58 protein-coding genes, 1 other RNA gene and 4 pseudogenes (1 of these 63 cut by a window edge) are annotated in these 55,675 nt (G+C 70.2%); 32 read left to right on the top strand and 31 right to left on the bottom strand.

The annotated features are described in order from the left end of the window. From ADY59_RS54065 to trmD, 9 genes and pseudogenes are all read left to right on the top strand, one after another. Positions 1-553 (top strand): annotated as a pseudogene (locus ADY59_RS54065) (sensor histidine kinase); its annotated part reaches 1,642 nt to the left of the window's first position; the annotation flags it as partial. 695 nt (positions 554-1,248) lie between these two features. Continuing rightward, positions 1,249-1,671: a roadblock/LC7 domain-containing protein gene (locus ADY59_RS21910; RefSeq protein WP_049564967.1), complete on the top strand. Its 423-nt coding sequence runs from the start codon at positions 1,249-1,251 to the stop codon at positions 1,669-1,671. A 5-nt stretch (positions 1,672-1,676) separates the two neighbouring features. After that, positions 1,677-2,078, top strand: coding sequence for a DUF742 domain-containing protein (locus ADY59_RS21905; RefSeq protein ID WP_049564965.1), 402 nt, complete (start codon positions 1,677-1,679; stop codon positions 2,076-2,078). Next, positions 2,032-2,646 (top strand): ATP/GTP-binding protein, encoded by a 615-nt coding sequence (locus ADY59_RS21900; RefSeq protein ID WP_049564961.1) that lies wholly within the window; start codon positions 2,032-2,034, stop codon positions 2,644-2,646. Before ADY59_RS21905 ends, ADY59_RS21900 begins: the two co-directional genes overlap by 47 nt. Positions 2,647-2,702: 56 nt before the next feature. Beyond that, the gene (gene ffh, locus ADY59_RS21895; RefSeq protein WP_049564959.1) at positions 2,703-4,250 is read left to right on the top strand and encodes a signal recognition particle protein; all 1,548 of its coding nucleotides are present in this window, start codon (positions 2,703-2,705) and stop codon (positions 4,248-4,250) included. Between the two features lie 197 nt (positions 4,251-4,447). After that, the gene (gene rpsP / locus ADY59_RS21890; RefSeq protein ID WP_049564957.1) at positions 4,448-4,888 is read left to right on the top strand and encodes a 30S ribosomal protein S16; all 441 of its coding nucleotides are present in this window, start codon (positions 4,448-4,450) and stop codon (positions 4,886-4,888) included. Between the two features lies 1 nt (position 4,889). After that, positions 4,890-5,135, top strand: a complete 246-nt coding sequence (locus ADY59_RS21885) for an RNA-binding protein (protein WP_049564954.1) — start codon at positions 4,890-4,892, stop codon at positions 5,133-5,135. A 68-nt stretch (positions 5,136-5,203) separates the two neighbouring features. Then, positions 5,204-5,707, top strand: a complete 504-nt coding sequence (gene rimM / locus ADY59_RS21880; RefSeq protein ID WP_049564952.1) for a ribosome maturation factor RimM — start codon at positions 5,204-5,206, stop codon at positions 5,705-5,707. After that, positions 5,704-6,408, top strand: a pseudogene (gene trmD / locus ADY59_RS48890) (tRNA (guanosine(37)-N1)-methyltransferase TrmD); the annotation flags it as partial. The gene rimM and the pseudogene trmD, both read left to right, overlap by 4 nt. Before the next feature lie 2,267 nt (positions 6,409-8,675). Here trmD and ADY59_RS52655 read toward each other — a convergent pair. Both ADY59_RS52655 and ADY59_RS21870 read right to left on the bottom strand, forming a co-directional pair. Continuing rightward, positions 8,676-9,314, bottom strand: a pseudogene (locus tag ADY59_RS52655) (AfsR/SARP family transcriptional regulator); the annotation flags it as partial. A 77-nt stretch (positions 9,315-9,391) separates the two neighbouring features. Then, entirely contained in the window at positions 9,392-10,039 is a 648-nt protein-coding gene (locus ADY59_RS21870) for a TetR/AcrR family transcriptional regulator (protein ID WP_082310299.1), read from the bottom strand. A 100-nt stretch (positions 10,040-10,139) separates the two neighbouring features. On the opposite strand from ADY59_RS21870, the gene ADY59_RS21865 reads away from it, so the two are divergent. Further along, complete coding sequence (locus ADY59_RS21865; protein ID WP_049564950.1) at positions 10,140-10,541, top strand: nuclear transport factor 2 family protein; 402 nt, start codon at positions 10,140-10,142, stop codon at positions 10,539-10,541. Then, on the top strand, positions 10,538-10,753 hold the full coding sequence (locus tag ADY59_RS50185) for a hypothetical protein (protein ID WP_156325648.1): 216 nt from the start codon (positions 10,538-10,540) through the stop codon (positions 10,751-10,753). Before ADY59_RS21865 ends, ADY59_RS50185 begins: the two co-directional genes overlap by 4 nt. Positions 10,754-11,004: 251 nt before the next feature. On the opposite strand, the gene ADY59_RS21860 is transcribed toward ADY59_RS50185, so the two are convergent. The 3 genes from ADY59_RS21860 to ADY59_RS21850 are packed head-to-tail and all read right to left on the bottom strand — an operon-like array spanning position 11,005 to position 14,973. Further along, positions 11,005-11,850 (bottom strand): ABC transporter permease, encoded by an 846-nt coding sequence (locus tag ADY59_RS21860; RefSeq protein ID WP_049564948.1) that lies wholly within the window; start codon positions 11,848-11,850, stop codon positions 11,005-11,007. Further along, positions 11,847-14,519: an alpha/beta fold hydrolase gene (locus ADY59_RS21855; RefSeq protein ID WP_049564947.1), complete on the bottom strand. Its 2,673-nt coding sequence runs from the start codon at positions 14,517-14,519 to the stop codon at positions 11,847-11,849. The genes ADY59_RS21860 and ADY59_RS21855 overlap by 4 nt, the downstream gene beginning before the upstream one ends. 46 nt (positions 14,520-14,565) lie before the next feature. Then, positions 14,566-14,973 carry a PaaI family thioesterase gene (locus ADY59_RS21850; protein WP_197093775.1) on the bottom strand — a complete coding sequence of 136 codons (408 nt, stop codon included), beginning with the start codon at positions 14,971-14,973 and terminating at the stop codon, positions 14,566-14,568. A 25-nt stretch (positions 14,974-14,998) separates the two neighbouring features. On the opposite strand from ADY59_RS21850, the gene ADY59_RS21845 reads away from it, so the two are divergent. Together ADY59_RS21845 and ADY59_RS21840 are read left to right on the top strand one after the other, a co-directional pair. After that, positions 14,999-16,351, top strand: a complete 1,353-nt coding sequence (locus ADY59_RS21845) for a cytochrome P450 (protein ID WP_082310298.1) — start codon at positions 14,999-15,001, stop codon at positions 16,349-16,351. A 34-nt stretch (positions 16,352-16,385) separates the two neighbouring features. Next, a complete protein-coding gene (locus ADY59_RS21840) occupies positions 16,386-17,549 on the top strand; it encodes a hypothetical protein (protein WP_231618826.1) in 1,164 nt (387 codons plus the stop codon). Here the strand turns inward: ADY59_RS21840 and ADY59_RS21835 are convergent. Together ADY59_RS21835 and ADY59_RS21830 are read right to left on the bottom strand one after the other, a co-directional pair. Then, positions 17,507-18,535 (bottom strand): copper resistance D family protein, encoded by a 1,029-nt coding sequence (locus ADY59_RS21835; RefSeq protein ID WP_049564941.1) that lies wholly within the window; start codon positions 18,533-18,535, stop codon positions 17,507-17,509. The genes ADY59_RS21840 and ADY59_RS21835 overlap by 43 nt on opposite strands. Then, positions 18,532-19,143, bottom strand: coding sequence for a copper resistance CopC family protein (locus ADY59_RS21830; protein WP_063780733.1), 612 nt, complete (start codon positions 19,141-19,143; stop codon positions 18,532-18,534). Before ADY59_RS21830 ends, ADY59_RS21835 begins: the two co-directional genes overlap by 4 nt. Positions 19,144-19,191: 48 nt before the next feature. Between ADY59_RS21830 and ADY59_RS21825 the strand changes: the two genes are divergently transcribed. After that, on the top strand, positions 19,192-19,950 hold the full coding sequence (locus tag ADY59_RS21825; protein WP_049564939.1) for a class I SAM-dependent methyltransferase: 759 nt from the start codon (positions 19,192-19,194) through the stop codon (positions 19,948-19,950). 2 nt (positions 19,951-19,952) lie between these two features. Here the strand turns inward: ADY59_RS21825 and ADY59_RS21820 are convergent, their stop codons facing one another. Together ADY59_RS21820 and ADY59_RS21815 are read right to left on the bottom strand one after the other, a co-directional pair. Continuing rightward, positions 19,953-20,516 carry a TetR/AcrR family transcriptional regulator gene (locus tag ADY59_RS21820; RefSeq protein WP_231618825.1) on the bottom strand — a complete coding sequence of 188 codons (564 nt, stop codon included), beginning with the start codon at positions 20,514-20,516 and terminating at the stop codon, positions 19,953-19,955. A gap of 92 nt (positions 20,517-20,608) precedes the next feature. Beyond that, the gene (locus ADY59_RS21815) at positions 20,609-21,946 is read right to left on the bottom strand and encodes a sensor histidine kinase (protein ID WP_231618824.1); all 1,338 of its coding nucleotides are present in this window, start codon (positions 21,944-21,946) and stop codon (positions 20,609-20,611) included. 159 nt (positions 21,947-22,105) lie between these two features. Here ADY59_RS21815 and ADY59_RS21810 point away from each other — a divergent pair, with 159 nt between their 5' ends. The 3 genes from ADY59_RS21810 to ADY59_RS21800 are packed head-to-tail and all read left to right on the top strand — an operon-like array spanning position 22,106 to position 25,757. Continuing rightward, positions 22,106-23,272 carry an acyl-CoA dehydrogenase family protein gene (locus ADY59_RS21810; protein WP_049564934.1) on the top strand — a complete coding sequence of 389 codons (1,167 nt, stop codon included), beginning with the start codon at positions 22,106-22,108 and terminating at the stop codon, positions 23,270-23,272. Next, positions 23,269-24,294: an acyl-CoA dehydrogenase family protein gene (locus ADY59_RS21805; protein ID WP_049564932.1), complete on the top strand. Its 1,026-nt coding sequence runs from the start codon at positions 23,269-23,271 to the stop codon at positions 24,292-24,294. Before ADY59_RS21810 ends, ADY59_RS21805 begins: the two co-directional genes overlap by 4 nt. Continuing rightward, positions 24,294-25,757, top strand: a complete 1,464-nt coding sequence (locus tag ADY59_RS21800; RefSeq protein WP_049564930.1) for an AMP-binding protein — start codon at positions 24,294-24,296, stop codon at positions 25,755-25,757. Before ADY59_RS21805 ends, ADY59_RS21800 begins: the two co-directional genes overlap by 1 nt. Here the strand turns inward: ADY59_RS21800 and ADY59_RS21795 are convergent. The 6 genes from ADY59_RS21795 to ADY59_RS21770 all read right to left on the bottom strand — a co-directional run bounded on the left by ADY59_RS21795 (position 25,729) and on the right by ADY59_RS21770 (position 32,725). Next, positions 25,729-26,856: a C45 family autoproteolytic acyltransferase/hydolase gene (locus ADY59_RS21795; RefSeq protein ID WP_063780731.1), complete on the bottom strand. Its 1,128-nt coding sequence runs from the start codon at positions 26,854-26,856 to the stop codon at positions 25,729-25,731. The genes ADY59_RS21800 and ADY59_RS21795 overlap by 29 nt on opposite strands. A 34-nt stretch (positions 26,857-26,890) precedes the next feature. Beyond that, positions 26,891-27,853, bottom strand: coding sequence for a helix-turn-helix transcriptional regulator (locus ADY59_RS21790; RefSeq protein ID WP_049564929.1), 963 nt, complete (start codon positions 27,851-27,853; stop codon positions 26,891-26,893). A gap of 42 nt (positions 27,854-27,895) precedes the next feature. Then, positions 27,896-29,329, bottom strand: coding sequence for an Nramp family divalent metal transporter (locus ADY59_RS21785; RefSeq protein ID WP_049564927.1), 1,434 nt, complete (start codon positions 29,327-29,329; stop codon positions 27,896-27,898). 58 nt (positions 29,330-29,387) lie between these two features. After that, entirely contained in the window at positions 29,388-30,191 is an 804-nt protein-coding gene (locus tag ADY59_RS21780; RefSeq protein ID WP_231618823.1) for a GNAT family N-acetyltransferase, read from the bottom strand. Continuing rightward, positions 30,188-31,216 carry a dipeptidase gene (locus ADY59_RS21775; RefSeq protein WP_049564926.1) on the bottom strand — a complete coding sequence of 343 codons (1,029 nt, stop codon included), beginning with the start codon at positions 31,214-31,216 and terminating at the stop codon, positions 30,188-30,190. The genes ADY59_RS21780 and ADY59_RS21775 overlap by 4 nt, the downstream gene beginning before the upstream one ends. 75 nt (positions 31,217-31,291) lie before the next feature. Next, a complete protein-coding gene (locus ADY59_RS21770; protein ID WP_049564925.1) occupies positions 31,292-32,725 on the bottom strand; it encodes a flavin-containing monooxygenase in 1,434 nt (477 codons plus the stop codon). A 113-nt stretch (positions 32,726-32,838) separates the two neighbouring features. Here ADY59_RS21770 and ADY59_RS21765 point away from each other — a divergent pair, with 113 nt between their 5' ends. From ADY59_RS21765 to rnpB, 4 genes are all read left to right on the top strand, one after another. Then, positions 32,839-33,639: a Nif3-like dinuclear metal center hexameric protein gene (locus tag ADY59_RS21765; RefSeq protein ID WP_049564923.1), complete on the top strand. Its 801-nt coding sequence runs from the start codon at positions 32,839-32,841 to the stop codon at positions 33,637-33,639. 2 nt (positions 33,640-33,641) lie between these two features. Further along, positions 33,642-34,382, top strand: coding sequence for a zinc ribbon domain-containing protein (locus ADY59_RS21760; protein WP_049564921.1), 741 nt, complete (start codon positions 33,642-33,644; stop codon positions 34,380-34,382). Then, positions 34,379-35,596: a bifunctional RNase H/acid phosphatase gene (locus ADY59_RS21755; protein ID WP_049564919.1), complete on the top strand. Its 1,218-nt coding sequence runs from the start codon at positions 34,379-34,381 to the stop codon at positions 35,594-35,596. The genes ADY59_RS21760 and ADY59_RS21755 overlap by 4 nt, the downstream gene beginning before the upstream one ends. 147 nt (positions 35,597-35,743) lie before the next feature. Beyond that, an RNA gene (gene rnpB, locus ADY59_RS47620) (RNase P RNA component class A) lies at positions 35,744-36,136 on the top strand. 33 nt (positions 36,137-36,169) lie between these two features. Here the strand turns inward: rnpB and ADY59_RS21750 are convergent. From ADY59_RS21750 to ADY59_RS21695, 14 genes are all read right to left on the bottom strand, one after another. Continuing rightward, the gene (locus ADY59_RS21750) at positions 36,170-37,342 is read right to left on the bottom strand and encodes a tyrosine-type recombinase/integrase (protein ID WP_049564917.1); all 1,173 of its coding nucleotides are present in this window, start codon (positions 37,340-37,342) and stop codon (positions 36,170-36,172) included. After that, the gene (locus ADY59_RS48885; RefSeq protein ID WP_082310296.1) at positions 37,342-37,530 is read right to left on the bottom strand and encodes a helix-turn-helix transcriptional regulator; all 189 of its coding nucleotides are present in this window, start codon (positions 37,528-37,530) and stop codon (positions 37,342-37,344) included. The genes ADY59_RS21750 and ADY59_RS48885 overlap by 1 nt, the downstream gene beginning before the upstream one ends. Positions 37,531-37,563: 33 nt before the next feature. Then, positions 37,564-39,192, bottom strand: a complete 1,629-nt coding sequence (locus ADY59_RS21745) for a replication initiator (protein WP_049564915.1) — start codon at positions 39,190-39,192, stop codon at positions 37,564-37,566. 3 nt (positions 39,193-39,195) lie between these two features. Next, on the bottom strand, positions 39,196-39,798 hold the full coding sequence (locus ADY59_RS47610; RefSeq protein ID WP_053175018.1) for a hypothetical protein: 603 nt from the start codon (positions 39,796-39,798) through the stop codon (positions 39,196-39,198). Continuing rightward, a complete protein-coding gene (locus ADY59_RS51565; protein WP_063780730.1) occupies positions 39,782-40,261 on the bottom strand; it encodes a hypothetical protein in 480 nt (159 codons plus the stop codon). Before ADY59_RS51565 ends, ADY59_RS47610 begins: the two co-directional genes overlap by 17 nt. Next, complete coding sequence (locus tag ADY59_RS21730; protein ID WP_049564914.1) at positions 40,258-40,515, bottom strand: hypothetical protein; 258 nt, start codon at positions 40,513-40,515, stop codon at positions 40,258-40,260. Before ADY59_RS21730 ends, ADY59_RS51565 begins: the two co-directional genes overlap by 4 nt. Continuing rightward, positions 40,512-40,862 (bottom strand): RRQRL motif-containing zinc-binding protein, encoded by a 351-nt coding sequence (locus ADY59_RS21725; RefSeq protein ID WP_053175015.1) that lies wholly within the window; start codon positions 40,860-40,862, stop codon positions 40,512-40,514. The genes ADY59_RS21730 and ADY59_RS21725 overlap by 4 nt, the downstream gene beginning before the upstream one ends. A gap of 91 nt (positions 40,863-40,953) precedes the next feature. Continuing rightward, a complete protein-coding gene (locus ADY59_RS21720; RefSeq protein WP_156325647.1) occupies positions 40,954-41,322 on the bottom strand; it encodes a hypothetical protein in 369 nt (122 codons plus the stop codon). After that, complete coding sequence (locus tag ADY59_RS21715) at positions 41,319-41,540, bottom strand: hypothetical protein (protein ID WP_049564910.1); 222 nt, start codon at positions 41,538-41,540, stop codon at positions 41,319-41,321. Before ADY59_RS21715 ends, ADY59_RS21720 begins: the two co-directional genes overlap by 4 nt. Then, positions 41,530-41,733 (bottom strand): hypothetical protein, encoded by a 204-nt coding sequence (locus ADY59_RS21710; RefSeq protein WP_049564908.1) that lies wholly within the window; start codon positions 41,731-41,733, stop codon positions 41,530-41,532. Before ADY59_RS21710 ends, ADY59_RS21715 begins: the two co-directional genes overlap by 11 nt. Before the next feature lie 12 nt (positions 41,734-41,745). Continuing rightward, on the bottom strand, positions 41,746-42,606 hold the full coding sequence (locus ADY59_RS21705; protein WP_049564907.1) for an FtsK/SpoIIIE domain-containing protein: 861 nt from the start codon (positions 42,604-42,606) through the stop codon (positions 41,746-41,748). Between the two features lie 90 nt (positions 42,607-42,696). Further along, positions 42,697-43,641 carry a hypothetical protein gene (locus ADY59_RS21700; protein ID WP_156325646.1) on the bottom strand — a complete coding sequence of 315 codons (945 nt, stop codon included), beginning with the start codon at positions 43,639-43,641 and terminating at the stop codon, positions 42,697-42,699. A 219-nt stretch (positions 43,642-43,860) separates the two neighbouring features. Then, positions 43,861-44,004 carry a hypothetical protein gene (locus tag ADY59_RS50180; RefSeq protein WP_156325645.1) on the bottom strand — a complete coding sequence of 48 codons (144 nt, stop codon included), beginning with the start codon at positions 44,002-44,004 and terminating at the stop codon, positions 43,861-43,863. Positions 44,005-44,139: 135 nt separating this feature from the next. After that, complete coding sequence (locus tag ADY59_RS21695; RefSeq protein ID WP_049565027.1) at positions 44,140-44,457, bottom strand: hypothetical protein; 318 nt, start codon at positions 44,455-44,457, stop codon at positions 44,140-44,142. A gap of 167 nt (positions 44,458-44,624) precedes the next feature. Between ADY59_RS21695 and ADY59_RS48875 the strand changes: the two genes are divergently transcribed. From ADY59_RS48875 to ADY59_RS21660, 11 genes are all read left to right on the top strand, one after another. Continuing rightward, positions 44,625-45,794, top strand: a complete 1,170-nt coding sequence (locus tag ADY59_RS48875; protein ID WP_082310295.1) for a helix-turn-helix domain-containing protein — start codon at positions 44,625-44,627, stop codon at positions 45,792-45,794. 648 nt (positions 45,795-46,442) lie between these two features. Next, positions 46,443-47,069 (top strand): hypothetical protein, encoded by a 627-nt coding sequence (locus ADY59_RS50175; protein WP_156325644.1) that lies wholly within the window; start codon positions 46,443-46,445, stop codon positions 47,067-47,069. Between the two features lie 76 nt (positions 47,070-47,145). Further along, a complete protein-coding gene (locus tag ADY59_RS50170) occupies positions 47,146-47,673 on the top strand; it encodes a hypothetical protein (RefSeq protein ID WP_156325643.1) in 528 nt (175 codons plus the stop codon). A 689-nt stretch (positions 47,674-48,362) separates the two neighbouring features. After that, on the top strand, positions 48,363-48,677 hold the full coding sequence (locus ADY59_RS21690) for a hypothetical protein (RefSeq protein WP_156325642.1): 315 nt from the start codon (positions 48,363-48,365) through the stop codon (positions 48,675-48,677). 2 nt (positions 48,678-48,679) lie between these two features. After that, positions 48,680-49,000, top strand: a complete 321-nt coding sequence (locus tag ADY59_RS50165; RefSeq protein ID WP_156325641.1) for a hypothetical protein — start codon at positions 48,680-48,682, stop codon at positions 48,998-49,000. Positions 49,001-49,536: 536 nt separating this feature from the next. Next, a complete protein-coding gene (locus ADY59_RS21685) occupies positions 49,537-49,833 on the top strand; it encodes a hypothetical protein (RefSeq protein ID WP_197093774.1) in 297 nt (98 codons plus the stop codon). A gap of 228 nt (positions 49,834-50,061) precedes the next feature. Continuing rightward, positions 50,062-50,508, top strand: a complete 447-nt coding sequence (locus tag ADY59_RS21680; RefSeq protein WP_049564901.1) for a MarR family winged helix-turn-helix transcriptional regulator — start codon at positions 50,062-50,064, stop codon at positions 50,506-50,508. A 116-nt stretch (positions 50,509-50,624) separates the two neighbouring features. After that, positions 50,625-51,107, top strand: coding sequence for a hypothetical protein (locus ADY59_RS21675; RefSeq protein WP_049564900.1), 483 nt, complete (start codon positions 50,625-50,627; stop codon positions 51,105-51,107). Beyond that, on the top strand, positions 51,104-51,373 hold the full coding sequence (locus ADY59_RS21670) for a DUF3817 domain-containing protein (RefSeq protein WP_197093773.1): 270 nt from the start codon (positions 51,104-51,106) through the stop codon (positions 51,371-51,373). The genes ADY59_RS21675 and ADY59_RS21670 overlap by 4 nt, the downstream gene beginning before the upstream one ends. Positions 51,374-51,377: 4 nt before the next feature. Further along, a complete protein-coding gene (locus ADY59_RS21665) occupies positions 51,378-52,037 on the top strand; it encodes an HD domain-containing protein (protein ID WP_049565023.1) in 660 nt (219 codons plus the stop codon). A gap of 111 nt (positions 52,038-52,148) precedes the next feature. Continuing rightward, complete coding sequence (locus ADY59_RS21660; RefSeq protein ID WP_049564896.1) at positions 52,149-52,829, top strand: hypothetical protein; 681 nt, start codon at positions 52,149-52,151, stop codon at positions 52,827-52,829. A 156-nt stretch (positions 52,830-52,985) separates the two neighbouring features. Here ADY59_RS21660 and ADY59_RS21655 read toward each other — a convergent pair whose 3' ends face one another. After that, positions 52,986-55,199 (bottom strand): SulP family inorganic anion transporter, encoded by a 2,214-nt coding sequence (locus ADY59_RS21655; protein WP_049564894.1) that lies wholly within the window; start codon positions 55,197-55,199, stop codon positions 52,986-52,988. A gap of 186 nt (positions 55,200-55,385) precedes the next feature. Beyond that, positions 55,386-55,675 (bottom strand): annotated as a pseudogene (locus tag ADY59_RS51560) (hypothetical protein); the annotation flags it as partial.

Genomic DNA, 55,675 nt, shown 5'->3' with positions numbered 1-55,675 from the left:
ACTACGAGCGCGTGCTTCTCCAGGTCCCCGACGGCGTCTCCGTCGCCGGTCAGGCCGTCAACGACGTCATCCACCTGATCGCCGAGCTGGTGGAGAACGCCCTGTCGTTCTCCCCGCGCGAGACCCGCGTGACCGTCTCGGGCAGCCGGATCGACGGCGGCGGCGTCATGCTCTCCATCACCGACTCCGGCATCGGCATGACCCAGGAGGAGCTGGCCCAGGCCAACGACCGCCTGACGGACGCGCCCACCGTCGACGTGTCCGTCTCGCGGCGCATGGGCCTGTTCGTGGTCGCCAGGCTGGCGCACCGGCACGGCATCCGCGTCCAGCTCAGGCCCCAGGGCGGCGGCGGGCTCACCGCCATGGTGCTCGTCCCCGAATCGCTGCTCGGCGCCCAGACGCCCGCCTTCGACAGCCAGGCGGCCGCCTCCGCCGCCACGGCGGCGCCGGCCGCCCCCCTCGCCGACCGCGGCGGCCGCATGGACGCCTTCACCCCCGCCCAGCCGGCCGCCGCCGCCGCGCCCCAGTGGCAGAGCGGCGGCTACCAGATTGGNCCTCCTACCCGGGCGCCGACCCCACCGGGTCCTGGCCGTCCGCCCCGCGGTGGCCCTCCGAGACCGACGGCTGGCCGTCCGACCCGCGCAGCACCAGCGGCGGCTACGACACCGCCGACGTGTGGATCCCCTCCCGCGTCCCCGGCGGCTGGGCCGGCGACAGCAACCCGCTGCCCAAGCGCCCCACCGAACAGCCGCCACCCCGCGAGTTCGACGACTGGTCCGACACCGCCACGCAGCAGCGCCAGCGCTACGACTTCCCGGAGACCGAAGCGGCCGCCACCGGGCCCATGCCCGCGGTGGGCGGGAGCGCCCCCTCGGCCGGCGACGAGTTCCTGCCGATCTTCGCCTCGGTGGAGTCGGCCTGGTTCGAGCACGGCGGCAGCAGCGCGAGCTGGGGCTCCTCCACGGCCGACGCCGGCTGGAGCGCCGCCCAGGCCGCCGCCGAGCCGGTCCGCGACGGCGCGACGGCGTCCGGGCTGCCCAAGCGGGTGCCCAAGGCCAACCTGGTGCCCGGCTCGGCCGACACGGCCTCGGCCCCGAAGGGCGTCGTCCCGATGCCCTCGGTCTCGCCCGACCGGGTACGCAGCCGTCTGTCCAGCTTCCAGCAGGGCTTCCGGGCGGCACGCGACGACATCAGCGGGGGCAGGGCATTCTCCTCTGACCCGAGGAACGAGAACAGGGAGGAGGGCGCGTGAACGACCTGAGTCATTCGGCGCGCGGCGTCGACTGGCTGATCACCGACTTCGTGAGCACCGTTCCCGGTGTGGCGCACGCGGTGGTGGTGTCTTCCGACGGGCTGCCGCTGGCGGCCTCGTCGGGGTTCCCGGCGGACCGGGCCGACCAGCTGGCCGCCATCGCTTCCGGCCTGATCAGCCTGACGCAAGGCGCGGCCCGGGTGTTCGAAGGCGGTGCGGTCAACCAGACCATCGTGGAGATGCAGCGGGGGCTGATGCTGATCATGGCGATCAGCGACGGCTCCTGCCTGGCCGTGCTCGCGGCCCCCGACTGCGACATGGGACTGGTGGCTTACCAGATGACGTTGATGGTGGATCGCGCCGGACAGGTGCTTACCCCGGCGGTGCGCGCGGAGCTGCGCGCCAGCCAGACCAGGTGATGTAGGTGACGGACCCGAGATGGAACAGCGGCGGCTGGGACCCCCAGCCGCCCCCGCAGCCGGCCCACGACCCCGCGTCGCCGGTCCGTCCCTACGCGGTGACCGGTGGACGGACCGCGCCCAAGCTGAAACTGGCGATGGAGGCGCTGGTGTCGTCGGCGACGGCCGAACACCGCGAGTTCTCCCACATCACGCCGGAATACCAGGCGATCAGCCAGCTCTGCCGGCAGGTGCGCTCGGTGGCCGAGGTCTCGGCGCTGCTGCGGATGCCGCTGGGCGTGGTGCGGGTGCTGATCGCCGACATGGCCGCCGAAGGCCTCGTCCGCGTCCACCAGCCACAGCTGGAGGCCGGAAGGCCGGATGTCAACCTGCTTGAAAGGGTGCTCAGTGGACTTCGCAGGCTCTAGCCCCGGCCTAACCTCGACGAAGATCGTGGTGGCCGGCGGATTCGGGGTGGGCAAGACGACGTTCGTCGGCGCCGTGTCGGAGATCATGCCGCTCACGACCGAGGCCGTGATGACCGACGCCTCGGCGGGCATCGACGATCTCGGCATGACCCCGCTCAAGTCGACCACCACCGTCGCGCTCGACTTCGGCCGCGTCTCGCTCGACCGCGACCTGATCCTGTACGTGTTCGGCACGCCGGGACAGCACCGGTTCTGGTTCATGTGGGACGACCTGGTGCGTGGCGCCATCGGCGCGGTCGTGCTGGTCGACACCCGGCGGCTGGCCGACAGCTTCCCGGCCATCGACTACTTCGAAGAGGCCCAGCTGCCTTTCGTGGTCGGGATCAACGGCTGGGAGGGGCAATATCCGCACACCGACTCGGAGGTGCGTGACGCGCTCACGCTGGCGCCGCACATCCCGCTGGTGAGGCTCGACGCCCGTTCCAAGGACTCGGTCAAGAGCACGCTCATCAACCTGGTCGAGCACGCGCTCTCGGTCCGGATGGCCGTGCCAGGCTGGAACGGCTAGCGAAGCGGATAGGCTGAGACCAGACCCACATTCGCTTTCGAGGACTGGCCAACCACGTGTTCGAGACGCTATCCGACCGGCTGACATCGGTCTTCTCCTCCCTCCGATCCAAGGGGCGACTGTCCGAGGCGGACATCGACGCCACCACCCGCGAGATCCGCATCGCCCTGCTCGAGGCCGATGTCGCGCTGCCGGTGGTCAAGGCGTTCGTCGCCCAGGTGAAGGAGCGCGCCCGCGGCGTCGAGGTCTCCCAGGCGCTCAACCCGGCGCAGCAAGTCGTCAAGATCGTCAACGACGAGCTGATCGAGATCCTCGGCGGCGAGACCCGCAGGCTCCGCTACGCCAAGACGCCGCCGACGGTCATCATGCTCGCCGGCCTCCAGGGCGCCGGCAAGACCACGCTGGCCGGCAAGCTGGCCCGCTGGTTGCGCGAGCAGGGCCACGTGCCGCTGCTCGTGGCCGCCGACCTCCAGCGGCCCAACGCCGTCGGGCAGCTTCAGGTCATGGGCCAGCGCGCGCAGGTCGCCGTCTACGCGCCCGAGCCCGGCAACGGCGTCGGCGACCCGATCGCCGTGGCCCGCCAGTCGATCGACGAGGCCAGGCGCCAGCAGCACGACGTCGTCGTCATCGACACCGCGGGCCGCCTGGGCATCGACCAGGAGATGATGAAGCAGGCCGCCGACATCCGCGACGCGGTCCGGCCCGACGAGGTCCTGTTCGTGGTCGACGCCATGATCGGCCAGGACGCCGTCACCACGGCGCAGGCGTTCATGGAGGGCGTCGGCTTCGACGGCGTCGTGCTGACCAAGCTCGACGGCGACGCCCGCGGCGGCGCGGCCCTGTCGGTCAGGCACATCACCGGCCGGCCGATCATGTTCGCCTCCACCGGCGAGAAGCTGGAAGACTTCGACGCCTTCCACCCCGACCGGATGGCCTCCCGCATCCTCGACATGGGTGACATCCTCACCCTGATCGAGCAGGCGCAGAAGACGTTCGACGAGGAGCAGGCCGCCAAGATGGCGGGCAAGCTCACCTCGGGCGAGAACTTCACGCTCGACGACTTCCTCGAGCAGATGATGATGGTCCAGAAGATGGGGCCGATCAAGAACCTGCTCGGCATGATGCCCGGCATGGGGCAGATGCGCGACCAGCTCAACGCCATCGACGACCGTGACCTCGACCGCATCGCCGCCATCATCCGCTCGATGACCCCCGGCGAGCGGCAGGACCCGAAGATCATCAACGGTTCCCGGCGCTCCCGCATCGCCGCCGGCTCCGGCGTGACCGTCAGCGCGGTCAGCAACCTCGTCACCCGCTTCTTCGAAGCCCAGAAGATGATGAAGCGGATGGCGGGCGGCATGGGCATCCCCGGCATGCCGGGCGGCAAGGGCAAGGGGCAGAAGGCTCAGAAGAAGGGCAAGAAGGGGCGCCGGGTGAGCGGCGACCCGCGCAAGGCGGCCCTCGGCAAGCAGGCCCAGGAAGCACCCGCGGACGAGCCCAAGCCTGGCGGCGTGCTGGGCAACCTCGGCGGCGCGCTGCCTCCCGGCATGGAGCTGCCGCCCGGTTTCGACCCGTCGAAGCTCAAGCTGCCCGGCCAGAAATAACTTTTCGCGGCGTGGCCAGGGCGTGGAGTGCGGGGCACTGCCACGCGTCTGGCACAATGGCATGTTGGAACACCGTGACCAGGCGGGTGCCCTCTCACCTCCCGCCGGCCGCGTTTGTCCCTGGAGTCGGACTCGCATCGTGCCCCACTCGATGAGGAGCCGCTCACCCGCGCTCTAATGCAGGAGAGACCACACCCGTGGCAGTCAAGATCAAGCTCAAGCGGCTCGGCATGATCCGCAACGCTCAGTACCGTATCGTCGTCGCCGACAGCCGCACCAAGCGTGACGGCCGGGCGATCGAAGAGATCGGCCTGTACCACCCGAAGGACGACCCTTCGCGCATCGAGGTCAACGCCGAGCGCGCCGCTTACTGGCTGGGAGTCGGCGCGCAGCCGACCGAGCCGGTGCTCAAGCTGCTCAAGCTCACCGGTGACTGGCAGAAGTTCAAGGGCGAGCCCGCCCCGGCGCCGCTGAAGGTCGCCGAGCCCGCGCCCGACCGTCACGCCCTCTACGAGGCCGCGGCCAAGGAGACGCTGTCCGGTGGCGACACCGGCACGGCCGCCACCACGCCGAAGAAGGCCAAGAAGAAGGACGAGGCCGAGGCCCCTGCCGAGACCCCGGCCGAGGCGGAGGCCTGACGTGCTCGAGGAGGCTCTCGAGCACCTCGTTAAGGGCATCGTCGAATTTCCCGACGATGTCCGGGTCCGCGCACGCCGCATCCGCAGCGGGCGCGTCCTGGAGGTCCGGGTGCACCCCGAGGACCTGGGCAAGGTCATCGGACGCGGTGGGCGCACCGCCAAGGCGCTGCGCACCGTCGTGAACGCCCTGGCCGACGGGAAGTACGTCCGGGTCGATCTGCTCGACCTGGACGAAGCGGTCCGTTAGCGTCAGGAATTCCCGCGCCCTCATCGGTTGCCGCCGGTGGGGGCGCTCCGCGTTGGAAAGAGGTAGAGGTGCAGCTGGTCGTCGGCCGGATAGGCCGCCCGCACGGCGTACGCGGTGAGGTGACCGTCGAGGTGCGCACCGACGATCCCGAGGCGCGCTTCGCCGCCGGCATGTCGATCGCCACCGACCCGCCCGGCAGGGGGCCGCTCGTGATCGAGAGCCGCCGCTGGCACAAGGACGTGCTCCTGATCGGCTTCGCCGGCGTCGCCGGTCGCGACGGTGCCGAGGAGCTGCGCGGCACCATGCTGGTCATCGACTCCGCCGACGTGACGCCCTCCGACGACCCCGACGAGTTCCACGACCACCAGCTCGTCGGGCTCGCGGTCGTGACCACCGGCGGCGAGCCCGTCGGCGAGGTCACCGACGTGCTCCACCACGGCCAGGACCTGCTCGTCGTACGGCGCGTCGGCGGCGGGGACGACGCGCTCATCCCGTTCGTCAAGGCCCTGGTGCCGGAGGTGGATCTGGAGGGCGGCAGGCTGGTCGTCGACCCGCCGGAGGGCCTGCTGTGACCCGCCTCGACATCATCTCGATCTTCCCCGAATACTTCGCGCCGCTCGACGTCTCCCTCATCGGCAAGGCGCGCGAGCGCGGCATCCTCGACGTACACACCCACCAGCTCCGCGACTGGGCGCACGACGTGCACAAGACCGTCGACGACACACCGTACGGCGGCGGTCCCGGCATGGTGATGAAGCCGGAGGTCTGGGGCGAGGCGCTCGACGAGATCATCGGCGACGGGGCGCCGCGCGTGATCGTGCCCACGCCGAGCGGCCGGCCGTTCACCCAGGAGCTGGCCCAGGAGCTCGCGGCCGAGCCCTGGCTGCTGTTCGCGTGCGGCCGTTACGAGGGCATCGACTCGCGGGTCATGGCCGAGTACGGCACGCGGCTGCGGGTCGACGAGGTGAGCATCGGCGACTACGTGCTGGCAGGTGGCGAGGTGGCGGTGCTGGTGATGGTGGAGGCCATCGGCCGGCTGCTGCCCGGCGTGCTCGGCAACGCGCACTCGGCCGTCGACGACTCCTTCGCGCCCGGCGCGATGCGCAACCTGCTGGAAGGCCCCGTCTACACCAAGCCGCCGGTGTGGCGGGGGGAGGGGGGGGCCGCCGTGCTGCTGTCCGGCCACCACGGGAAGGGCGCCCCGGGGGGCCGTGACGAGGCGCTGCGCCGTACCGTCGCCAACCGGCCGGAGCTGGCGGCGGCGATCGACCCCGCCCCCCCCGCCACATCCCGTACGTCCGCCGCCTCTCCAGCGGGACGGTTTCGCACGGTGGCGCGTACGCCGGTCCGTCGCTGGGCTGTCGTGAGGCGCGCCAGGGCGACGAGCACCCGCGCCCGCGCCTGCCGGGCCCCGAACCCGCCGCTCCCCGACGCCTCCAGCGCCCGCTCGAACCGCCGCCGGGCCTCGGCGGCGTCGCCCGCGGCCAGGGCGAGCTCACCCAGCCCCACCTCCACCATGACCGGCGCCGTGCCGCGCCCGGCCCGCAAGGAGGCGTCCCCGGCCCGCCGGTAGGCGGCGGCACCGCCCGGCAGGTCCCCTTCGCGCACCAGAGCCTCGGCCTGCCGCCCGAGCACGTCCGCCATCTCCTCCAGCGCCCCCAGCTCGCCGAGCAGCTCCAGCGCCTCCCGCCACATCTCCCCGGCCCGCCGCCAGTCGCCGCGCCACCCGGCGACCAGGGCCAGCCAGTCCAGCCCCTGAGCGATCCCCCACCGCTCACCCACCGCGCGGAAGCGCGCCAGCACGTCCTCCAGATCCCGCTCGCCCCCGGCCGGATCACCGTCGATCACCCGCAGCAACGCCCGCCCGAGCCGCCCCAGCGTCAGGCTCCACGGATCGGAGCCCAGCACCCAGTCCGTCTCCGGCCCGACCGGCCGGGCCGGCGGCCCCATCGTCATCCCCCACAGCGCGGCGGTGAACGGATGACGCAACGGCCGGTCCAGCCCGGCGATGAACGCCGCCGCCCGATCCCAGTGCTCCGCCGCGGCCGGGGGTACGGCGTGCACCACGCACATCACGTACCCCTCCTCCAGCCCTTCGACGGGCCGCCCGATGGCCTTCAGCAGCTCCGCCGCCGGCTCGCCGGCCTGGCTCCGCCGCCCGCTCAGCCACCAGTACGACGCCAGCACCGCCACCATGCGCAGCGCCCTGTCACGGTCGTGCCGGACGGCCCAGCGCAGCGCGCCCATGAGATTGCCGTGCTCGGCGGACAGCCGCCGCAGCCATTCGAGCTGCTCACCGCGCCGCAGGTGCGGATCGGCGCGCTGCGCCAGCTCCTCGAAACACCGCCCGTGCCGCTCCCGCGTCCACTCGAGCTCCCCGGCCTCGGCCAGCCGTTCGGCGCAGAACAACCGGATCGTCTCCAGCATCCGGTATCGTCCGCCGGCGCGCTCGACGAGCGACTTGTCCACCAGATCGCCCAGCAGCCCCGCCGCGTCGTCGAGCCCGCACACCTCCTCCACCGCCGCCAGCGTCGCGCCGCCCGCGAACACCGAGAACCGCCGGGCCAGCGCCTGCTCGTCCGCGTCCAGCAGATCCCAGCTCCACTCGACGACCGCGCGCAACGTCCGGTGCCGCGCCGCCGCCGTACGATCTCCCCGCGACAGCAGCCGGAACCGCCCGTCCTCACCCAGCCGCGCGGCGATCTCCGCCACCCCGAACGACCGCAGCCGGGCCGCCGCCAGCTCGATGGCCAGCGGCACCCCCTCCAGCGCCGTGCAGATCCGTACGACGGCCTCCACGTTGCCGGGCTCCACCACGAACCCCTGCCGTACGGCCCCCGCCCGGTCGGCGAACAACCGCACGGCCGGATAGGCCAGCGCCCCGGCCACCTCCCTCGGCTCCGCCGGCTCCTGACCGGCGGGCGGGGTGCTCAGCGGCGGCAGCGTCACCAGCGCCTCACCCGTGATCCCGAGCGGCTCCCGGCTGGTGGCCAGCACCCGCAGCCCCGGGCACTCGCCGAGCAGCTCCCGCACCAGCCCGGCCGCGGCGCCCACCACGTGCTCGCAGTTGTCCAGGACGACCAGCGTCTCCTGCCCGCCGAGCGCCGCCGCCAGCCGCCGCACGGGGTCCACCGCGTACGGCGCGCGCAGCCCGCCCTCCCGCACGCCGAGCGCCCCCAGCACCACGCGGGCGATCTCCTCGACCCCCGCACCGCCGTCATCCCCGGGAGCCTCCGCCAGCGGCGTCAGATCGACGAAACAAGCCTGCACACTTGCAGCCGCGCCCGTGTTCGCTCCCGCGCCCGTGTTCGCTCCCGCGTCAGTCGCGTCAGTCGCGTCGGCCGCGTCGCGCGCGGCCGCCTCGAGCGCGAGACGGGTCTTGCCGGTGCCGCCGGGGCCGACGATGGTGACCAGCCGGGCATCCCGCAGCCGCCCGATCAGCGCCAGCTCCTCCTCCCGGCCCACGAAGCTCGTGAGCTGGGCAGGCAAACCGCGCCGCACCGAGGGCACGGGCGCGGAGGCCCGCAGCACGTCGAGGTGCGCACCCGCGAGCTCGGCACCGGGATCGACCCCGAGCTCATCCGCCAGCAGCCGCCGCCCCTCCTGGAACACCTCCAGCGCCTCCGCCTGCCGCCCCGCCGCGTGCAGCGCCCGCATCAACTGCGCCCGCAGTCGTTCGCGCAGCGGATGCGCATCCACCAGCCGCCGCAGCTCCGCCGCCGAAGCCCCCTCCGGCAGCCCGAGCTCGGCCTCCGCCAGATCCTCCAGAGCCCCGAGCCGCAGCTCCTCCAGCCGTGCCGCCTGCGCCCCGCCCGAGGGCAGATCGCTCAGCGCCGGCCCACGCCAGAGCCCGAGCCCCTCCCGCAGCAGGGCCGCGCCCCGCGCGTGATGCCCCGAGGCCACCAGCCGCCGCCCTTCCCGGGCGAGGCGCTCGAACCTGTGTACGTCCACGTCGTCCGGATCGACCGCCAGCCGGTATCCGCTCCCATGGAACTCGACCAGCCCCGCCCCCAGCCCCCGCCGCAGCCGCGACACATGAGCCTGCACGGCGTTGGCCGCCCCCGCCGGCGGATCCTCCCCGTACTGCCCGTCGATCAGCTCCTCGACGGGCACCACTCGTCCGGCGTTCAGCAGCAGCATCACGAGCAGCGCTCGCGGCCGCGGCCCGCCGACGGTCATCACCTCACCGGAAGATCCGCGCACCTCCAACGCCCCAAGGACCCCGAACCGCATGCGCCGATTCTGCCCGATCCCGCTCACCCGCCGGGCCGCCCGCCCCCCTGGGCAGCGCCCTGAGCGCCCTGAGCACGCTCGCCGCGAAGGGTTCCGGGTCCCGCGAAGCCGTCGCGCGCGATCCGCAGGAGGCGTCGGGCACCCTTCGCGCCGCCGCCCGCGATCGCAGCCGCGTTCGCCAGGGCGAGCACGTCATCGACGGTGAGGTTCCCGTCCGCGGCGCCGGCGTCCTGGGCCCGGGCGAGAAGCTCCCGCGCTGTCGATCGCATGGACGTGTGCCAGCGCTCGAACAGTTCCGTGCGCCGCGCCGCGTCGTTCTCCGTGGCGGCGAAGGCCAGGCTGCGCTTGGTGGCGACGTGCGTGACGAAGTCGTCCAGCCAGGAGTACAGCGCCTGATCCGCCGACGCGGACTCCAGCAGGGCGGTGCCCCTGGCGCACAACGCGGTCACCTCGTCCGCGTACACCGCCACGATCAGGTCGCACCGGGTGGGGAAGTGCCGGTAGAGCGTCGCGTTGCCGACACCCGCCCGCCGGGCCACGTCGTCCAGCGCGACCTCGGTCCCGTGCTCCCCGAACAGGTCCTTCGCCGCCGCGAGCAGCGCTGCGGCGTTTCTGGCCGAGTCGGTTCTGCGCGGTCGTCCCGCGGTGGCGGGCTTGCCCGGATGCGCCACTGTCCTGCCTCTCGGTTGCGAAACGGGGAGTTCCCCGCTTATGGTAGCGCGCCAGGACCGGGGAGCTCCCCGTATCGCTCGTCCTCACCAAAGGATCGCCATGGCCCTCACGCTTGAAGATCGCTTCGTCATCGCCGAGCTGATCGCGATGCACGGCCACCTGTGTGACAGCGGGGAACTGGACCGCCTGGACGAGGTGTTCACCGCCGACGTGCTGTACGACGTCACCGACTTCGGGCAGGAGGTCCTGCGGGGGGTGGCGGCGTGCGCCGACGCGGGGCGTGCGCTGGGAGAGCTGAATCCGGTCGGTCATCACGTCACGAACGTCGTCCTGACCGAACAGGCCGACGGCCGGGTCCAGGCGCGGTCCAAGGGCATCGGGATCAACGCGGACGGTACGAGCGCGAGTGTGACCTACGAGGACACCGTCATGCGACTGGATCACGGCTGGCGGATCAGCCACCGGAAGGTGTTCGCCCGACGCGCTCCCCTCGGCAGATGACCAAAGGAACCACCACCGACCCCGGCGTCCCTCCCGGGCTGACCGCCGACCCCGGCGTAGGTCCCGGGCTGACCGCCGACCCCGGCGTAGGTCCTGGGCTGACCGCCGGCCCCGACGGCCTGCAGGGCAAGTGGTGCCGGTGGGCGACCGACCTCGTCGGGCATCCAGGGGCGGCGGCCTGCGGGCGAGCGATCCCGGGCGGCCGCCGGTAGGGCACGTGGTTCCCGGGCTGACCGCCGGCCCTGGCGGGGGTCCTGGGCTGACCGCCGACCCCGGCGTAGGTCCCGGGCTGACCGCCGACCCCGGCGGGCATCCGGGGGCGGCGGCCTGCGGGGCAAGTGATCCCGGGCGGCCGGCGGTAGGGCACGTGGTTCACGGGCTGGCTGCCGGTGGGGCGGTCGGCCCTGGGGGCCGTTACGGTCGTTCTCGCGGTGGTGAGTTCCCCCCGCCTCGGGGGGCCGGGTCAGCTGACCACGTCCTTGCCGCGGAAGCGGCGGAAGGCGATGGCGATGAGGATGGCCGCGTACGTGACCGACACCGAGGCGCCCCTCGCCATGCCGCTCCAGTCGAGCTCGGGCGCCAGCGCGTCGATCCAGGCGTTGTTCCAGAACGTCGGCAGGAACTCGCGCAGCGCCCCCAGCGCCTCCACCGCCTGCAGGATGGTGCAGACGATCCACAGGCCGACCGCGCCTCCCACCGCGCCCAGGGGCGAGTCGGTCATCGTGGAGATGAGGAACGCCAGGGCCGCCACGACGAGCTGGCTGACCATGGCGTAGCCGATCACGATGCCGAAACGCGGCAGGACGTCGAGCGCCGGGATGGTCTCGCCGGTGCCGGGCACCTGGATGTCGGCCCAGCCGAACGCCAGGGTGCCCGCCAGGAGGGCCATCAGCGGCAGGCTGATCACGGCGGCGGCCGAGTAGCCGAGCGCCACGATGAGCTTCTGCCGCAGCAGCCGGTCACGCGGCACGGGGGCCGCCAGCAGATAGCGCAGCGACGACCAGTTGGCCTCGCTGGCCACCGTGTCGCCGCAGAACAGCGCCACGGCGACCACCAGCAGGAAGCTCGCCGAGACCGACAGCGCGAACGCTGCGAAGTTGAGCCCGCTGGCCGTCGCCAGGTCGGAGATGCGCAGCGACGACTGGTCGCCGAAGCCGTCCGGGCCGAGCTGGAACGCGATCACGAGGATCCACGGCAGCGCCAGCAGCAGCCCGAACATGCCGAGCGTGCGCCGCCGCTTGAACTGCCTGACGATCTCGACCCTCAGCGGGAGGGTCCGGCGGGGCGAGTAGCCCGTCGCGGCGGTCATGCCTTCTCCCCGATGAGGTCCAGGAACACATCTTCCAGGCGCGGCCCGTGCCCGTTGGTCGTCACGGCCGAGCTGAGCAGCGCCGACACCGGGCCGGCCGACACGAGCCTGCCGCGCCGCATGACGACCACGTGCGTGCAGGTCTGCTCCACCTCGGCCAGCAAGTGACTGGAGACGATCACCGTACGGCCGTCGCGCGCGTAGCGCTTGAGCACCTCGCGCATCTCCCGGATCTGGGGCGGGTCGAGGCCGTTGGTGGGTTCGTCGAGCACGAGCAGGTCGGGCAGGCCGAGCATGGCCTGGGCGATGGCCAGCCGCTGGCGCATGCCCTGGGAGTAGGTGCGTACGGCCCGCTCCAGGGCGGTGCCGAGGCCGGCGATCTCCAGCGCCTCGTCGAAACGGGCGTCGGCGGCGGGGCGGCCGGTGGCGGCCCAGTAGAGGTGCAGGTTGTCGCGGCCGGACAGGTGCGGCAGGAAGCCGGGGCCCTCCACGAACGAGCCCAGCCTGGACAGGACGGGCGCGCCGGGGGTGACGGGCTCGCCGAAGATCCGGACCTCGCCGCCGTCGGGGTGGATGAGGCCCATCATCATGCGCATCGTGGTGGTCTTCCCGGCGCCGTTGGGGCCCAGCAGGCCCAGCACCTGGCCCTGCTCGACGCGGAACGACAGGCCGTCCACGGCCAGTTCGCCGTTGCGGTAGGCCTTGGTCAGCCCACGGATGTCCAACGGCACCGACTCCGGCACGGAACTCGGCACCGTCTCCGGCACGGAATCCGGTGCCGCATCGGGCGTCGCGGCCGGGACGATCCCGACCACGTCGGCCGGGGTGACGGCGGAGGTGCCGGCCGCCGTGGCCGGGGCGGGGCGGCGCCCGGTGCGGCCGGTGGCGAGGACGGCGGCGGCGACGAGGATCGCCGCCAGCGGCATCGCCCACACCCACCAGGGGATCCCCGCGGGCGGGGCGGCGAGGGTGGCGACCGTCGGGATCGACACCGCGGGGGAGGCCAGGCCGACACGGTAGGCGGCGGGCTCGGCCGGGGTCGCGTAGCCCATGTCGGTGGTGGCCACCACCAGCCGGAGCCGGTGGCCGATCTCGAAGCGGTGGTCGACGGCCGGCAGCCTGACCGTGACCTCGGCGCTGCCGGCGCCTTCCGGGATCGTCACGCGCAGGGGCGCCACCAGGCCGGCGGGCAGGGTCGGCGGCTGCACCGAGTCGGGCACGTCGAACAGCTTGGCGAACAGTGTCACCTCGCCCGTGCCGGACACCCGGATCTTGGCGGTCGGCGCGCCCGTGAGCTGGAGGGGCTGGGTGAGCGGCGCGGACTCGAAGGCGGCGCTCTGGCCCGGCATGTCGAGCGAGACGCTCAGACCGCCCTGGCCGCCGCCGAGCAGGCTGCCGACGCCCGGGACCGTGGAGATCGAGGCGGGGGAGCCACCGGGCGGGTTGACCACGTGCTGCTCGGGGCCGGAGAGCGCGACGTCGGTGACGTCGGTGCCGCCGAGGCCCGGGTAGGCCGCGGCTTCGGGGTGCAGGCGGATGCGCTGGCGGGTGCCCGGGTCGCGACCGCCGTCGCGGGTCAGGGTGAAGGCGCTGACGGGCGTCCCGGCAGGCGACGCGGCGCCCGCTTCCGCGGCCTGGGGTGAGGTGGTGCCCTCGTTCTTGAGGTAGTGGTCGAACCAGGCCGACGTCCGCTCGTACAGCCAGTCGGCCTCGCCGTCGCCGCCGTCGTGGCCGCCGTCGAACCAGGCCAGGCTGACCGGGGTGCCCGCGGCGGCGATGGCCTTGGCGTTGGCGTCGGCGTGGTCGAGCGGGAACAGCGAGTCGCGCTGCCCCTGGACGAGCAGCGTCGGAGCCTTGATCTGGCCCGCGACCGAGATGGGGCTCGACTTGCGCAGCAGCTCGACCGCCTCCGGCGTGGCCTTGCCGGTCTTGGCGACCTCCTGGTAGATCTCGCAGATCGCGGGCAGGAAGCGGCCGCAGCGCGCCTGCTCGGCGGTGAGCGGCTCGGGCCGTTCGGTGAGCGCCTCCAGGCCCTGCGGCACGCCCGCGCCGCCCCGGCCGAAGAAGATGCCCGCCCACATGCGCTTGAACACGCCGTTCTCCGGCCCCTTGCCGGTGGCGTCGGGGAAGAGCGCGTCGGCCAGGTCGGACCAGGTGATCTGGGGCACGATCGCGTCGACGCGGGCGTCGTGGGCGGCCGTCATGAGGGCGATCGCGCCGCCGTAGGAGCCGCCCGCGATGCCGACGCGCGGGTCGCCCGAGGCGTCGAGCGCGACCTCCGGCCGCTTGGCCAGCCAGTCGATGAGCTGCTTGACGTCCTTGACCTCGTAGTCGGCCGAGTTGAGCGCGATCTCGCCCGTGGAGCGGCCGAAACCGCGCGCCGACCAGGCCAGCACCGCGTAGCCGGACCCGGCCAGGCGCTCGGCCTGCTCGCGCATGCTCCGCTTGCTGCCGCCGAACCCGTGCGCGAGCAGCACCGCCGGGGCCTTGCCGGCATCGGGCGGCGGGTAGAACGTGGTGTCGATTTGGACCCGCTGGTCGTCGGCTGGGCCGTCGACGACGGTGATCATCTGGTCCTGGCCGCGCACACCGGGTGCTGACGGCCACACCAGCCACGTCGTCACCCCCACGAGGGCGAGCACCGCGACCAGCGCGGCCGTACGTTTCATGAGCCGAAATCCTACTTTCCCCACCTGAGAAAACTCTGAGACGTGATCATGTGAGGAGGGCGTACACCGTGGAGGCCCGGGCGGCGGGGTCGTCCTCGCCGACGGCCCTGAGCGTGATCTCGGCGAACGCGAGCGTGCGGCCGAGCTTGGTGACGCGGACGTCGACCAGCACGTCCTTGTCCATGACCGGCCGCTGGAACGTCGTGGACTGCTGCACGGTCGTCATCGGCACGAACCCGCCACGGGCGGCGGAGATCGCGATGACGGTGGCGGTGTCGGCGGCGGCCATCATCGCCTGGCCGCTCAGCCCGCCGCCCTGCCGGGCCAGCTCGGCCGACCAGGGCAGGCGCACCAGGGTGTGCCGCTCGCCCACCTCCTCGACCAGCAGGCCGAGGCGCTGCACCCAGGGCGCGAAGTATTCGGCGAGAATCGCCTGTCCGTCTTCTGGAGTCACGCGCTCATCCTGCACCCTGAATTTCATGAGCGAGGAGACGCCACGGCCTCCTGTGGACGACACGCCCGAGACGCCCGGCCCTGTGGACAACACCCCGCCGGACAGCACCCCGCCGGACGATGTTCTGGAGGCCGTGTTCCTGCCGTCCACGTACGAGCGGGGCGTCCCGTACGAGCTGTTCGCCCGGTTGCGGCGGGAAGCCCCCGTGTGCCGGATTCCCGAGCCCGCGGTCGGCCCCTGGAAGGAGGGCCCGGGTTACTGGGCGGTGTTCAGGCACGCCGACGTCAAGCACGTCCTGCGCACCCCGGAGGACTTCTCCTCGCACCTCGGCGCCACCCAGATCCGCGACCCCGACACCCCGGCCGACCTGGCGTTCGTCCGGGCGATGATGCTCAACACCGACCCGCCCGGCCACTCCAGGCTGCGCCGGATCGTCGCCGCCGCGTTCACCCCGCGCGCCGTGCGGGCCCTGGAGCGGGCGATCGCCGAACGGGCGCGGAGCCTGTTCGCCGAGGGGGAGTGCGACTTCGTCGAGGTGGCAGCCGACCTGCCCGTGTGGACGCTCGCGCACGTCATGGGCGTGCCGGACGGGGACCGGCGGCTGCTGCACGACTGGGCTTCCCGGGTGATCGGCTACCAGGACGCCGAGTACGCGGGCCTGTCCACGGCCGAGGCGGACGCGCTCACCCCGATGGGCCGCCTGGCAGTCGCGCGGCGCCCGGATCCGCGGCCGGGGGTGAACCCCCGCTCCAGGGCCGCACTCGCCGACATGTTCGCCTACGCCCACGCGCTGGCCGGGAACTCGGGCGGCGACTCGGTGATGTCCGCCATGCTGCGCGGCGGCCTGACGGAGGCCGAGTTCGAGAACATGTTCTTCCTGTTCGCCGTCGCCGGGAACGAGACGCTGCGCAACGGCATCCCCGGCGGCCTGCTCACCCTCCTCGCCCATCCGGGGGAGCTGGCCCGGCTGCGCGGGGACCCGTCGCTGCTCGGCCCGGCCGTGGAGGAGATGCTCCGCTTCTGGCCGCCGGTGATGGACTTCCGGCGCACCGCCACCCGTGACCTCACGCTCGGCGGCCGGCGGATCCGCCGGGGCGAGAAGGTCGTCGTCTACCACGCCTCCGCCAACCGCGACCCGTCCGTCTTCCCCGATCCGGACCGCTTCGACGTCGCCCGCACCCCGAACGACCACGTCAGCTTCGGCGCCGGTCCGCACCTCTGCCTCGGCGCGCACCTCGCCCGCGCCCAGCTGCGCGCCGTCTTCGGCGAGCTGCTCTCCTGGGACGTCACCCCGGCGGGCGCCCCGAGCCGCCTCGTCTCCAACTTTCAGAACGGTCTCAAACACCTACCGGTACGGCTGAGCCGCCGCCAGGCGTGAGCTGCCCGGCGGCATGACCGTAAGCTTTATCGCCGTGAAGTCACCAGCGACGATAAAGAACTGGGCCCTGCCTTACTGGACCAGGGGCCCCGCGGGACGCGAGACGCCGCACGACCTGTTCCGGGTGCTGTACTTCGGGTGGCTGGTGGCGTTCGCCCTGAAGGTCCTCGGGTCGGCCTGGGACGTGTCGTGGCACTTCATGTGGCTGCGCGACGACCTGGCCCCGCCCCACCTGCTCAACTCGGTCGGCACCGCCATCGTGGTCGCCCTGACGATCATCCATGGCTACACCGGCTACGGCGTGGACAAGGCGGCGCTGCGGCTGATCCAGTGGGGCACCGGCGTGTTCCTGATCGCGGTGCCGCTCGACCTGATCAACCACCGGATCAACGGTCTCGACATCACGTCGTGGAGCCCGTCGCACATCATGCTCTACGTCGGCACGTTCTTCATGATCGCCGGTGTGGTCCGGGGCTGGTTCATGGGCGCGCCGCCCGGCCGGGAGCGCACGGTGGTGCTGGGCGCCTTCCTGGCGTTCTTCCTGGAGAACGTGCACTTCCCCGAGCAGCACCAGGAGTACGGCATCCTGTCGCTCGGCGCCTGGGACAACAAGGTGGTCTACGCCGAGAAGATCCTGCTCGACTTCGCCGCCGAGCAGATGGGCCGGCCGGTCGACCGCATCATGATCACCAACTTCACGCTGCCCGTGCCCGACACGCTCTACCCGGTGTACGCGGTCGTCGCCGGGCTGGGGGTGCTGGTGGCGGCCCGGATGATGATCGGCCGGTTCGGCGCGGCGACGCTGGTGGCCGCGGCCTACGTGGTGTTCAGGGTGGCGATCTGGCCGCTGCTGACCGTCGCCGGCTTCCCGCCGTCGGCGGTGCCGTTCTTCCTGGTGATCGGCGGGCTGCTGGTGGACCTGGCGTTCGCGCTGCGGCACCCGGCGGTGCGCGCCGTCGTCGGGGCGGTCGCCGCCACGGCCGCCGTCTACGGCGCGCTGATGGCGCAGAGCGCGCTCATGGGCCCTGTGTACGGCGCGCTCAAGGGCCAGGAGGGGCTGCTCGGCTCGCCGCCCCTGGCCACGGCGTCGGCTGTCTGGGCCGGGCTCGGCCTGCTGGCCGTCTGGCTGGCCTGCGAGTGGTACGCGGGCCGCCGTCAGCCGATCGAGGCCCGGGTGATCGCCACCGCCACCCCGTAGGCCAGCCCCATCACCGCGACCTCGGCCGTCGCCCAGCCGGCGACGGCCGTGGCCCGCCCCGCGCGGATGCCGGGCAGCAGCCGGAACCTGATGTGCGCGGCCAGCGGCACCAGCAGCGCGGTCAGGGTCACCTTGACCACGACGAGCAGCCCGTACTGGCTGGTCACGATCGCGTCGGGAAGCACCACGCCGGGCGTCAGCGCCATCGTGCCGAGGCCGCTGACCAGCCCGGACATGCCCACCATGAGCAGGCACACGGTCGCCATCCGGGAGAAGCGCGGCAGGGCGACGGCCAGCAGCTCCGCGCGCGGGGCCACGAACACGGCCAGCGCGATCAGCCCGCCCGTCCAGGCGGCCGCGCCCATCACGTGCACCTCCATCATGATCATGATGGGGTCGTGCCAGACGGAGTCCACCGCGTGGCCGGTGACGGGGATCGGCAGCAGCCCGAACAGCGCCACCACGATCCGCAGCTCGGCCGGCACTTTCTCGCCGAACCGCACCGCCATCAGCCCGATGCCCGCCGCCGCCAGCGCGCACGCGGCGCTGAACAGCAGCCCCTGACCGGTGCCGACGGTGTCGACGTAGGAGGCGATCATGCCGAGCGTGGGCACCCGGCCGGGGTTCAGCTCGGCGGTCTGGAACACGATCGTCAGCAGCGCGCACACCGCCCACGCCCACGCGGCGGTGACCGCGAGCGGGCGTACCCGGCGCAGCACCGGCTCGGTCCGCTCGGGGGCGTCGAACCCGAGCAGCTTCGGTACCAGGCTCAGCCCGACCACGGCCACGGCGGCCACGTCGAGCAGCACCCGCACGACCGGCAGCCCCACGGTCACGAGCGGCCCCGGCATCGGGATGCCGGGCACGGCCTCCTGCGCGGTGAGCGTGCTGGCGACGACGGCGGCCACGATCGCGCACACCGCGAACGCCCCGCCCGCCAGCTGCCCCTGCCCGGCCCGCGCGGCGACGACCCGCGTGGACGTCACGCGCTCGCCCCCGTCCCGGCGCGGCCGGGCAGCGGCCCCTCACCGTCGGAGCCGTCCCCGGAAGAGGCGGCGGCGACGCCGGAGGAGCGGGAGCGGCGCAGGGCCACGGCGGTGCCGGCGGCCAGGACGAGGAGGGCGGCCACGATCCACACCACGGCCATGCCGGCCCCGCCGTTGGCCGCCGCCTCGGCGGCCGCTGCTCCCGCGTCGGGCACGGCGGCGCCGGAGTCACCGGCCGGCGCGGCCGCGCCTGAGCCGCCCACGGTGAAGGAGATCTTGCCCGTGACGGGATGCCCGTCGGACGACAGGATGCGGTAGCCGACCACGTACCGCCCCGCCGGCAGCGGCTTGACCGCGACCGACACCTTCTCGGCCGACACCACGGCGGCCCCGTCGGCCCAGGGGGACCCGTCGCCCCCGGTGACGCCGATCTGCGCGTAGCCCTGCCGCGCGGGCTGGTCGAAGACCAGCGTGATCCGCCCGGGCGGCGCGGCCAGCGTCGCCCCGTCCGCCGGGTCGCTGCCGACCAGCACGTTGTGCGCCCGCGCGGGGGTCGTGAAGCCCATCGCCGCGCAGGCCAGCAGCAGGACCGTGAGTAGCCGCCTCAACGAACAACCTTCCATCGAGCATGTTCAAACCCGTCTATGGTGCCATCCATGAGTGACCTGTTCGGCGGTGCGGCCCCGTACTACGCCCGTTACCGCGCCTCTCACGGCGAGGAGGCGATCGCGCACCTGGCCCGCGAGGCGGGTGCGGACGCGCGCGTGCTCGACCTGGGCTGCGGCCCCGGCACGGTGGCGATCCCGCTGGCGGCGCGGGTGCGCGAGGTGATCGCGGCCGATCCCGACCCGGAGATGCTCGACACCGGCAGGCGGCTCGCGGAGGGGGCCGCCAACATCCGCTGGCTGCGCGGCGACTCCACGACGTTGCGCGAGCTGCCCGCGTTCGACCACGTGGTGATGGGCCGCTCGTTCCACTGGATGGACCGGCGCGCGGTGCTCGCCGAGCTGGACGCACTGCTGCCGCCCGGCGGCGCGGTGATGCTGGTGGGCCCGTCGCGAGAGGACCCCGAGGAGCCGTGGGAGCCGGTCGTGCGGCCGGTGCGCCGGGAGTTCGGCCTGGGGCCGATGACGGCCGGTGACTCGTTCCAGGCGACCGGCGAGCACCACGACGACGTGCTGAAGCGCTCGCCCTTCAGCCGCATGGAGGAGACGCTGTTCGCCTGGACGGCGACCCGGGACGTGGACGCCGTGACCGGCCTCCAGCTGTCCTACTCCTACAGCTCGCCCGCGCTGCTCGGCGCCAGGGCGGCGGAGTTCACCGCCGCCGTCCGGGAGGCGTTGCTGGCGGCGCGGCCGTCGGGGGTGTGGGAGCAGCGGATCGTGACGTCGGTGCTGGTCGCCCGGCGCCCCTGAGGTCACAGGTCCTCGGCGGTCAGTCCCAGCTCGCGGGCCGCGGCCGTGCGGACGAGCTGGGTGGCACGGCGGCGCGACAGCACCCTGCCGTGCACGTTGAGCTGGATGGCCAGCCCGTCGCTCAGCGCGAAGATCCGCCAGGTGGCGTCGTCGGGGTCGGCGCAGGTGAAGTCGCCGGAGGCGACGCCGGCCTCGATGATGCCGCGCAGCACCAGCCGGCCCTGCACGTCCAGCCGCCGGGAGGTCTCCTCCAGGTCCTTGCTGCGCATCGACTCGGCCCAGGCGTCGATCCACAGCCGCCAGCCCTCGGGGGAACCACCGGGGGAGCAGAGCCGCAGCAGGGCGCGCAGCCGGTCGAGCGGCGGCCGGGGGGAGCGCTCGACCCCGGCCAGCGCGTCCAGGTGGCGCCGGGCGGCATAGGCGAAGGCCTGGGCGAACAGCCCGTCCTTCGTCTCGAAGTGGTAGAAGAGCAACGCCTGGCTGACACCGGCGGCGCGGGCGATGTCGAGTGTCCTCGTATGCCCGAATCCTTGTGCGGCGATTACTTCGCAGGCGGTCTTCAGCAAATCTTCGCGCCGTAACCGGCTAAAACCTGGAGTCACAGCGGGTTACTTTAATCAACGCTCGAAGGTATTCGTAAGGACAAACAGGACGAGCGTCACGTTTCCCGGAGCGGCAGGCGGAGCACGAAACGGGCGCCGGTCTCGGAGTCCTCGATGGTGAGCGTGCCGTGGTGGGCGCGCGCGATCTCCCGCGCGATGGGCAGGCCGAGTCCGGTCCCGCCGGCGTCGCGGCTGCGTGAGGCGTCCAGGCGGGTGAACCGGTCGAAGACCATCTCCCGCTTGTCGGGCACGATGCCGGCGCCGTCGTCCAGGACCTCCAGGATCGCCTGGCCGTCCTTCCTGACGGTGACGATGATCATGCACTCGGCGTGCCGGTCGGCGTTGTCGAGCAGGTTGGTGAGCAGGCGGGCCAGGCGCAGCCGGTCGCCGGTGACCACCACGCCGGGCTGCAGCGTGACGACCACCCGGTGCGCGCGCGGCCTGGCGGTCTCCGAGGTGACCAGCTCGCCCAGGTCCACCGGCTGCAGCCGGGGCGGCTCGCCCGCGTCGAGCCTGGCGAGGGTCAGCAGGTCGGTGACGATCGCCTGCAGCCGGTCCAGGCTGTCCAGCAGCGCCTCGCCGGTTCGCGGCCAGTCGGCGTCGTGCGGGTGCAGCATCGCCTCCTCCAGCTGGGCGCGCATGGCGGTGATGGGGCTGCGCAGGTCGTGGGAGGCGTCGGAGGCGAAGCGGCGCTGCTGCTCGGCGGCCTCCTCCAGCCGGTCGAGCGTCTGGTTGGCGGTCAGGGCCAGGTCGCGGATCTCGTCGTCGGTCTCCGGCACCGGCACCCGCATGCCGCTGCGCGCGGCGCTGATCTCGGCCAGCTTGGCGCGGATCCGGTCCACCGGCGCGAGCGTCCTGGCCACCACCCGCGACACGCCCCACCAGGTGAGCGCGATCAGCCCCAGCGACAGGCCCAGCAGGAAGACCGGCACCCGCGGCGTGACGTACCAGGGGACGGTGGCGTCGCTGACGTACACCAGCCAGTCGCCCTCCGGCTGGTACACCCGGAACACGGCCATCATCTGGCATCCCTGGGGCAGCGACGGCACGTCGCACACCACCTCGACCTGGTTGACGCTGTTGTCGCGGGGCGCCAGCCGGCTGATCCGCGGCGCCCCGGCCAGCTCCTCGCCGGCGGCCACCACCCGCCCGGCGGAGTCGACGACCTGGACGCCGTCCATCCCGGAGCTGATCCGGGTGGGCAGCCGGCCCCGCTTGATCATGTGCACCACGTGCAGGGCGTAGTCGACGACCTCGACCCGCTTGTACTCGACGGTCGCGTTGTAGAGCGTGTACAGCACGAAGGAGTTGACCACGACGCAGATCAGCGCCATGGCCGTGCTCGCGAACAGCGCCAGCCGTCTGCGCATGGAGCCGCCGAACCGCGTGATCACACCTCCCCCTCCGGTGACCAGGCGATCACACTAAGTTACGTTGATGCTAATTAGCGGAGATTCAACGACAAACCCCTTAAAACACCTCTAGATCAATGCTCTGTACGGCCTGCCGCGCGGTGGTTAGAGTAAGTGAGCACTGATTGCCGAGGAGTCGATGTGAATCTCGCTGATTACCGGCGTGCGGCCAGGGCATGGCTGCAGGAGAACGCACCATCGGATGACGGACCGGACGGCGACCCGATAGCCCGGGCGAAAGACTTCATGGCCCGGCTGCACGACGCCGGCTACTCCGGCATCACCTGGCCGCAGCGCTGGGGCGGCCAGGGCCTCACGCAGGAGGAGGAGCGCGCCTTCGCCGCCGAGGCCAAGGACCACACGCTGCCCACCTACGTCTTCTCGATCGGCCTGGGCATGACCGGGCCGACGCTCGTCGACCGGGGCACCGACGAGCAGCGCGAACGCTTCCTGCGGCCGCTGCTGCGCGGCGAGGAGATCTGGTGCCAGCTCTTCTCCGAGCCGGGCGCCGGCAGCGACGTGGCCAGCCTCCAGACCCGGGCGGTGCGCGACGGCGCCGACTGGGTGGTCAACGGTCAGAAGGTGTGGACCTCGGTCGCCCACCACGCCGACTGGGGGCTGCTGCTCGCCCGCACCGACGTGGACGTGCCCAAGCACAGGGGCCTGACGATGTTCGTGGTGGACATGCGCCACCCCGGCGTCACCGTCCGCCCACTGCGCGACATGAGCGGCCGCGCCAACTTCAACGAGATCTTCTTCGACGACGTGCACATCCCCGACGAGCACCGCGTCGGCGAGGTGAACGACGGCTGGAGCGTGGCCGTCACGACCCTCCTGCACGAGCGGCTGTCGATCTCCGCCGGCGTCGGCATGGGAGGCCAGCGCGACAACCCGGCCTCCCTCGAAGCCCTGCGCCGCACGCTCGACACGAGCGACCCGCTGGTCCGCGACGAGCTCGTCGAGCTGCACATCCGCACCCGCGCGCTGGCGCTGTTCAACCAGCGCCTGGCCCAGGAGACCAACGCCGGGCAGTTCCCCGGCGCCCGGGGCAGCGCCGCCAAGCTGCTGCTGGCCGAGCTCTACCTGTTCCAGGCGGACCTGGCCACCCGGCTCACCGGCCCCGAGTCGGTCGTCGGCGACCACCCGCTCGGCTTCACCGTCGCCGCCGCGCCCGGCATGGCGCTGGGCGGCGGCACGAACGAGATCATGCGCAACATCGTCGGCGACCGGGTGCTCAACCTGCCGCCGGAGCCCCGGGTGGACAAGACCGTGCCGTTCAAGGACCTGAAGGTGGGGACGCAGGAGTGAAGCTCGTACTCAGCCAGGAGCAGCAGGAGCTGCGCGCCGCCGTCCGCGCGTTCCTGGCCGCCGCCTCGCCGCCGCCCAGGGCGCGCGAGGGCTACGACCCCGCCGTCTACGCGCGGCTCAACGGCGAGCTCGGCCTGGCCGGGCTGCTCGTCGCCGAGGAGTACGGCGGCGCGGGCGCCGGATTCGCCGACCTGGCCGTCGCGCTGGAGGAGACGGGCGCGGTGCTGCTGCCCGGCCCGTTCCTGGCCACGACCTTCGCCGCGATCGCGCTGGCCGGCGTGCCCGACAAGGAGTTGCTGACCGGCATCGCCGAGGGCCGGATCGCCGCCACCCTCGCGCGGCCGCACACCGGGATCCCGCTGCGCGACGGCACCGTCACCGGCACGCTGCCGCAGGTGCTGTCCGGCATGGAGGCGGACGTGCTGCTGCTGCCCGCCACGACCGGCGACGGCCTCGTCATGACGGCCGTCGACCTGCACGGCGAGGGCGTCACCCGGACGCCGCTGGAGACCCTCGACATCACCCGCGGGCAGGCGCGCGTCGAGCTCGGCGGGGCGGCAGCCCGGGTGCTGGGGCCGGCGCCGGCCGGCGTCGGCGACCGGCTGGCCGTCGCGCTGGCGGCCGAGCAGCTCGGCGTGATGCGCGCCGCGCTCGACGCCATCGTCGCCTACGCCAAGGTACGCGTCGCCTTCGGCCGCTACATCGGCTCCTACCAGGGCGTCAAGCACAAGCTCGCCGACATGCACGGCAAGCTGGAGCAGGCCGAGTCGATCGTCCGCTACGCCGCCTGGGCGGCCGACGAGTCGCCGGACGAGCTGCCCGAGGCCGCCGCGCTCGCCCAGGCGTACGTGGGCCGCGCCTGCTTCGAGGTGGCCCGCGACCACCTGCTGCTGCACGGCGGCATCGGCTACACGTGGGAGCACGACGCCCACCTGTACTACAAGCGCGCCAAGACGGACGAGGTGCTGCTGGGCCCGCCGCGTGCGCACCGTGCCAGGCTCGCCGACCTGCTGGAGCTGTGATGGACATCAGCGCCCTGCCCGGCTTCTACGCCATCGCCGGGGCCGCCCCCGGACGGCTCGCCGTCATCGACGCCGACGGCTCCAGCACCACCTACGGGCAACTGCTCGCCCTGGTCAACCAGGTGTCGCACGGGCTGCGCGAGCGCGGGCTCGGCGACGGCGACGTGGTGGCGGGCGTGCTGCCCAACGGCCTGGACGCCGTCGTCATGCTGATGGCGACCGGGCAGATCGGCCTCTACTACGTGCCCGTCAACTGGCATCTGACCGAGACGGAGATCGCGTACATCGTCGCCGACTGCGACGCGAAGCTGGTGGTGAGCGCGGCGGCCGGGACGGCCGGGCTGGCCGAGGGGCAGCCGGCGGACGCGCCCGGCGGGCGGGCCGCCGGGGCGGTCATGTGGTACACGTCCGGGACCACCGGCTTCCCCAAAGGGGTGCAGCGCAAGCTGCCCGGCGCCGAGCCCGAGGCCGTCGTGCCGCTCTACACGTGGTTCCTCGGCGAGGTCGTCGACCTGCGGCCGGGCGACGGCGTGCACCTGGTGACCTCGCCGATGTACCACTCCGCGCCGTGCGCGCACACGCAGTTCGCGCTGCACCTCGGGCACACCGTGGTGATCGCGCCCAGGTTCGAGCCGGAGACCGTCCTGGAGCTGGTCGGGCGGCACCGGGTGACGAACGCGATGATGGTGCCCACCATGTTCCACCGGATGCTGCAGCTGCCCGGGGAGGTCCGGGCCCGCTACGACGTCTCCAGCCTGGAGCAGGTCATCCACACCGCCGCCGCCTGCCCCGTCGCGGTCAAGCAGCAGATCATGGACTGGTGGGGGCCGGTGCTCTACGAGTACTACGGCTCGACCGAGTCGACGATCGCCTTCTCCGTCAAGCCGCACGACTGGCTGGCCAGGCCCGGCACCGTCGGCAGGCCGGCGCCCACGTTCGAGGCGCGGATCCTCGACGAGAGCGGGGCCGAGCTGCCGCCCGGCGAGCCCGGCCTCGTCTACGTCAAGTCCGGCCTGGGCGGCTTCGAGTACCGCAAGGACCCGGCCAAGACCGCGGCCAGCATGCGCGGCGAGTGGTACACCCCCGGTGACATCGGCTACCTGGACAAGGACGGCTTCCTGTTCCTGTGCGACCGGCGGACCGACCTGATCGTGTCGGGCGGGGTCAACATCTACCCGGCCGAGATCGAGGCCGCGCTGCTGGAGCATCCGGCGGTGGCCGACGTGGCCGTCATCGGCGTGCCCGACGAGGAGTGGGGGCACAACGTGGTCGCCCTCGTCGAACCCGCCGAAGGGGTCACGCCGGGGGACGGGCTCACCGCCGAGCTGCTCGGCCACTGCGGCCCGCGGATCGCCAGGTTCAAGCACCCGAAGGTGATCGCCTACCGCGACAAGCTGCCCCGCACGCCCACGGGCAAGCTGTCACGCTCGAAGGTCAGGCAGCAGTACCTGGACGAGGCGTGAACACCAGCTCCTCGCTGTAACCGGCCTCGTCGCCCAGGTAGAAGCGGGTCGACAGGGTGCGCTCGTGGGTGTCGAACACGCTCGTCCAGGTGGTGCGCCAGGGCCCCTCCTCATCGGTGCCCACGGCCACCGCGGCCAGGCTGTCGCGCAGGTCCCGCCCGGACATGACCGCGCCCTTGCTCCGCTCGTACAGCGAGCGCAGCCTGCCGTACGTGCGGAAGGTCGCCTCGCCGTCCTCCGGCAGGTTCATCGGGTCGGGGTTGCGGTGCAGCAGGTGGTTGGTGACGCAGATCGGCCCGTCGCCGAACTCGACGATGTGCTCGCCGCCGTCCCTGCCGCGCTCCCACACGAACGCGCCGCCGCGCGCGTCGGCGACCAGGTAGTGCAGCGGCGCGCCGTGGTCGTAGTGCTTGGCGCCGAGCAACGCCTGCTTGGCCTGCTCGACGTTCTCGCAGGTGTCGACGAGGAACCGGGGCAGCTGCACGCTGCCCAGGCCCACCTGCGGGCTCGTCTGCTCCGGCGGCGTGGCCTGCTCGATGTCGGCGATGAGCAGCATCACCGCCAGCCCGGCCTCGTTGATGCCGTCCATGCAGCCGTCCAGGTCGCTCATCGTGATGACGGTCGAGGCCAGGCCCTCGTCCGGCACCGTGGTGATCACGTACGGGCGCGAGGCCATCGGCAGCTCGCCGGGCCGCGCCCCCCGGCCCATGAACTCGCCGGCCGTCAGCGTGAAGAAGTCGTAGTTGCGGCCCACCCTGCCGTGCCCGTCGGTGGCGGCCGACGGCGGGCACCACAGCGCCGAGCAGCCCGACCCGGCAGGCACGAAGCCCAGGCCGTCCAGCGCCAGGTCGTCCTGCTCGGGGTCGAGCCCGAGCGCCTGCGCCGCGCCGTCCATCCGGGCGTGGTGCTGCGGCCAGTGCCGCTCGAACCAGGTCCGGCGGGCCCGGCTCACCACCGGGTCCACCGGCTGCGGCCGCCAGCCCAGGCGGCTCGCCTCCTCGGCGAGCCGCCTGCCGATCTCCTCCTGGGAGCCGCCGACGGTCAGGTGGTGCACGAGCTGGAAGTCGTTCCTGCCGCCAGCGATCTGTGTAATGGTCATGGCACCAGCGTCGGCGCCGGGGCTGACCGTCCTCTTACCGGCCGCTGACCGCCCGCCGGTAGCGCTCTGACAGCCGCAGCACGACCTCGGCCAGCTCCGGCGGGTCGAGCACCTCGAAGTCCAGGCCGAGGAAGCCCACCCAGACGGCCATCCCGTTCAGGTCGTCGCCGCCCAGCCTGAGCAGGCAGGTGGCGTCGTCGACCGGCTCGATCTCCAGCTCGGCGCCCACGCCCAGCGCGCGGACCCGCTCGGCCGGGGCGTGCAGCAGCACCGTGCCCCGGTAGCGCCACATCGCGGTGCTGACGCCCTTCTCCACGAACGCGGCCACGTCGCCGTCGGCGGGCAGCTCGCGCGGCGTGAACCGGGGACCGCCCGGCGTGCGCGGCTTGAGGCGGTCCACCCGGAACGTCCGCCAGCCGTCGCGGCCCACGTCGTAGCCGACCAGGTACCAGCGTCCGCGCCGGTGCACCAGCCGGTACGGCTCCACGTCCCGCTCGGTCTCGTCGCCGTCGTGCCCGGTGTAGCCGAAGCGGAGCCGCTCGCGGTCGCGCGCCGCGTTCGCGATCGTGGTGAGCACCTCGGGCGGCACCGCCGGGGCCGTGCCGGGGATCTGCACGGTGTAGGTGTTCAGCGCGCTGACCCGGTGCCGCAGCCGCGACGGCAGCACCTGCTCCAGCTTGGCCAGCGCGCGCACCGACGACTCCTCGATGCCCTCGACGCCGCCGCCCGCCGCCCTGCCGAGCCCGACCGCCACAGCCACGGCCTCCTCGTCGTCGAGCAGCAGCGGCGGCAGCGCGGCCCCCGCGCCCAGCCGGTAGCCGCCGGCCACGCCGGGGGTGGCGTGGACCGGGTAGCCGAGGCTGCGCAGCCGCTCCACGTCGTTGCGGATGGTCCTGGTGGTGACCCCGAGCCGCTGGGACAGCTCGGGGCCGGTCCACTCCCTGTGCGCCTGGAGCAGCGAGAGCAGCTTGAGCAGGCGGGCCGAGGTTTCCAGCATGCCGCCCAGTCTGCCGCCGATCGCGGAAGACCTGCTTCCGCGTCAGCCGCCGAACAGCTTGCGCCCCTGCTCGATGAGCGTCAGCACGGTCAGCCCGCCGAAGAACGCCACCGACCAGATCAGCGCGCCGAGCCGGTAGGAGCGCACCTTGATCGCCTCGGGCAGCGCCCCGCGGTTCAGGATGATCAGCAGGATCGAGTAGACGAACATCATCACGGCCGCGACGCTGCCCGACAGCACCAGCAGGATGAGCGGCTGGTCGAAGCCCAGGAGCAGGATCGCGATGCCGAGCAGCGCCATCGCCCACACCACGATGAAGTAGACGCGGTTCACCGACACGGCCCGCTCGCGCAGGTAGACGGTCTTGATCATGTCGGACGCCAGCCGCGAGGTGTAGTCGACGATGCCCATCGCCGAGGCGAACAGCGCCAGCGCGCCGATCAGCCAGAACAGCACGCCGAACCAGGGCCCGACCGTCTCCTGCAGCACCTGGCCCTCGACCCGCAGGAAGTCGATGCTGTTGGCCAGCCCGTCACGCCCGAACACGGTCGAGTAGGCCAGCATCGACATGAACGCGATCGTCAGGAACGACACCAGGGCGAACGTGGCGGCCTGCTCCACGTTGGCGAAGCGCCACCACTGCCGCCAGCGGTCCAGGTTCTCCTTCGTCGGCGCGAACTGGAACCCGGTCGACGACGCCGCCTCCTCCTGCCCGGTGACCGGGCTGACCAGGCGGGGCACGTACGCGCCCATGCCGAAGCCCTTGTCGCGGATCCAGTTGCTCTGGCACAGGTTCTGGCCGCCGCCCGCGCCCGCGTAGGCGATGGCGCCCATCACCAGCGCGAACCCCAGCTCACCGGCGGGGAAGCCGGCGTCGACCGTCAGGCCGCGGCCGACCTGGACCCAGCTCTCGGCGTTGATCGCGAACAGGATCGCGACGACGATCAGCGTGACCACCAGGGCGATCTTCACGAAGATCACCCGTTCCAGCGCGGTGTAGATGACCGGCGCCAGCGTCAGCCCGAGCGCGATCACCACCAGCATGCCGATGGCGATCCAGCGCACGCTCCCGGCGCCCGTGCCGGTCAGGTAGGTCACCATGGTGGCCGACGTGGTGACCCAGCCGGGCCACAGGTTCGCGCAGAGCGTCATGATGACGAACACCAGGCCCCAGTGCCGCCACAGCCGGCTGAACCCGGTGAGCGCCGTCTCGCCGGTGGCCAGCGTGTAGCGCTCGATCTCCATGTTGAGGAACCACTGGGTGATGATGCCGATCGCCGCTCCCCAGAGGAAGATCAGGCCGACCTGGGAGGCGATGTACGGCCAGAGGATGAACTCGCCCGACGCCAGGCCGACACCGGCGCCGACCAGGCCGGGGCCGATGACGCGCCAGGTCGAGCGGGGCGGTTCCGGCAGGTCGCGGACGGTGACGGGGGGCAGGACCCGGGTGGGCACGGTGGGGGTGAAGTCCGTCATGCGGAGCTCCTTGCTGCAGTTCTGATCGCCGCGTTCACGCAGCTTTCGAACAGCTTGTTTACCCGCGCTCGACCACGTAATCACCGTCCTCGGTGAACCCGGTGACCCGGGCGCCGCCGGCCAGCAGGCCGCCGAGCACCCGGCGCATGGACAGCCGCCACTCGCGGGCCGCGCCCGGGTCGGCGCGGCGCAGCGTCTCGACGTCGTCCGGCGTCGCCACCAGCACCACCGGCCCGGCCGCCCCGGTGACCACCGGCCGCCCGCCCGCCGCGTCCAGCAGCCGGACGCCCTCCGGCGCGGCCGGGCCGCCGCCGGGCGGCCCCGCCAGGTGCCACACCGCCAGCAGCCGGTCGGAGTCGTCGCCCTCGTTGATCGCGTCGGCCATCGCGCCATAGAAGCTCTCCAGGTACGCCTCGGGCCGGGCGCCCAGCTTGGCCAGGTTGAAGCGGGCGTTCCTGCGCACCAGCGGATCGTAGGTCCAGGTGATCCGGTCCAGCCCGCGCCGCAGGCACCAGTCGCGCTGGTGCAGCTTGAGCGCGTAGCCGACGCCGCGCCCGATCACCGCGCCGGTGACGTGCGAGTGCAGGGCGCGGCCGGCCGCCAGGAAGCCGACCGACGCGCCCACCAGCACGTCGTCCTCGTAGGCGCCCGCCACGTAGCCGCCCGCGTGCGCGAAGGCGATCATCAGCTCCAGGGGCACCGGCACGTTGCCGGGATCCGGGTGCCAGATGTCGTCGAACAGCCGCAGCGCCTGCCGGAACTCGGCCATCCCGTGCAGCTCGCGGATGGCCACCCCGCTCTTCGCGGCGGCCTCGGCCGCCAGGTCCTCGCTGGTCACAAGGTGGTCGTACCCGTCTGTCACGCGAGCAGCTCCCCGAAGAGCCGATGCACGTTTCCGCCGACGATCTTCTGCACGTCCTTCTCCGGCACGCCGCGGCCGAGCAGGCCCTCGGTGACCATCGGCAGGCCCGCCGGGCCCTCCAGGCCGGGGACGGCCGCCCGCACGTCGACGCCCCTGGCGTTCACGTCCTCGCAGCAGGGCGGCGTCAGGTCGTCCATCACCTCGCGGATGAAGTCGGGGCCCATCCCGACGTGGTCGATCCCGGCCACCCCGGCGACGTGCTCGATGTGGTCGAGCAGGTGGTCGAGGGTCGCCTCGTGCTCGCGCTCGGTGAGGAACGGCGCGAAGAAGTTCACGCAGACCACGCCGCCCGTCGCGGCCACGCCGCGCAACTGCTCGTCGGTGAGGTTGCGGTGGTGGTCGCGCAGCGCCCGGGCCGAGGAATGGGTCGCGATCAGCGGCCTGGTGGTCAGCTCCAGCACGTGCGCGACGCCGGAGGCGCCCAGGTGGGAGACGTCGAAGATGACGCCGAGCCGCTCCATCTCACGCAGCGCGGCCACGCCGTGCGAGGTCAGGCCGCTGCCGGTGGAGTCCTCGCCGCTGCCGTCGGCCAGCGGCGTGCGGCCCCAGTGCGCGATCGAGGCCACCCGCACGCCCAGCCGGTACACGGTGGAGACCAGCTCCACGCTCGCGTCCAGGCCCGGCATGCTCTCCAGCGCCAGGACGAGGGCGATCCGGCCGGCCGCGAGGGCCTCGTCGATCTCCTTCGCGTCACGGCAGAGCCGGACCGTCTCCGGATTGCCCTCGGCGATCACGTGGGCGCACTCGATCATGCGCAGCGTCTGGCGCAGCGCGCCCTCGGGCCGGTACTGGTCGTCGATGAAGACGGGCAGCACCTGCAGGTTCACGCCGCCCTCGGTGAGCTGCGGCAGCCAGCGCTCGCGGAAGAAGTCCGCCCACCGCTCCGGAGGCCGCGCCGAGACGGCCATGAGCAGGTCGTTGTGGGTGTCCGCGACGAGCGAGCGCTGATGCAGGGAGGTCGTCATGCGAGGGACGCTACCGCCCCGCGCTCGCCCGCTGCCATGTGGCATCGTACGGAAAAGGCGCCCGGTGTTGGGCGCTCACACCTGCCGGTAGGCGGCGCGCGGCGGCCGGGCCGTCAGACGGCGGTAGAGGGGCGTGGGGCCGGGCCAGTTGTTGGTGACGCGGCCCTCGGCCGTCTTGTACCAGCTCTGGCAGCCGTCGCCCCACACCATGCGGGCCATCGCCGCGTCGAGCTGGGTGCGCCAGGCCGCCATCGCCTCCGGCCGCACCTCCAGCCGCCGCCCGCCCGACAGGTGCGGCAGGCAGGCCATGACATGCCCCACCTGGCATTCGAGCATGAAGACGATCGAATTGTGCCCCAGGTTGGTGTTCGGGCCGTAGAGCAGGAACAGGTTCGGGAAGTGCGGCACCGAGATGCCCAGGTACGCCTCCGGGCCGCCGGCCCACTGCTCGGCCAGGTCGCGTCCGGCCCGGCCCGTCACCCGGATGGGCGAGAGGAACTCGGTGGCGCGGAAGCCGGTCGCGTAGACGATCGTGTCGGCCTCGTAGGGGGCGCGTGCCGTCTCGACGCCCTTCGGGGTGATGCGGGAGATCGGCTCGGTCACCACCTCCACGTTGTCCCGGCTCAGCGCCGGGTAGAACGCGCTGTCGATGATCACGCGCTTGCAGCCCGGCGGGTAGCCGGGGGTGAGCTTGGCGCGCAGCTCCGGGTCGGGCACCTGGTCGCGCAGGTGGCCCAGGGCCCGCTTGCGCAGCAGGTCGCGGCTCCAGCCCCCGGCGAGCGCCGGATAGAGCGTGCCCTCGGCGTAACGGTAGATCCACTCGCGGTAGGCGCGCTGCAGCCCCGGCACGTACCGGAAGGCCAGCCTGGCTCCCGCGCCGAACTCGGCGTCCGGCTTGGGGATCACCCAGTTGGGCGTGCGCTGGAACACCGTCAGCCGTTCGGCGCGCTCGGCCACCCGGGGGATGAGCTGCGCGGCCGACGAGCCGCTGCCGATCACCGCGACCCGCCGGCCGGTGACGTCGTGGCCGTGGTCCCAGCGGGCGGAGTGGAAGGCGGCGCCCTCGAAGTCGTCCATGCCGGGGATGGCGGGCAGGCGGGGGCGGTTGAGCTGGCCGACGCTCATCACCACGACGTCGAAGGCCTCGGGCTCGCCGCCGCCGGTGGTGACCTGCCAGCGGGTGCCGTCGAAGGCGGCGTCGGTGACCTCGGCATTGAACTTGATTTTTCCCCTGACGCCGTATTTATCGGCGCAGTGCTCTAAGTAGGCCAATATTTCGGGCTGTTCCGGATATCTGCGGGTCCAGCTCGCGTACTTCTCGAACGAGTACGAGTACAGGTGGGACGGGATGTCGCAGCCCGCGCCCGGGTAGCTGTTGTCGCGCCACGTCCCGCCGAGCCCGTCGGCCTTCTCGAAGACCGTGTACGACCCGATCCCGGCCATCTCCAGCCGGATCGCCATGCACAGCCCGCCGAACCCCGCTCCGATGATCGCGACCTTCGGTGTCATGCCACCCTCCGCCCGAGTCAGGATTCACTTACAGTACGCCGGACGATCTGCCGCGCCCAGCCCCGCGCTCCTCGGCCGGCCGGAGATCCCGATAGTCTTCCCAGGTGGCTGCAGTGACACTGACTGACGTGATCGACGTGCTCGAGGCGGCCTACCCGCCCGCCCGGGCTGAGTCCTGGGACGCCGTTGGCCTGGTCTGCGGCGAGCCCGCCCGGCCGGTGGGGCGGGTGCTGTTCGCGGTCGACCCGGTCTCCGTCGTCGCCGAGGAGGCGCTGGAGTGGGGCGCCGACCTGATCGTCACCCACCACCCCCTCTACCTGCGAGGCACCACCAGCGTCGCCGCCACCACCCCCAAGGGCCGGCTGATCCACACCCTGATCAAGCACGACATCGCCCTCTACACCGCCCATACCAATGCCGACGTGGCCAACCCGGGCGTCTCCGACGCGCTGGCCCGCGCCGTCGGCCTGACCGGCGACCTGATGCCGCTGCAGCCGTTCCCCGACGACCCCCGGCGCGGGCTCGGCCGGATCGGCGAGCTGCCGGAGGAGACCACGCTGGGCGAGTTCGCCGCCCGCGCCGCCGCCGGGCTGCCCGCCACCTCGTGGGGCATCCGCGTCGCCGGCGACGTGAGCCGCCCCGTCTCGCGGGTGGCCGTCAGCGGGGGAGCGGGCGACTCACTGCTGGCCACGGCCCGCGCCGCCGGGGTCGACGTGTTCCTCACGGCGGACCTCCGGCACCATCCGGCCAGCGAGTTCATGGAGGCGGGCGGGCCCGCGCTGATCGACGCCGCGCACTGGGCCACCGAATGGCCGTGGCTCGACAGCGCCGCGTCCATCCTGGCCGCCAGTGGCGTTAACGTTGAGACGCGCGTCTCCGCCACGGTCACCGATGCTTGGACAAGAGGATATTGATCATGAAAGCAGCCCCCGACGCCCAGAAGAGACTGCTCGACCTGGCTGAGCTCGACTCCAAGCTGGACCGGCTGGCCCATCGCCGCCGCACCCTGCCCGAGCTGGCCGAGATCGACGAGCGGTCCAAGCGGTTCGCCAAGCTCGCCACCGAGGTGATCGAGGCGGAGACCGAGTCGGGCGACCTCGCGCGCGAGCAGACCAAGGCCGAGGGCGACGTCGACACCGTCCGCGCCCGCGCCGACCGCGACCAGAAGCGCCTCGACTCCGGCGCCGTCACCTCCCCGCGCGACCTGGCCGGCCTGCAGTCCGAGATCGCCTCGCTGCAGCGGCGCCAGAGCGACCTGGAGGAGGTCGTGCTGGAGATCATGGAGCGCCGTGAGGCCGCCGAGGCCCGCGTCCGCGACCTGGCCGCGCAGCGCGACGAGGTCGCCGCCGGCCTGACCGCCGCCGAGACCAGCCGCGACGCCGCGCTCGGCGACATCGGCAAGGAGGCCGGCGAGCTCCAGGGCCGCCGCGCCGCCGTCTCCGGCGAGCTCCCCGCCGACCTGCTGGCGCTGTACGAGAAGCTCAAGGAGCAGTACGGCGTCGGCGCCGCCATGCTGCACGGCGGCCGTTGCCAGGGGTGCAAGGTGGCGCTGTCCATCGCCGAGATGAACCGCATCAAGGCCGCCCCGCACGACGAGGTGCTGCGCTGCGACGAGTGCCGCCGCATCCTCGTACGCATGCCAGAGTCGGGCCTGTGACCGCCTACCTGATCGAGGCCGACGGCGGCTCGCGCGGCAACCCGGGCCCCGCGGGCTACGGCGCCGTCGTCAAGGACGCCGCCGACGGTCAGGTGCTGGCCGAGGCGGCCGAGGCGATCGGCGTCGCGACCAACAACGTGGCCGAGTACCGCGGCCTCATCGCCGGCCTCCAGTCCGTGCTGTCGCTGGCCGGCGACGGGGCCCACGTGGCGGTCCGGATGGACTCCAAGCTGGTCATCGAGCAGATGGCGGGCCGCTGGAAGATCAAGAACGAGGGCCTGCGCCCGCTCGCCCTCGAAGCGGGCAAGCTGGCCAGGCGGCTGCGGATCACCGAGTGGACGTGGATCCCCCGCGCCCACAACCAGCACGCCGACCGCCTCGCCAACGAGGCCATGGACGCCGCCGCCAAGGGCCTGTCCTGGTCGGCGGGCGGCTCCGCTGGCGGGTCGATCTCCCGGGTCCCGGACGACCGCCCGCCGCTGACGGAGCAGACCGACATCCTCGACCTGTCCGCCCCCACGGCCTCCGTGGCCACGGCCCAGCAGCGCACCCAGGGCACCCAGAGCACCCAGGGCACCGGCTGGGCGCCGCCCACCCGCGTCGCCACCTCGCTGCTCCTGCTCAGGCACGGCGAGACCCCGCTGTCCGTCGAACGCCGCTTCTCCGGCCGCGGGGACGCCGAGCTCACCCCCAACGGCCTGGCGCAGGCCGGCGCGGCCGCCGCCCGGCTCTCCCGCGACCCCTACCGGCTGGACGCCATCGTCAGCTCCCCGCTCAAGCGCGCCCGCCAGACGGCCGAGGCCGTCGCCGGGCGCACCGGCCTGAGCGCCGAGGTGGACGAGGACCTGCGGGAGGTCGACTTCGGCGCCTGGGAAGGCCACACCTTCACCGAGGTGCGGCGCCAGTGGCCGGACGAGCTCACCGCCTGGCTCGCCGACCCCGCCGTCGCGCCCCCCGGCGGCGAGAGCTTCGCCGCCGTCGCCGACCGTGTCGAACGTGCCCAGCAGCGCCTCCTGGAGGCGTACGAGGGCCGTACCGTCCTGGTGGTCTCCCACGTGACCCCCATCAAGACGCTGCTGCGCCTGGCCCTCACGGCGCCTCCGGCGGCCCTCTACCGCATGCACCTGGACGTGGCCTGCCTGTCGCTGATCGAGCACTACGTCGACGGCCCGGCCGTGGTCAAGTCGTTCAACGACACGTCCCACCTGCGCTGACCGGGACCGGTCGTGCCGGGTGCCGCCAGAACACCCGGCACGACCACCGGTGCCTCCGCCCCCCTCAGGCGGTGACAGGGCTCATCCCATCGTCCCGATCTTGCCATTTGCTTGCGGTTGGCTTGTAGCTGATAGCCTCATCGCAGACGAGCCGGCCGGGCGGCCGCGTCGGGCCCTCACGGGCCCGCCGAGGAAGGTCCGGGCTCCACAGGGCAGGGTGGTCGGTAACGCCGACCCGGGGTGACCCGCGGGACAGTGCCACAGAAAGCAGACCGCCTTCCGGTTTCCGGGAGGTAAGGGTGAAACGGTGGTGTAAGAGACCACCAGCGCCCACGGTGACGTGGGCGGCTCGGTAAACCCCACCTGGAGCAAGGTCAAGAAGGGACGCTCTCCGGAGCGTCCCGCGCGCGCCGTCCGAGGGCTGCCCGCCCGAGGCGCGCGGGTAGACCGCTTGAGGCCGCCGGCAACGACGGCCCTAGATGGATGGTCGCCCCTTCGCCTGGCGAAGGACAGAACCCGGCCTACAGGCCGGCTCGTCTCACTCCATCCCTCTGACCAGGGACGGAGCCCCGGTCAAGGTTGCCTGTTCCGTTCCTGTTCCGTGAGCGTCGGAAGCAGGAGCGCGTCAATCACTCCACGCCCGAGGTCGTCTTGGTCCGGGAAGAGGTGGCCGTAGGTGTCCATCGTCTCCGCGATGGTGGCATGGCCCAAGCGGGTCTGGATCACCTTGGGATTGAGGTTCGCTTTGATCAGGCCGGAAGCGTAGAAGTGCCTCAGGTCGTGGAACCGGGTGCCCTTGGGAAGGCCGGCCTTTTCCACGGCCTCACGCCAGCATTCGTTGAACGACTTTCGCTGAGCGATACGACGGCACCGGTTGGTGATGAGCACGCCCTCCGGACCGGCTGGATAGCGCATCTGATGCTCTTCGACCTTGGCGAGAACGAGGTCATCGACGGGCAGCGTGCGGCGTGACGCCCTGGTCTTGAGCTCGACCAGTTCGCCGTTCTGCGCTTGGCGATGAACGAGAACACGCCTGGCTTCCAACTCGACCTTCGACACCGTCAACCCGAGGACTTCACCCAGACGAAGTCCAAGCCCGAAGCCGAGCCACACGGCCAGCTGGTAGCGCGGGGTCATCGCGTTGGCGAGGGCCAGGACAGCTTCTACCGGCAGCGGTTCGACCACGCGGGCCGTGATGCGAGGTAGCGGGACACGTGAGCAGGGGTTGTTGGGGATGTCACCGTCATCGACGGCGGCTTGCATGACGAGACGCAGGACCGCGAAAACGGTGTGCACCGTCGTCGGGGCCAAGGTCTTGTTCAGCCGTGCGACGACGGCTTTCATATCCGCCCTGGTGAGGCTGCCGATCCGCCTATCACCGATGGCCGGGATCAGATGCGCGTGCAGGTGGACGGTGTAGGTTTCGAGGCTATTGACCCTCAAGTGCACCTGCGACGGCAGCCACTTGTCCCGTGCGTACTCACGAAAGAGCAGCTTGCCCCTGCGTTCGTCGACATAGACGCCACGGAGCCGGTCAGCCTCTTTAGCCGTCCCGTGATTCGTCGCCTGGACTTTGGTCGTGAAGGCTTTCGTCTCCTCCTTGCCATCCGGCCCGATCCAGATGGCGAGCCAGCGCTTGGCCTCCTTGCTGCCGCCGTTGTCGGGATGGCGCTTCGTCTTCTGCCGATGCTTTTGACCATCCGATCCCGTGACAGTTCGGAACCAGAGGTCACGGACGCGCGCCATCAGGCCGCATCTCGCTGCTGGCGGAACCAGTCGAGAACGTCCTCCTCCAGGTATCGGAGGTGACGACCGACACGAGCTCCCTTCGGACCGATTCCTCGGTGTCGCCACTGGTACAAGGTGGCGACGGGCACGCCGAGGAAGATCGAGACTTCTTCGGTGCTCCAAGTTCGCTGCGTGGTGGGATTCATGGTGGTGCACTCCGTTCGCAGTCTGAGGGTTGGTCAGGCGGCGAGCGGTGTGGACGGACTCTGTTCCCGTGTCTGGTGGGCGAGTTCTTCGCGTCCTGCTCGGGTGCGTTCGCGGGCTTGGGCCGCTGCCGTGTTGGCGAGGAGTTGGTCACCGGTGGTGTGCCAGCCGGTGCCTGCGTAGGTGAGGAATCCGATGACGAGGGTGGTTTCCTCGGTTTTGGTGTCAAGGGTGGCTTGACGCTGGAATGGCGTTGGTTCGGGGTGTCCCTCTGGCCCTTGCTGGCCTCGGTTGAGGGCGTGTGTGCGTCTGTAGGCGGCTCGTTGTTCGCGGATGGAGCCGAAAGTGATCGAGTAGCGGCGAGCTTTGGTGAGGAAGTGTCCACCAAAGCCGAGCATGTGGGCCCACCTGCGCAGTCCGGCCCAGTCGGGAGTTTGCCCGAGTTTCCAAGCGGCGTCGATGAGCCGTTCCGCGTGAGTGCCATGGGGGTCGGCGTACAGGCCGATGGTGTCGGTGGTGAGCCGCCGGGAGGTGTGGCCGGTGGCTTCGGTGCCCTTGGTGGAGTACTTAGCCAGGTAAGCGGCGACGGCTTGGTCGTCGAGAGCATCGCCGGAGGCCGACAAGGAGATGGGACGGATCTCGTGCTGGCCGCCCCAGGTGATGTGCCAGCCGCCGGGCTGGTTGGGATGGGGGCCGGTGGTGTAGGCGATGGTGGTGGCGGCGAGGGTGACGGCGGCGGTGATGTCGTCGGTGGTGATGCCGCTTGGGGGTGGGGTGATGGTGTCGGGCTGGTCGGGGTCGATGCCGTCGAGGCGGAGCAGGATGTGGAAGTGGACGGCTCCGCGTGCTTGGTATTCGGCGGCTTTGCCGTGGGAGAGCCGGACTCGTGGCAGGCCGCGTTGCCGGGCGAGCTGGTTGAGGTGTCGTTCGGCGTGTTGCTTGGTGCGGCGCCAGAGTTCTCCGGCGTGGTGGTTCCACACGACGTGGTGGCTGTGGTCGTAGCAGTCGGCGCACAAAGGCCGGCCGAGCTGTTCATCACTCGGGGTGTGGCGCTGCCAGCAGACCAGCGGCCTGCCATGCGGGCAGGTGGGTGCGTCGCGGCGAGCGTGACAGGGGGCCGGTCGGCAGGTGCAGCGGATTTTGTCGCGGCAGGCGCAGCGGTGGACGTTGCGGGTGTGGACGGGGCCGAAGGAGGGGGCGGTGAGGGTGGCGAAGACGGCCGGGTGGGTGCGGACGGTGTCGGGGATGGTCTTGCCGCCGACGAGTCCGGCCCGGACGAGGTGGTAGGCGTCGTGCTGGTAGGTGGTGGCGCAGGCGGGGCAGACGGTGTGGCGGCGGTTGCCGCACGCTTTGTAGATGACGCCGTCGGGCAGGGTCGAGGTGTGCCGGGCGTCGAGGATCTCGCCGGTCCGGGTGTCGACGGTGGCCAGGTTGCCGTGCAGCCGGATCGGGTGGGTGCAAGCCGCGGCTGACTCGACGTGGCTGAGCCAGGCGGTGTAGCCGGGGCGTGCGGCGCGTTCCAGGGCGGTGCGGATGTGCTGGCTGGTTTCGTTCGTGAAAGGGCTGGACAGCGGGGTTTCGGTGTTCGCCCCCACGCCCGGGGCCGGAGATGTGGTCCCGGGGGTGAGAGCCAGCGCCGAAGCGGTGTCGAGCTGGAGTTGCATGGGTCAGTGCTGTCCTTCCAGGGCGGGGGTGGGCAGGTGCAGGACCGGCAGGGCCGGGGTCCGCTCCTGGAGGGTGCGGTCGGTGGGCGCGTGGTCCTGGCGCTCGTGGCCGGAGGGCGCTTCCGCAGGTTCGGGCAGGGTTTCCGGTGTGGTTTCCGGGTCGGGCTCCGGCGCGATGGCGGTTGCGGCCGTGTCGGGTGTCGCCGGTCGGGTGGGGGTGCGGGAAAGCACCAGCTTGGTAAGGGCGAGGAAGGCCAGGGCGGGGATAGCGGCGATCAGCCAGCCGGTGGGGTGGGGTTTGGCGACGGCGATTTGGGCCGCGATGGACAGTCCGGCGGAGGCGATGAGGACGATCATCGGGTAGACGATGGTTTGGCCGTTGCGCTTGCGGCGGCGGACTTCCAGGCCGGAGGCGGTGGGGGTGAGTTCGGAGATGACGGCGTTGGCCCAGCCGAACCATTCGCCGGTTCCGGCGGGGCTGTTGGCCATGGTCCAGTCGTGGACGTGGGTGAAGGAGGCTGCTCCGGCCATGAGGCCGACGAGGAGCAGGATGACGAGCTGCACCGTCGATTCGATGCGTTCGGTTCGGTTACCGGGTGAGGACATGGTGTTCCTCCTGGGCGTCACGTCGTTGCGGGACGACGGGGTGATGGCAGTCCGTGCAGGTGATCGAGGCGGTGGCGAGTAGCGGGGCCGCGATGTGGGTGATGCGGTCGCACGCGCAGATGGCCGGCACGAGGTCGGGCATGTAGGGCGTGATGGCGTCCGCTGCGATGTGTTCGGGCTGGTTCCAGCCGGTGACACGGGGTGCGACGCCGCACAGGGGGCAGCAGCGTGAGGCTCCGCCTCGGTTCTTGAGGGAGCGTTCGAGGTTGCGTCCGCCGGTCCAGGTGCGGGCGAGGGCGAAGTCGATACCTGCGGCGGTGATGACCTTCATAAGGTGGGCGCCGGTGCCGTTACGGTGCTGGCGCAGGCGGCGGCTCACGTCGCCGGGAGTCCAGCCGATGTAATGACGGGCGTGCTTGTATGGCCGCTCGAAATGCAGCAGGTAGACGATTCCCGCGCTCATGGGCGTTCACCGCCCCAGCGCTGTTGAGCGGCCTGGCGGGTGATGCCGAGAGGACGGGCGATGTCGGCCCAGGAGTAGCCGTAGTCGGCGCGAAGCTCGGTGACGGCCTGGGCGATGGCGTGGTCGAGTTCGGCGACGACGCCAGCGAGGTCGGCCAGAGCTTCAATGTCGCCTTCGGCGATGCGCTTGCTGTAGGCGCGGATGATCCGCTTGAGGAACGCGGCGTAGTCCGGGGTTTCGATGGAGCGGCTCATGAGGCGCTCCGCTTACTGAGACGTACACGCGTGGCCTTGTCGAGAGCGGCCAGCTGCTTGTCAGTGGGCTTGCGCTTGGGCAGCGCGCGGGTGACGTCGTAGAGGTAGGCGACCCGGCCGCCTTTGCGCCACAGGATCTGGGCGACGGGAGTTTGTCCGCCAGGGCGCAGGCCGAGGGCGGTGAGCTGGCGTCGGGTCTTCAGGTGCTTGGGGGCCCACTTCCACGGATAGGTGGGCAACCTGTACTGACTGCCGGTGGGGTCGTAGAAGACGACTCGGGTGCCAGGGGTGGCGTTGAGTTGTTCGAGCTGCGGTATCCGGGCAGCGGACGCGGGAATAGAGTGCATGACAGTTCTGCTCCTTTGCTTGGTCGCTGGGAGTGAGCTGAAAGCGGGGGCCGGAAGTCTTTGGCGAGAGGTCCGGCCCTCGCGTATGTGTTCAGTCAGTGCCGTGAGGCAAGACGATGGGGTCGCCGCAGCAGGCGCAGTGCCAGCCATCGGTGATCAGGTAGGTGGTGCGGCACTCTCCGTCGCACAGGACGAGGTCGGCGATGCCGTTGCTGTCGGTGCCGAAGATGAGCCAGGGGGACTGGCAGATCGGGCAGACCAGCGCCCAGGAGATGAGGCACATGGCGAGCGTCTCGGCGCAGGGCGGGCAGTAGCAGCGCCCGTTGTCGCGGTGGCCGATGACCCAGCCGGCCGGTGTCGCCTCCAGCAGGGCGACCGTATTGGGGCAGCGGTTGTCACACTGGGCGGTCCAGTTGCGCAGGTCGGGGCTGCCGTTGGGGTGGTATGCCTTGTGGATCACAGCGGCCTCCACTGGGGGTCGTCGTAGGCGGATGCCGGGACGGTCATCGCGGTCGTCGCCGGAGTGTTGTCGAGGTCGTTCTTGAGCCAGAACATGGGCAGCTGCCAGGTGTAGGGGCGGCTGAGTGCGTCGTACCAGCGGGTGTGCTGGATGATCTGCGGGCTTTCCAGCCACGCGATTTCGGGGGTGACGATGCTGGGGTGGGTCTCAGCGAGCATCGAGGTACACCTCCCCGCACCAGGTGCATTCCAGGGCGTTCTCGTGACCCTGGTCGGTGGTGATGGTGATCTCGGTGAAGCTGCTGTTGCTGCATTCGATGCAGCACAGAGGCAGCGTTTCCACGCTGACGTCACTGGGGGATTCGTCGGGCCAGGGCACCTCTTCCAGGGCCGGGACCGTGTGGTGGTGCATGGTGTTCTCCGTTCAGGCGGCGAGAGGTACGGCGGCCTGGTCGCCGTTGCGGCGGATCCAGGTGACGTAGTCGACGAGCTGGTGAATGTGCGCGTCGGTGAGGTAGGCGGCTTTGACCAGGTGCGGGATGCCGCCTTCGGCGATGAGGTAGAAGACGCCGGGGGTTTGCGGGCTGATGGCCTGGGCGTTGAATCCGGCCGAGGCCCAGCCGTGCCCGAGGATGATGTCGGAGCTGTTGGGGGTGGTGCAGCGGAAGGCTGCCCGGTAGCCGAACAGGTCCCGCAGCGAGGTGGGGATGATGTCCACGCTGGGGCGCTGGGTGGCGGCGATGACCGGCATGGCGCAGGCGCGGCCTCGTGCGACCAGGTCGCGGACGAGCGCGATGAACTCTTTCTGCTGCTCGGGCGTGCCGATGGTGGCGGTGTAGTAGGCGAGTTCGTCGATGAAGACGCCGATGACTTTGATGGCGTCGCTCGGCAGGAACTTGCGGCGGCCGTGGGCGACGAGCCAGGAGTAGCGGCGGTCCATCACCTTTTGCAGGCGTCGCAGGACGCGTAGGGCCTGGTCGATGTCGGGGCCGACGAAGACGCCGCCGGATGCTTCGGCAGCTTCCATCCACATCCCCAGTTCGACCCATTTGGGGTCGAGCAGGACGGGGGTGAAGTCGTGGCACAGGAAGGCGTGCCCGACGAGGTTTTGGATCAGTACGGATTTGCCGCCGCCGGGTTCTCCGGCGTCCAGCAGGTTGTGATACACCAGGTCGAGGTAGGCCGGGTTGCCGGATTCGTTGATCCCGATGAACACCGGGTCGAACATGGACATCGACGGCGCTACCGGGATCGTGGCCGCAAGGTCAGGAACAGCCGGGTGCATGGCAGCGTCACCTCTTACGTGTCAGATGCGATGTGAAGAGGTGCTACCGGGAGGAATGGAACGAGAAATCTCCCGGTAGCGGACGACGCGTCAGATCCAGTCGAGGTCAGGGTTGTCCGTGGCCGTCTTGGCGGGAGTGCCGCCTACGGCCTGGGGTCGGCCGGCCTTTCTGGCCGGACGCTCGGCAGGCTCAGCGTCGTCGGTGTCCGGCACGTCAGCGAGATCAAGCTGAGCCGGAACGGTGGCGATCGGCCGGGTAATGGCCGGGACATCGGTCGGCAGGTCCTCGGTGAGGGGGGAGCCGACCAGGCCGCCGAGGACATCACGACGTTTGATGTCCAGATAGATGGCGGCGGAATTCGTGGTGCGTGCCTTGGTCACGGTGACCGAGGCGGCCCAGCAGGCGACGGCGATTCTGCCGAGCTGGGATTCGACCTGATCCAGCGACAGGCCCGGACGTAGCCAGACCAAGACGCGTTCCCCGACCGGGATGGGCTTGGCCAGACCGATGAACGGCAGGTGGCCATGCCGGTCCGTGGGGAGGAAGGAGGTAAAGCAGGTGCGCAGCCGGTGCCGGACGATGAGACACCACAGCAGCGCGATCACGTAACGACGCGAGGCGGGAACCAGACCGCATCCAGCGATGACGCTGGCGTAAGCGGCGCCGGTGATGAGCGGGTTCGTCTGGCCTTGCAGATACACCCAGCCGCCGATCAGCAGCACGAGCAGGGCGATTTCCGGCAGCCACCACCAGATGGCGCGCAGCACGGGCCAGATGGCGATGATGGACGCCACGAGGCCGCCGATGAGAGTGCCGGCCACCAGGCCGATCGGGACGGCGGCGAGCGGGGGCAGGTAGTAGGCGGCGATGACGGCGGCGAAGATGCCGACGACCGCCAGGACCACATAGAAGGTGATCTTCGCGGTGCGCAGGTAGCTGTACTGCACGTTGGCCTGAACGACCGTGACAGAGCTACCACGACGGCCGGTGCCGCCTCTGTTGTGGTTGTGCGTCCCGAAGGTACGCTTAGACATGGCTCTCCTCCTCATTGCGAGGGCGGGGGGTTGGGAGCGGGGCCGTGCGTTGTAGTGGGCGATACGGTCCCGCTTGCGTTATCCCGGGAGTTGCCGCAGAGATCGGTCCTCACTCGAAAGTCAGAACCGATCCCAACGACTGAGAAATCAGGCCGGAAAGGTAGTGGAAGCTCTCCGGTCAGAGATGATCAAGCCCTGGTGAAGGGCGTTGATACGCGGCTACTTCGCGGTGAAGTAGAAGTGGTTGCCGCAGGCGAGGCAGGTAACTTCTCCGCCGCGCGAGTCCATGGACGTGATCTGGAAGTTGTCCCTCTGCTCACACTCGGGACAAACCACGTCCTTGCCGCCGATGTTGATCCCCATAACGACCTCCTAGATCGTTGATGGCCGGGATTGTGATGGCTCGAACTGGAGCGAATCGCTCCGCAGCAGCAGGTGAGAACCTGCTACATGGATCACCGATGACGCCGCTTTCCTGGCGCTGAAGGGCGTTGCGGTCTACTTGCTGACCGGAGCACCAGCGGGCTTGATGTCAGCCGCGCGGAAGGCCACGCCGTTGCGACCGTTGGTCGCCCAAGGCAGTGCCTCCAGCTTGAACAGAGCGACCTGAGAACCAACGCTCACCGTGGGCCTTTCACCGGCCGTGGTGACGTTGATCATCTCGCCGCCCGTCTCGTCCAGCGCCATGACCTGCGTGACCCACATCGGTCGGCCGGTCTCCCGCTCGGACTTCTGACGCCCGTTCTGGTCGGACTTCTCGACCGCTTCCTTCGTCACCATGAACGACTTGCCGGTGACATCGATCAAGAGCTTCACGAAGCTCACCTCCGAATCGAGGGCCGCACCCCTGTGGTGCGAACTCCCTTGCAAGCTCCATGGAACAGTCGCCAGACGTAGACTGGTAGTTGTTGTCCGATGCCTACTGTTGCCTACCCCTTGAAGACAATTGAGGCAACGGTAAAGCTGCACGTAGGGTGGTGAGTATGGCGATCTTCGGTGACAAGCTTAGGCAACTCCGCCTTGAGCGCGACCTCTCTCTATCCCGTTTTGCTGTGCAGGTGAAATACGACAAGGGATACCTTTCCCGGCTTGAAACGGGCAAAAAGGCACCGTCTGAAGAAGTGGCTCGTGCGTGCGATGTTGCCTTGAACGCACGCGGCGACCTCATCGCTGCAGCTCACGCTGACATCGCAGCAAACAGAGACCTTCGCCCTTGGCAGACTGCTGAGCTAATCAGTCGAATCCACAAATCGGACACGGATGCCATAACGATCGATGCTCTGCACTCCACGATCTTTGAGCTTGGCTGCGAGTACGCCTATCGCGATGCGGAAAGCTTGAGAAATGACGCGCATGAATGGCTGCGCCGAATAGCGGGCATGCTCCGTAAACCGGTCGGCCTTAAGGCTCACACCGAGCTCCTCACCGCCACCGGCTGGCTAGCTTTGCTTGTTGGGTGCCTGGAGTACGACATGGGCCTTAGGACGGCTGCTGAAGTCACCCGAACTGCTGCTCACAAGCTCGGGGAGGAAGCAGGCAACACGGAGATCATTGGCTGGTCTCATGAAATGTCTGCCTGGTTCGCACTCACTCAGGGCAGGTACCGAGACGTTATCGGCCCCGCCTGTGCAGCACAGGACATCAGCCGCAATCACTCCGTTGTTGTCCAGCTCATCGCTCAAGAAGCGAAGGCTCTCGCACGTATTGGTGATTCTCGCAAGCTACGTGCAACTCTTGAACGAGGTCATGCCGTACTCAACAAGTTCCCAGTCCCTGAGCGTACAGATAATCACTTCATCGTGGACCCTGCAAAGTGGGACTTCTACGCCATGGACGCCTACCGACTTGCGGGGGAGGATTCCCTTGCCGTCACGCACGCGAACGTGGTGCTGGCAAACTCAGTCGGGCCAGACGGAACTATCCGTGCTCCGATGCGTAGAGCGGAAGCCCAACTCACGCTCGGAGTAGCAGCAGCGCGAGACGGAAATCTCGACCAAGCAATCTCGCTAGGACGAGAAGCGCTGGAGTCCGGCCGGAAGTCGATTCCTTCACTTCTCATGGTTGCTGGGGAACTGGACGCAGTGCTTGAGAAACGCTACTCCAATGAGCCCGAGACCGAAGAGTTTCGCGAGCTGCTGCGGTCCCTCCGGTAGCCGCTATCACCGCTTCCCGGGTCTGCCTGTCATTCCGAGGGCTGTGAGAACTTTCTCTACAAACTTAAAGCGGCCCTGACCGGGCCGCACGCGCCGCCGACGCGACGCGGGCCGGGCACTCCACTTGGGCTCCATGCCCGACCCGCAAAACGCCGGTCGGCTGGCGCGGACGAGGGCAGGGCCGCATTCGAAGGCGCACTACTCTGCTCACGGGGTCGAGCTGGTCGGCGCACGCGGTGGCGGTCACGGGGCTGGCCTTACTACGTGCCTCCGGCGGGGGCGCTCCGGCTCCGGGATGGGCGAGCGTGCGCTCGTGTCGGCGGTGGGTGGTTAAGGTGGAAAGCCCATCCCGTCTGCCGTCGACCCAGGCAAGCCCAGCAGACCGCCTCCTCCGCCGCAAGCCCGGCCGTGACCGTTGGCATCGCATGACCGAGGAAGGTGCCCAGGCGAAGGGACACGCCAGGCCAGGCTTGCACCTCCGTCGCCGGCCCGCTGCCGCCCTGCGGTGGGTCGACGGCAGACGGGATGGGCCGAGAGGCCAGCTGAAAAAGGTGTCCTTATGGCCGAGTGACGTAACACCGACTGATCCCTTTCGGATATGTGACTATAGCCCATCTGTCACCGGACGCCCAGAACGGACAACTAGGCATGGAGCAGGCACTCAATATCGCAATTCCACTCATAGCGGGTTTGATTGGAATCGCATATGGCGCACGCTTAACGCGAGACAATGAAGCCCGGAAATGGCTTCGCGAACAACGCCTTATTCATTACGCCCAAACACTCGACAAAATTCAGGCAATAGAAGAAGCCTTTGTCTCACTCGAACAAGCAGTACTTAACGACAAGAAAGATCTAATTCCTGACAAATATCGAGCATTCATTGCAGCCTCGGGAAACAAATGGAACCAAAGTACTATCTCTTTAATTGGCTCACATATGCTGAACGATTCATTGGTGAGGTACATGCTCATATGCTCAAAACGAATAATGCTATTGCCTGAGTTGATCGAAACCACTGACGCAAAAGCCTGGAATTCGATACAACAGGATGCCATCGACCTATGGACTTTGGTCAAAGTGCATATGCACTCAGATATGGGGATGCATACAAACTCCTGGTTTCATTCATACAAGAAGAAAAGCAAGTTCATCCTCAAAAAAGCCATCAAGCGCAAGAAATCACCTCGCGTATCAATATCCGGATATCCTTCGCTAGAAGAATTGAGGCTTCTGCGCGATATCGGCACCCAAAAATCAACTCAATCAGAGTAATCTGCCGGGGTGTTATTTAGGCGAGAAAATACCCAACAATCATTGCGTGATCAAGGAATGCTGAAGGTGTTCATAAATGAAAAAATGGGTCGTTGGCGCTGTGGCCCTGCTCCTCCTCTGGTCAATCGGCACTTATGTCCGCATCGAACGACAAAACCGCTGCGCACCATTACACTCAGCAGCAACCAAGCTGCGGGCCGAAGTGACTCAACAAATCACTGAACGCCGCACTGGGGTCAATCAATCCCATCCCAAATCTTTCGATGAGCTCGATAGTCAGCTAGCCGAACTCGATACGCAGTTTGCTGAAACAGACGCGTTGTGGAAATTTTGGGCTAACATCGTCCTGAGCGATCCTTCCTGCTTCACTGAGGACGAAGTAAAGGGCGCCCAGGCGAACCTTCAATATAAACGCGCGACGATACCGCAAATCGAATGGAGGCTAATAGCCTTCATTTGCTTTGACGGCTGGCGATCACCATCCAGTGGGAGCGGTACATGCAGCCACCATGGAGGCATCCGATCCTCGGCCTGGCGTGATTCTAATGGTCGCGAAAAGATCTGCGTCTACACTAGGACCAGCCGATGCCCCTATGATAATTAAGAAAACCTTCACGACCAAGCATCAGGTCTAGGCTGTTGATTAGCCAAGGGATCTAAGAGAATCAGAACGAAAACTGCATCTCTCTTTGCTGTATCCAACCTTTGTGCATCAGAACATCAAGATCCCTATTCGAGTCCCAGTTACCGGGTAGACGGGCACCGCAGCCACGGTGAGCGGTGGATCTTGTTCCGTCTCTGTTCCGCCACAGCCCAAGAAGCGCCGGAAGCTGCTGACAACTGCTGAGAGGTGCTTCCGCAGCTCAGAACCGAGATCGCGAAGCAAGCCAAGGTCAGCGAATCGCTTAGAACAGAACCCGGCCTACAGGCCGGCTCGTCACCTATTTGCGGCCCTGGCCCGGCATGGAACAGCCGGCGCGCATGCGCAGGGCACATCGGGGCACTTCGGCCTGACGCTCGTGGGCGCAGCACGGGTTACATCTCCTACCGGATCGGTTCAGAGGTGCCGGCTGGGAGCTCCCTTACGCGAAGGTAAGGCCCGTGGGCGACTCTGGCACGGCGGCGACCCGCAGGCGTACTGTCACATCGAATAGGCGTTCGATCCCCGGATTGCTCATGGTCGGTGCAGGAAGGTGTCCCCTTTCGGCAACCCCGTCGTTTGCCGGGAGCATCAGCAGCCGTCTCTGTTCGCAGCAAACCCGATGGACCAACTACACAACGGAGTAGGGAGACATGAACGCGGAATTCCTCCCGGCCGGTTCTGTTTCACATGATGACCCAGCGGTCGAGCGTGCAATGGCAGCAATTGATGGGCTGGCGCCCACCGAACAGAGGGAGCTCCTCCGTAGCACCTACCGTGCCACGCTGGCCTTCCAGCGAACCAAGAATGTTGACCACCTGGTGCATTTCGCAAACAATCTCTTCGCGACCATTCGTCTGCGCGGCAATCCTGATTATGTCGAAGCGGTAAGGAGTGCCTCGAAGGATCGCGCGGGCGCGGGTGAGTCGCTGGACATCAATGAGGTGCTCAACCGACTCATGGAGTAGCCATGGCGGAGCTTCGGCTCCAGGCGGGAAGCGATCGGGTGCTCGCAAGGTGGTGGAACTCGGCCAGCTGTAAGGAAGGAGATCATCAGCTTGTCGCAAAAGTGCTTGAGACCATCCGAACCGGAGCCTGGCCGAATCGATGGTACTGGACTGAAGATCTGGCAGACGATCCAACCATTCTTCGACCAATATCCATCTGGCCGAGAGAAGGTCTGGTTGTCACGATCCGGTTCTGGCCGGCAGAAGACCCTCCTGAGGTTGAATTGATCAAAATTCTCGACCTGGCCGACCTGTCCGAACACGACCTTCGGGAAGAGGTCTGATCAAACACTTCGCTTGTAGCTGCGCGCGCACGCTGTCCGGCTTCAGGCGCCAGGTTGCCGTGAAGACCCACGGTCGTGGTGATGGACTCATGCCCCGACCGCCGCGACACTCCGAGATGGGCGCGCCCTCAGCGAGCGCCGTACTGGCAAAGCGTCCTGCTCGTAGATGTTCATCAGCGAAGTCAACCTTGCGTGTATAAGGATGCAGAGCATTCGATCAGTCACGCTGATCGACGACATATGGCCGCCTCTTGGGGTTGCGCAGTCGGGAATTGATGGGCGGCCTCTATAACCCATTTCGAAGTGCCTGCGGTACGAACACGTCAGCGAACTCGCGGGCTACCAGCGGCAACCGTGGCACGTACGGATCCTGCGGCCGCCGTGCCGACCCTGAATCATCCTCACGCCATGAGCTCGAGACGACGAGGCGGTGCTCAGCAGCTTCTGCCGACCCACCTGGAGAGCCCGCAGCCGGCCTCGCGGTGGACTCCATGGCTGTCGGCGTGAGACGTTCGAAGCAGGCGGGGAGGTGACGCGTGGATGCCCTAGAGCTCCAGTTCCACCAGGCGATGGTGGAGATCTATCACACGGCGAAGCGGGACCTTGGTTACAACGCGACTCGCTTCATCCAGATGGTCTCCAATCGCGGCGGCCTCGCGACCGCCAAATTACTCCTGTGGAGTGACCAGGTGTCCGACGGTTTCGAGACCCTCCGCAGCCACGGCCGGCTGGACCTCTCGGTTGAGGCGCACGTACTGAAGGACGAGTTTGCGGAGCTCTTCACCGACGAGGAACGGCAACGAGCGCGGGAACGGCTCGATCTCCTGCGCTGACTGACGGAAAGGGCGTAGCGGGGGCACGTCGACAGCGGTCGGCAAGCACTGTCCAATGATGGCGCCGTTCCCGCAGCTCCCGCCGTAATCCCTCCTTATCCGCAGATCACCGGCCGGTCTGTCACGAGTCGCGAGATCGTAGGTGTCCAAGTGAGCCGGCCCCGCTTCCAGCGGGCTTGTCCGTTCCCCTGAGCCGGTGGGCCGGGGGAGGTAGGGGAGACTGGGGCGGTGAGTAACGAGAACGGTCCCACCGCGGCCCCCGTGCGGAGCACCTCCATCGTGGTGCTCACCCTGGCGCGGCAGATCGAGACCGAGCTCAACGCCGCACTCGCGCCGCTCGACCTCACGGTCAGCCGGCTCGGGCTGCTCGGCCACATCGCCGCCATGCCCGGGGTGTCGTTCAGCGACCTGGCGCGGATGTCGGGCATCACCGTCCAGAGCGTCCACGGGGCGGTGAAGGCGCTGGCCGGGGCCGGGCTGGTGCACGACACCACGGCGCGCGCCGGCTCCGCCTCGGCGATCGAGCTCACCCCCGAGGGCAGCCGCCTGCTGAGAGCGGCGCGGGCGGCGGTGAGCGAGGTCGACGACCGGATGTTCGGCCCCGGGGCGGACCCGATCCGGCGGCAGGTGGGCGACGCCGTGCGCGCCGCCTTCGCGGGCCTGTCCGCGTCCTGACCTCACGCTTCTCCCGGCCGGACGCCGGTCCGTGCCTCACACGCGGAGCCCTCCTTCAGGCACCCTGAAGGTTGTCTGCTAGGTTTCAGGCATCCTGAAGGTCGTGAGGAGAACTCATGGAAGATTTCCTGCTGTCGGTGCACGTGCTCGCCGGGATCGTCTTCATCGGGGGCTCGGCGGTCGCCACCAGCCTGTTCCCGCGATACGTGCCCGTCGCCGCCGTGCCCGCCGCCGTACCAGCACAGGGCGGCGCCCCGGCGGGGGCGGACGAGCGCAGCCGTGCCGTGGCCGTCGCGCTGCACCGCATCACCCGCGGATACAGCCTCTTCGGCGTCGTCGTGCCCGCCGCCGGGCTCGTCCTGGCCTTCGTCCAGGGACGTACCGGCGAGATCTGGATCACCCTCGCGATGATCCTCACCGCCGCCGCGGGGGTCCTGCTGGCGCTGCAGATCCACCCCCGGCAGCGCGACGCGCTCGCCACTCCCGGCGACCGGGACCGGCTGCGCCCGCTCACCATGCTCGCCGGGGTGTACAACCTGCTCTGGGCCGTCGTCGTCGTCCTGATGATCGTGCGCCCCGGCTCGGACGGGGGCGCGTGAGCGTGGAGCGGACGCTGCGCGTCGCCGCCGTCGTCGAGGCCGTCTCCCTGGTGGTCCTGCTGGTCAACGTGTTCACCGTGCACAACGGGGTGATCACGTCGCTCGGCGGGCCGCTGCACGGCTCCGCCTATCTCACCGTCATCGTGACCACCCTGCTGGTGCCGGCCGCCGCCTCGTCCGGGGCCCGCTGGCGGGCCGCCGTCCCCGGCGCCGGCGGGCTGCTCGCGGTGCGCCGCATCCCCTGGAACGACTCCCAAGGAGGCTGACGTGATGGACGCGTACGGAAACCTGCCCTTCCCCTGGACGGCGCTCACGCTGGACGCGGTCCGCTTCGCCCGGGACCTGGAGGAGCCCGCGATCTTCAACCACAGCATGCGCGCCTACCTCTACGGCCGCTTCCTCGGCGACCGGCAGGGGCTGCGGCCCGGCCACGACTACGACGACGAGCTGCTGCTGCTCGGCTGCGTGCTGCACGACGCCGGGCTCACCGAGCCGGGCAACGGCGAGCAGCGCTTCGACCTCGACGGCGCCGACCTGGCCGCGGAGTTCCTCACCGGCCAGGGGGTGGCGCCCGAGCGGGTAGAGATCGTCTGGGACGCGATCGCCCTGCACCTGTGCCCGGAGATCGCCGCGCGCAAGCGGCCGGAGATCGCCCTGGTGATGGCCGGATCGGGGTACGACCTCGGGCCGGAGGGGCCGGCCCTGCCGCCGGGCTACGCCGACGCCATCCACGCCGTGCTGCCGCGGCTGCACGCCGCCGCCGTGCTCCACGACGCCATCGTCGGGCAGGCGCTCGCCAAACCGCGGAAGGCGCCGCCGTACAGCATGCCCGGCGAGCTCGTCCGCCAGGTGACCGGGCAGGTCTGGCCGACCTGGCGGGAGCTGATGGAGGCCTCCGGGTGGGACGACTACGACGGCTACCGGCGCTGAGCGGCGAAGCGCGCGGCCCCGGTGCGGGCGCGCGCTTCCGTCGCGAGGGTGACGGGCAATCAACCCGTGGGCTGACGACCGCCCCCGCCCGCCGGGCCTAACGTCTGCGGCATGTTCAACGACCAAGTGACCTTCCGGCGCGTCTCGGCGGGCATCCTGCTGATCATCGCGCCGCTGCTGCAGGCCGTGGCCGTCGTCGTCGACCCCGGCACGTGGGGCGACGAGCGCGAGGCGGTCAGCTTCGGCGACAACCCGGTCCTCGCCCAGACCCAGTCCGTGCTCTACCACTGGAGCTGGATGCTCATGGCCGTGGCCGCGTTCGGGCTGGTGCATCTCACCCGGCGCAGGGCGGTCAGGCTCGGGCACGTGGCGGGCGCGAGCACGGTGATCGGCTACCTCTCGCTGTCCGGGCTGCTGCTGAGCGACCCGGTGGAGTGGTGGCTGGGGCAGCACCACTCGCCGGAGGAGGCGCAGCGGATCCTCGACGAGATGCTCGGCCTGCCCGGGGTGACGTTCGGGTTCCAGATGCCGTGGATGTTCCTCGGGTTCCTGGGGTTGCCGGTGCTGATCGCGGCGGTGTGGCGGGCCGGGTTCGTCGGCTGGTGGGCGCCCGCGCTGGTCGCCGGCGGTTACGTGGGATCGTTCGCGGTCTCCTACGGGCCGCTGACCGCGGTCTTCTGGACGGTGCCGGTCATCGCCCTCGGCTGGATCGGGGTGAAGATGCTGCGCATGGGCGACGAGGCGTGGGCCGCCTACTATCCGTCGGCCGTGCCCGCCCGGGTGATGGCATGACCCTGGCGCTCCCGGGGACGAGAGGCGGAGGCGCCTCCGCCTCTCCGGCCCCTGGGAGTGAGGACCTGCACCCGACAGTAGGCCGGTCCGCCGCCACCGTCCGCGCACAAATACCCACAGGCAGCCCCACAGACAGCCCCACAGGCAGCCCTGCGGTCAGCTCTTGACCGTGAGCGACGACGGCGCCGGCGGCAGGATGTGCACCCGCGCCGAGCCGATGTCGAAGTAGAGGCCCACCAGCTTCAGCCGCCCCGCCCTGACCTGCTCGTCGACCTTGCGGTAGGTGCGCAGGTTCTCCAGTTGCTGCTGGACGTTGACCCGGCAGAGCACGTCCAGGGCACCGCCGTCGAGCCGGTCGCCCTCCATCTCGATGAACCTGGCCAGGCTGTGATTGCCGTGCCGCAGCCAGCGCCGCATCCCCGGCAGGCTGCCGGCCTTCACCCCGCCGCTCAGCAGCCCCGCCATCGCCCCGCAGCCCGAATGCCCGCACACCGTGATCGTGTGCACCCCCAGAACCTGGGTCGCGTACTCGATCGCCGCCCCCACCGAGTCGTCGTGCGGCTCGGAGCCCCGGCGCGGCACCAGGTTGCCGATGTTGCGCACCGTGAACAGGTCACCCGGGCCGCTCGACGTGATCAGGCTCGGCATGATCCGCGAGTCGGCGCACGTGATGAACAGGTGCGTCGGCTGCTGCTTACCCGCCAGCTCGGTGAAGATCGGCCGCACCAGCGGCGCCGTGCGCCGGTGATACTCCCGCGCGCCCACCGTGAGCTGGCAGTCGGCCTGCCCGCCCGCGCCGTGCAACGGCAGCATCCGGTGCGGTTTGCGGCGCCCCCGGTGCGACCACGGCAGCCACGACCGGTCCGGCGGCCGCGACGGCGTCTTGGCCGGGTACATGCGGGCGCCGCTGGCCGCCAGCGTGTACCACTCGTCGTGCAGCTCGTCGATGTCGACGGTGCCGCCCGACCTCTCGTGCTCCAGCCGCCAGGAGTGGAGCGCCTCGAAGGCGGCGTTGTCCATGAAGTCGATGTTCAGGTCGAGGTCCACGGACGCGCCCGCGGGGATGGCGCGCAGCTCCTGGGTGAGCCTCGGCACGCCGAGGAACGTCAGCGAGCCCGAGATCGTCGCGTGGTGGCGTCCGTCGGATTCCTTGCGCGTCCGGACCGTCACCCACGTCAGCCGCCGCAGGGCGAGCAGCGCCGCCAGGGCCAGCCCGAACAGCACGCCCTCGGCCAGCCCGAGCACGACCACGCCGCCCATGGTCACCATGTAGACCGGGACCTCGCCGTGCCCGTGCACCTTGCGGACATGGCCCAGGTTGACCATCTGCACGCCGATGAAGACCAGCAGCGCCGCCAGCGCCTCCATCGGGATCAGCTGGATCGTCCAGCCGAAGCCCAGCGCGAACATCAGCACCCACACCCCGTGCAGGATCGTCGACATCCGGCTGCGCGCGCCCGCCTTCACGTTCGTGGTGCTGCGGACGATCACACCCGCCAGCGGCAGTCCGCCGAGCGCGCCCGTCACCATGTTGGCCACGCCCTGACCGGCCAGCTCCTGGTCCAGGTCGCCGCGCGGGCCCTTGTGCATGCTGTCGACCGCCACGGAGCAGAGCAGCGACTCGACCCCCGCCAGCAGCGCCACCAGGAGCACCGCGGCGACGATCACGTGCCAGTCGCCCTGCGGCAGCACCGGGAAGGCCCAGTCGGTGAACGTGCCCGACAGGTCGATGCGCGTGACGTCCCAGCCGAACGCCCACGCGCACAGCGACGCCACCACCAGCGCGGCCAGCGGCGACGGCACCGCCTTGACCGGTTTCGGCAGCCGGACCCACAGCACCAGTACGCCGATCATCAGCAGGCCCACCGCGATCTTGTGGCCGTGCAGCTCGGCCAGCTGACCCGGCAGCTCCACCAGGTTCGCCATCGCCGAGCGCTGCGGGCTGCCGCCCAGCACGATGTGGAGCTGCGAGAGCGCGATGACCACGCCGACGCCGGCGAGCATGCCGTGGATGACCGCCGGCGACACCGCCAGCGCCGCCCGGGCGGCCCGGAACACCCCGAGCACCAGCTGCACCGCCCCCGCCAGCAGGGTGATCATGCAAGTGGCCCGCCAGCCGTAGGTCTGGACGAGGTCCGCGACCACCAGCGACAGGCCCGCTGCCGGGCCGCTCACCTGCACGGCCGAGCCGCCCAGCGCCCCGGCGACGATCCCGCCGACCACGGCGGCGATCAGCCCTGCGGCGAAGGGGGCGCCCGAGGCCATCGCGATGCCCAGCGAGAGGGGCACCGCGACCAGGAACACCACGAGCGAGGCAGGCACGTCGTATCTCAGCGTGCTCAGCACGCTACGCTTGGTGACGCGGATCATGCGCAAACCCTAATGCCGCCGACGTCGCTCGTGAGACGTCCATCACGGGTTTTACCGAAGGGCCACGAAGCCTCGGCCTTCGCGTACGGGATGAAGACGCTCCCGACGCACTTGCCCGCGCACGAACAAGATCCCCGCCCGAAGCTTCGGGGCGGGGATCCGGTCAGCTGTCGGACGCCGTGACGATCAGCGGTAGTAGTCGGGGAACTCCTGCTCGGGAGTCGCCCGGCGGCGTCCGCCGCCACTGGGCCTGGCACCCTGCTCGGGCGTGCCGTACATCTCGCCGTAGGTCGGCCACCCGCCGGCCGGCGCCGGCGGCTCCGGCCACTCGGCCTGGCCCGGCTGGGTCATGCCGGGGCTGGTGAAGTCGCCGGTCTCGTACGCGTACGACTGCGCGGGGGCCTGCACCGGAGGCGGCGCGGACAGCACGTCGTCGTAGGCCGAGACGGCGCGGGCGGGGGCCGTTGGGGTGCCGG

Origin of the sequence: Nonomuraea sp. SBT364, from assembly GCF_001083785.1 — a bacterium.
Classification (GTDB): domain Bacteria; phylum Actinomycetota; class Actinomycetes; order Streptosporangiales; family Streptosporangiaceae; genus Nonomuraea.
This window is presented reverse-complemented; position numbering and strand designations above follow the sequence as displayed.

Excerpts from the sequence above, each read along its gene's own strand:
- ADY59_RS21745 (WP_049564915.1), bottom strand. The coding sequence starts at position 39,192 with ATGCAACTCCAGCTCGACACCGCTTCGGCGCTGGCTCTCACCCCCGGG.
- ADY59_RS21790 (WP_049564929.1), bottom strand. The coding sequence starts at position 27,853 with ATGCTGGAAACCTCGGCCCGCCTGCTCAAGCTGCTCTCGCTGCTCCAG.
- ADY59_RS21795 (WP_063780731.1), bottom strand. The coding sequence starts at position 26,856 with ATGACCATTACACAGATCGCTGGCGGCAGGAACGACTTCCAGCTCGTG.
- ADY59_RS47610 (WP_053175018.1), bottom strand. The coding sequence starts at position 39,798 with ATGTCCTCACCCGGTAACCGAACCGAACGCATCGAATCGACGGTGCAG.
- ADY59_RS21750 (WP_049564917.1), bottom strand. The coding sequence starts at position 37,342 with ATGGCGCGCGTCCGTGACCTCTGGTTCCGAACTGTCACGGGATCGGAT.
- ADY59_RS50165 (WP_156325641.1), top strand. The coding sequence starts at position 48,680 with ATGGCGGAGCTTCGGCTCCAGGCGGGAAGCGATCGGGTGCTCGCAAGG.
- ADY59_RS21760 (WP_049564921.1), top strand. The coding sequence starts at position 33,642 with ATGAAAGCAGCCCCCGACGCCCAGAAGAGACTGCTCGACCTGGCTGAG.
- ADY59_RS21800 (WP_049564930.1), top strand. The coding sequence starts at position 24,294 with ATGGACATCAGCGCCCTGCCCGGCTTCTACGCCATCGCCGGGGCCGCC.
- ADY59_RS21785 (WP_049564927.1), bottom strand. The coding sequence starts at position 29,329 with ATGACGGACTTCACCCCCACCGTGCCCACCCGGGTCCTGCCCCCCGTC.
- ADY59_RS21775 (WP_049564926.1), bottom strand. The coding sequence starts at position 31,216 with ATGACGACCTCCCTGCATCAGCGCTCGCTCGTCGCGGACACCCACAAC.
- ADY59_RS50175 (WP_156325644.1), top strand. The coding sequence starts at position 46,443 with ATGGAGCAGGCACTCAATATCGCAATTCCACTCATAGCGGGTTTGATT.
- ADY59_RS21725 (WP_053175015.1), bottom strand. The coding sequence starts at position 40,862 with ATGCACTCTATTCCCGCGTCCGCTGCCCGGATACCGCAGCTCGAACAA.
- ADY59_RS21710 (WP_049564908.1), bottom strand. The coding sequence starts at position 41,733 with ATGCACCACCACACGGTCCCGGCCCTGGAAGAGGTGCCCTGGCCCGAC.
- ADY59_RS21770 (WP_049564925.1), bottom strand. The coding sequence starts at position 32,725 with ATGACACCGAAGGTCGCGATCATCGGAGCGGGGTTCGGCGGGCTGTGC.
- ADY59_RS21665 (WP_049565023.1), top strand. The coding sequence starts at position 51,378 with ATGGACGCGTACGGAAACCTGCCCTTCCCCTGGACGGCGCTCACGCTG.
- ADY59_RS21675 (WP_049564900.1), top strand. The coding sequence starts at position 50,625 with ATGGAAGATTTCCTGCTGTCGGTGCACGTGCTCGCCGGGATCGTCTTC.
- ADY59_RS21730 (WP_049564914.1), bottom strand. The coding sequence starts at position 40,515 with ATGAGCCGCTCCATCGAAACCCCGGACTACGCCGCGTTCCTCAAGCGG.
- ADY59_RS21825 (WP_049564939.1), top strand. The coding sequence starts at position 19,192 with ATGAGTGACCTGTTCGGCGGTGCGGCCCCGTACTACGCCCGTTACCGC.
- ADY59_RS50170 (WP_156325643.1), top strand. The coding sequence starts at position 47,146 with ATGAAAAAATGGGTCGTTGGCGCTGTGGCCCTGCTCCTCCTCTGGTCA.
- ADY59_RS21690 (WP_156325642.1), top strand. The coding sequence starts at position 48,363 with ATGAACGCGGAATTCCTCCCGGCCGGTTCTGTTTCACATGATGACCCA.
- ADY59_RS21865 (WP_049564950.1), top strand. The coding sequence starts at position 10,140 with ATGGCCCTCACGCTTGAAGATCGCTTCGTCATCGCCGAGCTGATCGCG.
- ADY59_RS48885 (WP_082310296.1), bottom strand. The coding sequence starts at position 37,530 with ATGAATCCCACCACGCAGCGAACTTGGAGCACCGAAGAAGTCTCGATC.
- ADY59_RS21845 (WP_082310298.1), top strand. The coding sequence starts at position 14,999 with ATGAGCGAGGAGACGCCACGGCCTCCTGTGGACGACACGCCCGAGACG.
- ADY59_RS21900 (WP_049564961.1), top strand. The coding sequence starts at position 2,032 with ATGTCAACCTGCTTGAAAGGGTGCTCAGTGGACTTCGCAGGCTCTAGC.
- ADY59_RS21660 (WP_049564896.1), top strand. The coding sequence starts at position 52,149 with ATGTTCAACGACCAAGTGACCTTCCGGCGCGTCTCGGCGGGCATCCTG.
- ADY59_RS21700 (WP_156325646.1), bottom strand. The coding sequence starts at position 43,641 with ATGTCTAAGCGTACCTTCGGGACGCACAACCACAACAGAGGCGGCACC.
- ADY59_RS21705 (WP_049564907.1), bottom strand. The coding sequence starts at position 42,606 with ATGCACCCGGCTGTTCCTGACCTTGCGGCCACGATCCCGGTAGCGCCG.
- ADY59_RS21860 (WP_049564948.1), bottom strand. The coding sequence starts at position 11,850 with ATGACCGCCGCGACGGGCTACTCGCCCCGCCGGACCCTCCCGCTGAGG.
- ADY59_RS21655 (WP_049564894.1), bottom strand. The coding sequence starts at position 55,199 with ATGATCCGCGTCACCAAGCGTAGCGTGCTGAGCACGCTGAGATACGAC.
- ADY59_RS48875 (WP_082310295.1), top strand. The coding sequence starts at position 44,625 with ATGGCGATCTTCGGTGACAAGCTTAGGCAACTCCGCCTTGAGCGCGAC.
- ADY59_RS50180 (WP_156325645.1), bottom strand. The coding sequence starts at position 44,004 with ATGGGGATCAACATCGGCGGCAAGGACGTGGTTTGTCCCGAGTGTGAG.
- ADY59_RS21715 (WP_049564910.1), bottom strand. The coding sequence starts at position 41,540 with ATGCTCGCTGAGACCCACCCCAGCATCGTCACCCCCGAAATCGCGTGG.
- ADY59_RS21855 (WP_049564947.1), bottom strand. The coding sequence starts at position 14,519 with ATGAAACGTACGGCCGCGCTGGTCGCGGTGCTCGCCCTCGTGGGGGTG.
- ADY59_RS50185 (WP_156325648.1), top strand. The coding sequence starts at position 10,538 with ATGACCAAAGGAACCACCACCGACCCCGGCGTCCCTCCCGGGCTGACC.
- ADY59_RS51565 (WP_063780730.1), bottom strand. The coding sequence starts at position 40,261 with ATGAGCGCGGGAATCGTCTACCTGCTGCATTTCGAGCGGCCATACAAG.